At 69.5% G+C, this 55,968-nt stretch carries 58 protein-coding genes and 1 tRNA gene (2 of these 59 running past the window's edge); 40 read left to right on the top strand and 19 right to left on the bottom strand.

Annotated elements, in window-relative coordinates:
- The 4 genes from H516_RS0107315 to H516_RS22930 form a co-directional block, all read left to right on the top strand.
- On the top strand, positions 1–387 hold the end of the coding sequence (locus H516_RS0107315) for an 8-oxoguanine deaminase (RefSeq protein ID WP_022889071.1). 1,008 nt of this gene lie to the left of the window's left edge; the window shows 387 of its 1,395 coding nt (coding positions 1,009–1,395); the start codon falls outside the window, past its left edge; the stop codon is at positions 385–387.
- A gap of 108 nt (positions 388–495) precedes the next feature.
- Complete coding sequence (locus H516_RS0107310) at positions 496–2,037, top strand: nucleobase:cation symporter-2 family protein (protein WP_022889070.1); 1,542 nt, start codon at positions 496–498, stop codon at positions 2,035–2,037.
- A 44-nt stretch (positions 2,038–2,081) separates the two neighbouring features.
- Entirely contained in the window at positions 2,082–2,990 is a 909-nt protein-coding gene (locus H516_RS0107305; RefSeq protein ID WP_022889069.1) for an aminoglycoside phosphotransferase family protein, read from the top strand.
- A gap of 51 nt (positions 2,991–3,041) precedes the next feature.
- The gene (locus H516_RS22930) at positions 3,042–3,593 is read left to right on the top strand and encodes a GNAT family N-acetyltransferase (RefSeq protein ID WP_425393473.1); all 552 of its coding nucleotides are present in this window, start codon (positions 3,042–3,044) and stop codon (positions 3,591–3,593) included.
- 1,332 nt (positions 3,594–4,925) lie between these two features.
- On the opposite strand, the gene H516_RS21660 is transcribed toward H516_RS22930, so the two are convergent.
- Both H516_RS21660 and H516_RS0107290 read right to left on the bottom strand, forming a co-directional pair.
- A complete protein-coding gene (locus H516_RS21660; RefSeq protein ID WP_084620527.1) occupies positions 4,926–5,273 on the bottom strand; it encodes a helix-turn-helix domain-containing protein in 348 nt (115 codons plus the stop codon).
- Complete coding sequence (locus tag H516_RS0107290; protein WP_033196834.1) at positions 5,254–6,375, bottom strand: tyrosine-type recombinase/integrase; 1,122 nt, start codon at positions 6,373–6,375, stop codon at positions 5,254–5,256. Before H516_RS0107290 ends, H516_RS21660 begins: the two co-directional genes overlap by 20 nt.
- 265 nt (positions 6,376–6,640) lie before the next feature.
- On the opposite strand from H516_RS0107290, the gene H516_RS22025 reads away from it, so the two are divergent.
- Together H516_RS22025 and H516_RS0107280 are read left to right on the top strand one after the other, a co-directional pair.
- On the top strand, positions 6,641–7,897 hold the full coding sequence (locus H516_RS22025; protein WP_157432175.1) for a hypothetical protein: 1,257 nt from the start codon (positions 6,641–6,643) through the stop codon (positions 7,895–7,897).
- Positions 7,894–8,367, top strand: a complete 474-nt coding sequence (locus tag H516_RS0107280) for a hypothetical protein (RefSeq protein WP_022889065.1) — start codon at positions 7,894–7,896, stop codon at positions 8,365–8,367. The genes H516_RS22025 and H516_RS0107280 overlap by 4 nt, the downstream gene beginning before the upstream one ends.
- 15 nt (positions 8,368–8,382) lie before the next feature.
- On the opposite strand, the gene H516_RS0107275 is transcribed toward H516_RS0107280, so the two are convergent.
- Positions 8,383–9,015 carry an SOS response-associated peptidase family protein gene (locus H516_RS0107275; protein WP_022889064.1) on the bottom strand — a complete coding sequence of 211 codons (633 nt, stop codon included), beginning with the start codon at positions 9,013–9,015 and terminating at the stop codon, positions 8,383–8,385.
- Between the two features lie 487 nt (positions 9,016–9,502).
- Between H516_RS0107275 and H516_RS0107270 the strand changes: the two genes are divergently transcribed.
- The 4 genes from H516_RS0107270 (at position 9,503) to H516_RS0107255 (ending at position 12,260) form a co-directional block, all read left to right on the top strand.
- Positions 9,503–10,132 (top strand): hypothetical protein, encoded by a 630-nt coding sequence (locus tag H516_RS0107270; RefSeq protein ID WP_157432174.1) that lies wholly within the window; start codon positions 9,503–9,505, stop codon positions 10,130–10,132.
- A gap of 11 nt (positions 10,133–10,143) precedes the next feature.
- Complete coding sequence (locus H516_RS0107265) at positions 10,144–10,824, top strand: hypothetical protein (RefSeq protein WP_022889062.1); 681 nt, start codon at positions 10,144–10,146, stop codon at positions 10,822–10,824.
- Between the two features lie 330 nt (positions 10,825–11,154).
- Positions 11,155–11,736, top strand: coding sequence for an RNA polymerase sigma factor (locus H516_RS18955; protein ID WP_084620429.1), 582 nt, complete (start codon positions 11,155–11,157; stop codon positions 11,734–11,736).
- Positions 11,733–12,260: a hypothetical protein gene (locus tag H516_RS0107255; RefSeq protein ID WP_022889060.1), complete on the top strand. Its 528-nt coding sequence runs from the start codon at positions 11,733–11,735 to the stop codon at positions 12,258–12,260. The genes H516_RS18955 and H516_RS0107255 overlap by 4 nt, the downstream gene beginning before the upstream one ends.
- Here H516_RS0107255 and H516_RS0107250 read toward each other — a convergent pair.
- Positions 12,257–12,781, bottom strand: coding sequence for a peptidase inhibitor family I36 protein (locus H516_RS0107250; RefSeq protein ID WP_022889059.1), 525 nt, complete (start codon positions 12,779–12,781; stop codon positions 12,257–12,259). The two genes, H516_RS0107255 and H516_RS0107250, sit on opposite strands and share 4 nt — an antisense overlap.
- A 785-nt stretch (positions 12,782–13,566) precedes the next feature.
- Between H516_RS0107250 and H516_RS22020 the strand changes: the two genes are divergently transcribed.
- Both H516_RS22020 and H516_RS0107240 read left to right on the top strand, forming a co-directional pair.
- The gene (locus H516_RS22020; RefSeq protein ID WP_157432173.1) at positions 13,567–14,016 is read left to right on the top strand and encodes a hypothetical protein; all 450 of its coding nucleotides are present in this window, start codon (positions 13,567–13,569) and stop codon (positions 14,014–14,016) included.
- Positions 14,013–15,551 (top strand): hypothetical protein, encoded by a 1,539-nt coding sequence (locus H516_RS0107240; RefSeq protein WP_022889057.1) that lies wholly within the window; start codon positions 14,013–14,015, stop codon positions 15,549–15,551. The genes H516_RS22020 and H516_RS0107240 overlap by 4 nt, the downstream gene beginning before the upstream one ends.
- Here H516_RS0107240 and H516_RS0107235 read toward each other — a convergent pair.
- Positions 15,517–15,900 (bottom strand): phage holin family protein, encoded by a 384-nt coding sequence (locus H516_RS0107235; RefSeq protein ID WP_022889056.1) that lies wholly within the window; start codon positions 15,898–15,900, stop codon positions 15,517–15,519. The genes H516_RS0107240 and H516_RS0107235 overlap by 35 nt on opposite strands.
- Positions 15,901–15,952: 52 nt before the next feature.
- Between H516_RS0107235 and H516_RS0107230 the strand changes: the two genes are divergently transcribed.
- From H516_RS0107230 to H516_RS21265, 6 genes are all read left to right on the top strand, one after another.
- Complete coding sequence (locus H516_RS0107230; RefSeq protein WP_026378539.1) at positions 15,953–17,065, top strand: histidinol-phosphate transaminase; 1,113 nt, start codon at positions 15,953–15,955, stop codon at positions 17,063–17,065.
- Positions 17,066–17,081: 16 nt separating this feature from the next.
- The gene (locus H516_RS0107225; protein WP_022889054.1) at positions 17,082–18,215 is read left to right on the top strand and encodes a thiamine pyrophosphate-dependent dehydrogenase E1 component subunit alpha; all 1,134 of its coding nucleotides are present in this window, start codon (positions 17,082–17,084) and stop codon (positions 18,213–18,215) included.
- Positions 18,216–18,325: 110 nt separating this feature from the next.
- Entirely contained in the window at positions 18,326–19,309 is a 984-nt protein-coding gene (locus H516_RS0107220; RefSeq protein WP_026378537.1) for an alpha-ketoacid dehydrogenase subunit beta, read from the top strand.
- Between the two features lie 52 nt (positions 19,310–19,361).
- On the top strand, positions 19,362–20,807 hold the full coding sequence (locus H516_RS0107215) for a dihydrolipoamide acetyltransferase family protein (RefSeq protein WP_022889052.1): 1,446 nt from the start codon (positions 19,362–19,364) through the stop codon (positions 20,805–20,807).
- Between the two features lie 206 nt (positions 20,808–21,013).
- Positions 21,014–21,613 carry an RNA polymerase sigma factor gene (locus H516_RS0107210; protein WP_022889051.1) on the top strand — a complete coding sequence of 200 codons (600 nt, stop codon included), beginning with the start codon at positions 21,014–21,016 and terminating at the stop codon, positions 21,611–21,613.
- Positions 21,579–22,715 carry a CU044_5270 family protein gene (locus H516_RS21265; RefSeq protein ID WP_022889050.1) on the top strand — a complete coding sequence of 379 codons (1,137 nt, stop codon included), beginning with the start codon at positions 21,579–21,581 and terminating at the stop codon, positions 22,713–22,715. Before H516_RS0107210 ends, H516_RS21265 begins: the two co-directional genes overlap by 35 nt.
- A 95-nt stretch (positions 22,716–22,810) precedes the next feature.
- Here the strand turns inward: H516_RS21265 and H516_RS21260 are convergent, their stop codons facing one another.
- Complete coding sequence (locus tag H516_RS21260; protein WP_169513503.1) at positions 22,811–23,299, bottom strand: GNAT family N-acetyltransferase; 489 nt, start codon at positions 23,297–23,299, stop codon at positions 22,811–22,813.
- 162 nt (positions 23,300–23,461) lie between these two features.
- On the opposite strand from H516_RS21260, the gene H516_RS18935 reads away from it, so the two are divergent.
- The 13 genes from H516_RS18935 to H516_RS0107135 all read left to right on the top strand — a co-directional run bounded on the left by H516_RS18935 (position 23,462) and on the right by H516_RS0107135 (position 35,164).
- Positions 23,462–24,514, top strand: a complete 1,053-nt coding sequence (locus tag H516_RS18935; RefSeq protein WP_022889048.1) for a metal ABC transporter substrate-binding protein — start codon at positions 23,462–23,464, stop codon at positions 24,512–24,514.
- 5 nt (positions 24,515–24,519) lie between these two features.
- Positions 24,520–25,305, top strand: a complete 786-nt coding sequence (locus H516_RS0107190) for a metal ABC transporter ATP-binding protein (RefSeq protein WP_051138715.1) — start codon at positions 24,520–24,522, stop codon at positions 25,303–25,305.
- A 50-nt stretch (positions 25,306–25,355) separates the two neighbouring features.
- Positions 25,356–26,555: a metal ABC transporter permease gene (locus H516_RS18930; protein WP_022889046.1), complete on the top strand. Its 1,200-nt coding sequence runs from the start codon at positions 25,356–25,358 to the stop codon at positions 26,553–26,555.
- Complete coding sequence (locus tag H516_RS18925) at positions 26,555–27,397, top strand: metal ABC transporter permease (protein WP_022889045.1); 843 nt, start codon at positions 26,555–26,557, stop codon at positions 27,395–27,397. The genes H516_RS18930 and H516_RS18925 overlap by 1 nt, the downstream gene beginning before the upstream one ends.
- Positions 27,394–27,816, top strand: coding sequence for a Fur family transcriptional regulator (locus tag H516_RS0107175; protein WP_022889044.1), 423 nt, complete (start codon positions 27,394–27,396; stop codon positions 27,814–27,816). Before H516_RS18925 ends, H516_RS0107175 begins: the two co-directional genes overlap by 4 nt.
- Positions 27,817–28,167: 351 nt before the next feature.
- Complete coding sequence (locus H516_RS18920; protein ID WP_022889043.1) at positions 28,168–29,523, top strand: quaternary amine ABC transporter ATP-binding protein; 1,356 nt, start codon at positions 28,168–28,170, stop codon at positions 29,521–29,523.
- On the top strand, positions 29,520–30,464 hold the full coding sequence (locus H516_RS18915) for an ABC transporter permease (RefSeq protein WP_051138714.1): 945 nt from the start codon (positions 29,520–29,522) through the stop codon (positions 30,462–30,464). The genes H516_RS18920 and H516_RS18915 overlap by 4 nt, the downstream gene beginning before the upstream one ends.
- 88 nt (positions 30,465–30,552) lie before the next feature.
- Positions 30,553–31,446 carry a glycine betaine ABC transporter substrate-binding protein gene (locus H516_RS0107160; RefSeq protein WP_026378535.1) on the top strand — a complete coding sequence of 298 codons (894 nt, stop codon included), beginning with the start codon at positions 30,553–30,555 and terminating at the stop codon, positions 31,444–31,446.
- 187 nt (positions 31,447–31,633) lie between these two features.
- Positions 31,634–31,870 carry a 50S ribosomal protein L28 gene (gene rpmB / locus H516_RS0107155; RefSeq protein WP_022889042.1) on the top strand — a complete coding sequence of 79 codons (237 nt, stop codon included), beginning with the start codon at positions 31,634–31,636 and terminating at the stop codon, positions 31,868–31,870.
- Complete coding sequence (rpmG, locus tag H516_RS0107150) at positions 31,870–32,037, top strand: 50S ribosomal protein L33 (protein ID WP_022889041.1); 168 nt, start codon at positions 31,870–31,872, stop codon at positions 32,035–32,037. The genes rpmB and rpmG overlap by 1 nt, the downstream gene beginning before the upstream one ends.
- Before the next feature lie 4 nt (positions 32,038–32,041).
- Complete coding sequence (rpsN, locus tag H516_RS0107145) at positions 32,042–32,347, top strand: 30S ribosomal protein S14 (protein WP_022889040.1); 306 nt, start codon at positions 32,042–32,044, stop codon at positions 32,345–32,347.
- 326 nt (positions 32,348–32,673) lie between these two features.
- A complete protein-coding gene (locus H516_RS0107140) occupies positions 32,674–32,961 on the top strand; it encodes an HU family DNA-binding protein (protein WP_022889039.1) in 288 nt (95 codons plus the stop codon).
- Between the two features lie 214 nt (positions 32,962–33,175).
- The gene (locus H516_RS0107135) at positions 33,176–35,164 is read left to right on the top strand and encodes a bifunctional copper resistance protein CopD/cytochrome c oxidase assembly protein (protein ID WP_022889038.1); all 1,989 of its coding nucleotides are present in this window, start codon (positions 33,176–33,178) and stop codon (positions 35,162–35,164) included.
- 117 nt (positions 35,165–35,281) lie between these two features.
- On the opposite strand, the gene H516_RS0107130 is transcribed toward H516_RS0107135, so the two are convergent.
- Entirely contained in the window at positions 35,282–36,328 is a 1,047-nt protein-coding gene (locus H516_RS0107130; RefSeq protein ID WP_022889037.1) for a hypothetical protein, read from the bottom strand.
- A 178-nt stretch (positions 36,329–36,506) separates the two neighbouring features.
- Between H516_RS0107130 and H516_RS0107125 the strand changes: the two genes are divergently transcribed.
- The 6 genes from H516_RS0107125 (at position 36,507) to H516_RS0107100 (ending at position 42,439) form a co-directional block, all read left to right on the top strand.
- The gene (locus H516_RS0107125) at positions 36,507–37,814 is read left to right on the top strand and encodes an ATP-dependent DNA helicase (RefSeq protein ID WP_022889036.1); all 1,308 of its coding nucleotides are present in this window, start codon (positions 36,507–36,509) and stop codon (positions 37,812–37,814) included.
- 184 nt (positions 37,815–37,998) lie between these two features.
- Entirely contained in the window at positions 37,999–39,318 is a 1,320-nt protein-coding gene (locus H516_RS18910) for a serine hydrolase domain-containing protein (RefSeq protein ID WP_084620420.1), read from the top strand.
- An 80-nt stretch (positions 39,319–39,398) separates the two neighbouring features.
- Positions 39,399–40,241, top strand: a complete 843-nt coding sequence (locus H516_RS0107115; RefSeq protein ID WP_022889034.1) for a class II glutamine amidotransferase — start codon at positions 39,399–39,401, stop codon at positions 40,239–40,241.
- A gap of 159 nt (positions 40,242–40,400) precedes the next feature.
- Positions 40,401–40,895 carry a hypothetical protein gene (locus H516_RS0107110; RefSeq protein ID WP_022889033.1) on the top strand — a complete coding sequence of 165 codons (495 nt, stop codon included), beginning with the start codon at positions 40,401–40,403 and terminating at the stop codon, positions 40,893–40,895.
- Between the two features lie 86 nt (positions 40,896–40,981).
- Positions 40,982–41,599 (top strand): DUF305 domain-containing protein, encoded by a 618-nt coding sequence (locus H516_RS0107105; RefSeq protein WP_022889032.1) that lies wholly within the window; start codon positions 40,982–40,984, stop codon positions 41,597–41,599.
- 102 nt (positions 41,600–41,701) lie between these two features.
- Complete coding sequence (locus H516_RS0107100; protein WP_022889031.1) at positions 41,702–42,439, top strand: DsbA family protein; 738 nt, start codon at positions 41,702–41,704, stop codon at positions 42,437–42,439.
- A gap of 67 nt (positions 42,440–42,506) precedes the next feature.
- Here H516_RS0107100 and H516_RS0107095 read toward each other — a convergent pair.
- A tRNA-Gly gene (locus H516_RS0107095) sits at positions 42,507–42,580 on the bottom strand.
- 119 nt (positions 42,581–42,699) lie between these two features.
- On the opposite strand from H516_RS0107095, the gene dcd reads away from it, so the two are divergent.
- On the top strand, positions 42,700–43,305 hold the full coding sequence (dcd, locus tag H516_RS0107090; RefSeq protein WP_022889030.1) for a dCTP deaminase: 606 nt from the start codon (positions 42,700–42,702) through the stop codon (positions 43,303–43,305).
- 145 nt (positions 43,306–43,450) lie between these two features.
- Positions 43,451–44,923 (top strand): HNH endonuclease signature motif containing protein, encoded by a 1,473-nt coding sequence (locus tag H516_RS18900; protein WP_022889029.1) that lies wholly within the window; start codon positions 43,451–43,453, stop codon positions 44,921–44,923.
- A 76-nt stretch (positions 44,924–44,999) separates the two neighbouring features.
- On the opposite strand, the gene H516_RS18895 is transcribed toward H516_RS18900, so the two are convergent.
- Positions 45,000–45,920: an alpha/beta fold hydrolase gene (locus tag H516_RS18895; RefSeq protein ID WP_022889028.1), complete on the bottom strand. Its 921-nt coding sequence runs from the start codon at positions 45,918–45,920 to the stop codon at positions 45,000–45,002.
- Between the two features lie 103 nt (positions 45,921–46,023).
- Between H516_RS18895 and H516_RS0107075 the strand changes: the two genes are divergently transcribed.
- A complete protein-coding gene (locus H516_RS0107075) occupies positions 46,024–46,704 on the top strand; it encodes a TetR/AcrR family transcriptional regulator (RefSeq protein WP_022889027.1) in 681 nt (226 codons plus the stop codon).
- Between the two features lie 29 nt (positions 46,705–46,733).
- On the opposite strand, the gene fdxA is transcribed toward H516_RS0107075, so the two are convergent.
- The 10 genes in view from fdxA to H516_RS0107025 are tightly spaced (at most 30 nt apart) and all read right to left on the bottom strand, a layout consistent with a single transcriptional unit that may run on beyond the window.
- On the bottom strand, positions 46,734–47,075 hold the full coding sequence (gene fdxA / locus H516_RS0107070) for a ferredoxin (RefSeq protein WP_022889026.1): 342 nt from the start codon (positions 47,073–47,075) through the stop codon (positions 46,734–46,736).
- Complete coding sequence (locus tag H516_RS0107065) at positions 47,072–48,505, bottom strand: FAD-dependent oxidoreductase (RefSeq protein WP_022889025.1); 1,434 nt, start codon at positions 48,503–48,505, stop codon at positions 47,072–47,074. The genes fdxA and H516_RS0107065 overlap by 4 nt, the downstream gene beginning before the upstream one ends.
- Positions 48,502–49,272, bottom strand: a complete 771-nt coding sequence (gene cobA, locus H516_RS0107060; protein ID WP_022889024.1) for a uroporphyrinogen-III C-methyltransferase — start codon at positions 49,270–49,272, stop codon at positions 48,502–48,504. Before cobA ends, H516_RS0107065 begins: the two co-directional genes overlap by 4 nt.
- Positions 49,269–50,204 (bottom strand): ABC transporter permease, encoded by a 936-nt coding sequence (locus tag H516_RS0107055; RefSeq protein ID WP_022889023.1) that lies wholly within the window; start codon positions 50,202–50,204, stop codon positions 49,269–49,271. The genes cobA and H516_RS0107055 overlap by 4 nt, the downstream gene beginning before the upstream one ends.
- A complete protein-coding gene (locus tag H516_RS0107050) occupies positions 50,194–50,937 on the bottom strand; it encodes an ABC transporter ATP-binding protein (RefSeq protein WP_022889022.1) in 744 nt (247 codons plus the stop codon). The genes H516_RS0107055 and H516_RS0107050 overlap by 11 nt, the downstream gene beginning before the upstream one ends.
- Positions 50,938–50,941: 4 nt before the next feature.
- Positions 50,942–52,033, bottom strand: a complete 1,092-nt coding sequence (locus H516_RS0107045) for an ABC transporter substrate-binding protein (protein ID WP_022889021.1) — start codon at positions 52,031–52,033, stop codon at positions 50,942–50,944.
- A gap of 30 nt (positions 52,034–52,063) precedes the next feature.
- Positions 52,064–53,383 (bottom strand): sulfate adenylyltransferase subunit 1, encoded by a 1,320-nt coding sequence (locus H516_RS18890; protein WP_022889020.1) that lies wholly within the window; start codon positions 53,381–53,383, stop codon positions 52,064–52,066.
- Positions 53,383–54,306 carry a sulfate adenylyltransferase subunit CysD gene (gene cysD, locus H516_RS0107035; RefSeq protein ID WP_022889019.1) on the bottom strand — a complete coding sequence of 308 codons (924 nt, stop codon included), beginning with the start codon at positions 54,304–54,306 and terminating at the stop codon, positions 53,383–53,385. The genes H516_RS18890 and cysD overlap by 1 nt, the downstream gene beginning before the upstream one ends.
- On the bottom strand, positions 54,303–55,067 hold the full coding sequence (locus H516_RS0107030; protein WP_022889018.1) for a phosphoadenylyl-sulfate reductase: 765 nt from the start codon (positions 55,065–55,067) through the stop codon (positions 54,303–54,305). Before H516_RS0107030 ends, cysD begins: the two co-directional genes overlap by 4 nt.
- Positions 55,064–55,968: the 3' portion of a nitrite/sulfite reductase gene (locus H516_RS0107025; protein ID WP_022889017.1), read on the bottom strand. The gene runs 838 nt beyond the window's last position; the window shows 905 of its 1,743 coding nt (coding positions 839–1,743); the start codon falls outside the window, past its right edge — the gene reads right to left on this strand; it ends in the stop codon at positions 55,064–55,066. The genes H516_RS0107030 and H516_RS0107025 overlap by 4 nt, the downstream gene beginning before the upstream one ends.

Below are 55,968 nucleotides of genomic sequence, written 5' to 3'. Positions count from 1 at the left end.
GGCTCCGCGTCGAACGACCGTTCGTCGATAATCGTCGAGGCACGGCAGGCACTCCTGCTGCAGCGGCTGCAGTACGGCGCGGATGTCCCGGTCGAACGTGCGCTCGGCTGGGCGACCTCAGGCTCGGCCGCCGTGCTCGGGCGGCGCGACATCGGGCGTATCGAGGTCGGCGCGCAGGCCGATCTCGCCCTCTTCACCCTCGACGACCTCCGCTTCTCGGGGGCGCATGATCCGGTCGCTGCGCTGCTGCTCTGCGGCGCGGAGAAGGCCGACCGCGTCATGGTCGCGGGGCGCTGGCGCGTCGTGGACGGCCGGGTCGAGGGCCTCGACGTCGAACAGCTCATCGCCCACCACAGCGAGGCCGCAAGACGGCTCGTCAACGGGTAGCGAACAAGGACCAGCACCGCAGAGAACACCGCACCACCAGCACGGCACACGCACAACGTCCGGACATCGAAGTCCAGATCGGACACCGACGTCCACAGAGAGGAAGCCATGCCACACAAGAAGACACGGAAGACCACGGCGGCCGGAGCGCCGGGAACCGCCCTGCGGCCCGAAGACGAGCGCCTGCCGTTCTGGAGCCAGTTCACCTTCGGGCTTCAGCACGTGCTCACGATGTACGGCGGCATCATCGCTCCCCCGCTCGTGGTGGGCGGTGCGGCCGGCCTCTCGGGCGCGGAGATCGGGCTCCTCATCACCGCCTGCCTCTTCGTCGGAGGCGCCGCGACGATCCTGCAGACGATCGGCATTCCGTTCTTCGGCGCGCAGTTGCCGCTGGTCCAGGGCGTCTCCTTCTCGGGCGTCGCGACGATGATCGCGATCGTCGAGACGCAGGGCGGCGGTCACGCCGGCATCCAGGCGATCTTCGGCGCGGTCATCGCGGCATCGGTCATCGGGTTCCTCATCACCCCGCTGTTCTCGAAGATCATCAGGTTCTTCCCGCCGGTGGTCACGGGCACGGTCATCACGACCATCGGCCTCACGCTGATGCCGGTCGCGGCGAGCTGGGTCATGGGCGGAGACTCCTCGGCGCCCGACTTCGGCTCGGCCCCGAACCTCGGTCTCGCCGCGGCGACGCTCGCCGCAGTGCTGCTGCTCAGCAAGGTCGGCAACGAGGCGGTCTCGCGCCTGTCGATCCTCCTCGCCATGGTGGTGGGAACGGTGATCTCGGCGTTCACCGGGCAGGCCGACTTCTCGTCGGTCGGCGAGGGCGAGATCTTCGCCTTCCCGACCCCGTTCGCGTTCGGCATGCCCGTCTTCGACGTCGCCGCGATCATCTCGATGCTCATCGTCATCCTCGTGACGCTCACCGAGACCTCGGCCGACCTCATCGCGGTCGGAGAGATCGTGAAGACCAAGGTCGACAGCAAGCGCATCGGCAACGGGCTTCGCGCCGACATGATCTCGTCGGCGATCGCCCCGATCTTCAACTCGTTCACGCAGAGCGCATTCGCCCAGAACGTGGGCCTCGTCGCGATCACAGGGGTCAAGAGCCGCTTCGTCGTCGCCGCCGGCGGTGGCATCCTGGTCATCCTCGGCCTGCTGCCCGTGCTCGGCCGCATCGTCGCCGCCGTTCCGCCGCCCGTGCTCGGCGGCGCCGGCATCGTGCTGTTCGGAACCGTCGCAGCCAGTGGCATCCGCACCCTCGCGTCGGTCGACTACCGCGGCAACATGAACCTCGTGATCGTCGCGACCTCGCTCGGCTTCGGCATGCTGCCGATCGTCGCGCCGGCGATCTACGACGACTTCCCGGCCTGGTTCGTCACCATCTTCCACTCGGGCATCAGCTCGGCGGCGATCATGGCGATCCTGCTCAACCTGCTCTTCAACCACCTGAAGCTCGGCAACTCGAAGAACCCCTCGGTGTTCGCCGCCGGAGCCGAGGCGCGGACCGTCACCGCGGAGCAGTTCGCCGCGCTGCGCGACGGCGACGTGGTGCGCGAGGGGGCGCTGATCGACTGCGACGGCAACCCGGTCACCATCACGGGCTCGATCGCGGCGATCGATCCCCCGCACGACCAGGCTCGTCATTAGGCTTGGCTGGTGACCGTCGAACGCTCCGAGACCGAGGCGAAGCGGTGACGGATGCTCCGGAGCCCGACCTCCACGTCGACGTCGGCCTCGTCGCGCGGTTGCTCGAGAGCCAGCATCCCGATCTCAGGGATCGGCCGCTGAGCCTCGTGGACAACGGCTGGGACAACGCGATCTACCGGCTCGGCGATGATCTCTCGGTGCGACTCCCCCGGCGGCGCGTCGCGGCCCCGCTCATCCTCAATGAGCAACGGTGGCTGCCGGCGCTCGCCGGGGGCCTGCCGGTCGCCGTGCCGGCGCCGGTGCGCGTGGGGCTCCCGGCGCCCGAGCTCGGCTACGACGCCCCGTGGAGCATCGTGCCCTGGTTCGACGGGGTGAACGCGGCGACCCGTTCCCCCGTGGAGCGCGCAGCGTTCGCCCCGGCCCTCGCCGCCTTCGTCCACGCACTGCACACCCCGGCCCCCGCGAATGCTCCGCACAACCCCTTCCGGGGCGTCCCGCTCGCCGCGCGCGACGGCTCGGTGCGCGAACGCCTCGCACGAGGTCGGATCGAAGCCGTGCTCGGCGAAGGTGCCGCGGGCCTCCGCTCGGTCTGGGAGGACGCCCTCGGGGCGCCTGCGTGGAGCGGCCCGCCGGTGTGGCTGCACGGCGACCTGCATCCGGGCAACCTCGTGCTCGAGACATCCGGAGCCCTCGCCGCCGTGATCGACTTCGGCGACCTCACCGCAGGCGACCCCGCGACCGACCTCGCGACGGCATGGCTGAGCTTCGAAGCCGCAGGGCGGGCGGTTTTCGTGCGCGAACTCGAGCACCGCGGGCGCGTCGATGCCGCGAGCTGGCGTCGCGCGCGCGGGTGGGTCGTCGTCTGGGGCAGCGCGGTCGTCGACGCGCTCGACGGCGCGGGGCCGATCGCACGGCTCGGCCGAACCGCCCTCGAGCAGGTGCTCGCCGACTGAGGCCGGTGCACCCGACCGGTCGTTCCACAACCCGGAAGCGTCGCAGTCCGCGTGCGGATCGACGCGCGAGGGCCACGAATCGTCCACGCTCCCGCCCCCTGCTCAGACGGGTCCGGCACAGAGAGCCACAACGTCCTCCATGTGGACTGCGACAGGCGAGCGGTCGGGATGATCTGGCTCGGCCCCCACCCTCGTGAGGTGGACGGCGTCTGGTGGGCCTGGGGCATCGAGATCGACGAGACCGCGCGAGGGCGCGGATTCGGGCGCGCAGCGATGCGCCTTGCTGAAGACTACGTCGCGACCCGCGGTGGCCATGAACTCGCGCTGGACGTCTTCGGTTTCAACACCAGGTCTCGCGCTCTCTGCCAATCACTCGGGTACCAGATCACCGCCGTGCAGTGGCTTGACCGCGACGAACTCCGCGATGAGCGTGTTGACCTTACCGGGGACGAGCATTATTCGAATTCGTCCTATTCGTCCCGGACAAGCGTTCGCAGAGCCGGGTATACACCCCATGCGGCGTTCGTCTGTGCCGCGTGGTGGAGGGCGGTTCCGACGCTGATGCCGACGACGTCGGCAACGACACTCGCTGGAATTTCTTGAACGAGTTGGTCGATCCTGGTGCGCTTCATATCGCGGGGTTGGATGCCGAGCGCCGTGAGCTGCAGGCGCACATTTGCCTCGCTTGTGTGGTGCTGTGGCATGTTCCCCTCGAAGAGCCATTCCGACTCGGCCACAAGGAAGACCCGCCGATCATTCCGCGTCGCGAGGTGACGACGGAGCAAGTCGGCGATTGGAAGCGGAAGCACAATCGGAGTCTTTCCGAAAGTGATGCGCATGGTCGCCCCCTCCTCGACGATATCTGCCTGGCGCATGCGAACACAGTTCATCAACGGCTGTGCGAATACCAAGACGAAGAGCCCAATGATGCGAATCGGCAACGCTAATGACTCGTCGTCGACGAGGCGATCGATCTTGTTCCAGACGATCTCTTCCGGGATGAGCGGGCGCGGTGGAGCAGCGCGGCCAATAGTTACGTCGATGTGACCGGTTAGGCGGTGGCGAGCAGACCAGCGGATGAACGTGGCGACGACCTTGTGCGGATCGCGATGGGCAAGGAAGTGATCGACTGCCGCCTGGTCGAGCGTTGACAGTGACCGTCCATGCGCGTCAAGCCACGCCAGCAGCTCCGCGATCCTCCGCAGCTCGGCGCGGCGCATGTTTGCGGCACCCGTCGTCAACGGGGTGCTCGCTGAGCGTTGTCGGAGTTTCCGCAGCACCTCCCAGTTGAAATACCTGGTCATGATCGATGCGTGCTCGACGGCCAAGCTTGCAAAGAGGCGGGCGGCGTAAAGTTCGAGGTCATTGAGCCAGACATCGATTGTCGGCAGCGTTCCGGCGCTCATCAGCATCCGCCGGAAGTAACGGACACGCGTCGACTCGGGCAGGTCGTTCAGTGTTTGGTGGCTGATCGGCGCTCGTCCTGTGGCCATAGCTCTGAGCGTGATTCCGATGGAGTCTCGGCGCAGCCAGCGTGTTGCTGAGCGGGGGTCTCGGGCGGTCAGGAGATACTCCTGCAGGCTAGCGAGTCCGGGATGGATCTGACCAGAATCATCGCCGAGCAGATCCTGAAGTCGGTTAGCGAGTCGGCAGGTTCCGCACTGGGAGCCTGTGAGCTGGTTTTCGCTGCCGCAGGTCGTGCACCCGAAGCGCTGCGGCTCGCCCGCGCATGTGGCGCAGACGACTCGTCGCGACGAGTCGTGGAATGCGAGGACCTTGGGCTGCTCACAGCCTGGGCAGATGCGTGGGTGGCGCCTCAGCCTCGAGTAGCACGCGTTGCAGATGCGCTGATCGAGGAACTCGTAGCGGGCTACCACGTCTCTGCCGCACGAGTCACAGCCGAGCTGCGCGCGGCGACTCATGACCCGGCGTCCATCACTCTGTCGGGCGGTGAAGTTTTGCCGGCATCGGTCGCAGAGTCCCGACCGCCGGACCGCTTGGCATGCGACCTGAACTCGAGGCTCGACGCGGTTCCGCGTGAGCGACGCGTACTTCGATCAAGTCGGTCGGTGTGCAGCTGAGGATTCGACACAGCGCAGCCAACACCTCGACATTGAGCCGCTCCGGGACTTTGGTCACCAGTCGGAAGATCTGCTCCCGCGACAACTGCACGCCCTGTGCCCGCAACGGTTCGATGAGGTCGGTCGTCTGGAACATCCCGGCCGCGGCCATCAGCTGTCGAAGGTGCCATGTGATCGGGGCATCACGGTCGGGGTTCGGCATCAGGTCCTCCATAGATGCGAGCGAGCGCTCTAGTGATCATTCTGTTCTTGAAGTCGTCGCCCACCGACGTGTAGATCGCGGTAGTCGAGGCATAGGCGTGCCCGACCTGATCCTGGACGAACTTCTCCGTGTATCCCCACTCAATGAGGTTGGTGACGTAGGTGTGGCGGAGGGCGTGCACGCTGAGTTCCGACGGCAGCCCAAGCTCTTCCCGGATAGCCGCGAAGCGCTGATCGATGTACCGCAGCGAAACTCGGCTCCCTCGCTCGGTCGGCCATAGTGGCCCGCCGGGCGTGTCAGTGAACCGTGGGCGCGCCAGATCAACCCATTGAGCGAGCCCCTCTACGACCCAGTCGAACTCGGGGAGCGTCAGGACGGTGCGTCGGCGTGGCCCGGATCCATGGGATCCTTTCCCCCAGCGCACCTCCACGGCACCGAACCGTCCGAATCTCGGAGCCTGCCCGTTCCGTCGCAAGTCGGCGATGTCCAGCCCCGCCGCCTCGGCACGACGCAGCCCGTACGCGTAGATGGTCTTGAAGATCTGAGCGTCGCGCAACGCGGCGAGGGCCCCCTTCCGACCCTGCTGAACGATCGCCTCTACGCGCGCATCAGTCGCGCTGAAGAATTGCTCCAGTTCGTCGTACGTCAGCGCCCGGCGAGTCGGTCGGCCCTCATAGTCAGCGAGATGTGCGACGGTATTCCACTCGTGACAGACCTGCTGCGGAATCGACCCGAAGCGCTGCTCGCACTCGGGCATCCATTCGTACCGCGCGTCGGTGAGGTAGTCGCAGAAGAGCCGAATGATCGCGTGGTACCCGCGAATGGTCGACTTCGCCGCTGGACGCGGCCCTGAGATCGCATGGACCGTGAAATCCTCGAGGTCACCCGGCGACCATTCCCACGGATACCGTCCGGCGAACTCCCCGAACCGCCGGATTACAAGGACCCGACTCCAGACGGTACTTTCAGCGAGCCCGCGACTCGCCTGCTGGTCGCCCCAGCCAGCCACCATCGCGTCGAACACGAAGCGCCCCTCATCGAGTGCGCGCACGTTGCCGATGAGTCGCAGCGCCGATGCGCCGCCACCAGATTCTTTGGCCACTTGATTACTATTGCATTAACTGCAACATTGTTGCAGCCCGACGTTATCTGGCGCTCGGCCTGTCGGGCGTGCCGAAGTAGGCGCCCGACTCGAAGGTGGGCGCCCGCGCGGAGCCTGTGCAGGCACAATCGACCATCCAATCAAAGACAAGGCTTGGCCACAGTCGGCGGAAATGGCGACTTGCCAGACAGAGGCCGTTCTATGAGCCTCGGTAGGCGGTCAGCGGTTTGCTGAGAGTCCCCCTCGCACAACGAAAGGGATAAGTATGTTCCGATTCATACAACACGCAGCCGCGCGCTCCACGAAGGGCAAGCTCGTCGTGATTGGCCTTGTCGCAGGCGCGATCGTAGGCCTTACCGCAACGCCAGCCACAGCGGCGGAACTGAGTCCCACGGCTTCGCCAGAACCAGAATTCACGCTTGATTCCATAGACACCGCGGTCGCCGCGTCAGGCCACCTGCGGGCCCCCGCGCCGAGCGGGTTGGAGGCAGCCCTGACGACAGCGGTGAGCACGAAAGGAACTGAGGCTTTCGTCGATCGGTCGCTGGCGTTTGCCGAGAATCCTTCATCCCACGCACTCTCGGCCGTAGGCAAGGGGTTCGTCGACCTCTCGTGGGCGGCGATCCCCGGCAACGATGGGTACGTCGTCTTCCGCGATGGTGAGCAACTGACGACGACGGATACCACTTCATTCCGTGATCTCGGTGCATCGGGTTCGGCTCACGAATATCGAATCTCCACATCGGCCCCGAAGTCGCAGTCGGACTGGCGCCCAGATGAGATCGAGGCCGTGAATGCTGGCTCTGAGGCCCCGCGGACGGGTTACAACTGGGTTCTCTTCACCCAAGCTCTGGACCCCGGTAGGAAGATCACGGATGTCGCCGCGTCGACCTTGGCTCAGACCCTCGCAACCGGCGCGTCACGCATTCTGTGGTCGACGTTTATCGCGTCTCAGTACGTCGATGCGCCGCCAGTTGGATGTGAGTACGGTAGTGGGTATCGCTTCAAGGGCGACAATCGCTCGTGGATTGTCCCTGGCCAATTCACCCCAGGCCCCTATCGGGTGTACACGAAGGCGTATGTTTGGTGGTCACACGGACCCGGATCGCAGATGGTTGGGACTGATGCTGGCATCAGCGCCACGCACGTGGTGAACAGCGCGGGGACAACCGTGGCCTCTAGGACCGCCACCGACTGGTCAGCGCAGACACTCCAGATGTCGACCGAGAACCAGGTGTCGATGGACATCCGCACCAACTTCCAGGCTCGTAACCCGTTCTGCATCACCGGAGCAATCGCCGGAAACTACAATGCGACGCTGACGAGGGCGGGGTCCTATGCCATTGGTGGTGAGCACCGCGGCGCGCCGAACCATGAGATCTATGTCTATGCGGAAACGGGTCTGGGATCCGGTCCTATCAGCACACCGTCGACCGCCTATCGGCGAGCGGTGGTCGACTTCAATTGCCTCATTGGCGCCGCCTGCCCGCTCCAGACGATCATCGCCCAGGGTAGCTATTGAACCAGCACGCCCGTGATCAGGAACTGCGGTGGCAAACGTTCACCGCGCTGCTCCTGATCACGGGCGGCACAGCGCTAGGCGCATGGTTCGCCTGGCCGCCAGTTGGGTCCGCGTTGATGGCGATCGCCGGCGGGAGTCAGGTGTATGTCCAGCCGGAGAAGATCCTCGGGCTATGGATCACCCCGTTCACGTTGTGGTGCGTCAGCCTTACCGCCCTACTCCTGGCGTCGCTCCTTCTTGCTCTCCGACCTCGGCGCATCCTGTCCATCGCCGGACTTGCCTTCGTCGCCGCGATCGGAGCCAACATCGCCGCAGCGGTTCTCTTGTCGTTGGTTGGGGTGTCCGCGACCTTCTACAGCGCATGGGTCGTCATCTTCACTGGATTCCCGCTGGTCGCAGCAGCAGCGGCAGCTCTTACCTCATACGTGCTGCAAAACCGGATCGCTCGTCGGCATCACCGCACGCCATGACGACAATCGACCATGTCAGCGAGCCGCGGGGTGAGCATTGATATCTGCCGCAAGGGGCCGGGCAGCCTGAAGCGCCGCCTGCATGAGGATGGGAGCGGGATCCGTGCTGGTGAGCCACTCGCGTGCGAAGCGGGAGGGGATGAGCAGCGGCATCCGATCATGGATCTCAAAGAGATGGTCTACGGCTGGCTGCATCACGATCGAATAGCAGGTGAATAACCGGCCATCGGTGGCCCTGCCGCGCTGCGTGACCGCGGCCATCCCGAACAGATCCAGACCACCGGTGTCAAAGCTGTACCACTTGCGCTCGGGTTTTCGCATCTCAAACCAGTTCGTTGCCGGCACGATCGCGCGAGTGGGCATACTCGCCGGCCGCTGCTGCAGGTGCTCAGACCTCGTGTTGATGGAAGGGAACTTCGCGGGCTCGCCATCGACGAGGTAGCCCCACCACCCAAGGCCCAACGAAAGCGAGTCGTCGACGGCGGTGACGATGGGATTCAAGTTGCGGAGGTTCTTCCCGGTCGGGCGAAGCGTCTCGTTCGCGTTCTGCTCGGCCCAGTCCCGCAGGCCCGCTAGCAACTCCTCGTCAGCGGTGTCGATGAAGTCCGAACCGTCGAACCGTGGATCGAGGCCGTAGCTCGCGCACATGCTGTTCAGACCCGCCTTTCCCGGATTACATGAGCTAAGGGCTGTTGCATCTGTAGAACAATGCCCAGATTGTCGTCTAGGGCGAAGCGACCGCACATGCGATGAGGCTGCGCCTGCCCGGAGCTGACCCACGATCAACTTGCGGGTCCGGCACGAGTGCTCGCCCCGAGGACGGCGAACTTTCCGGGTGCAGGCCATAAGTGGAAGTGCCGTGCCCGACTCTGCTGGACTGAGAGCCCCGCAACCCATCTAGCCGATGTGCAACCCGACCCGCTCATTCGGACATCACTGTTCAACCGGTCGCCTGACCGTCCGAGCGTTGTGGAGGAAGCGTGAGCATACGAAGCGAGAGATTCACAGGTGCATTTCTTGCGAGTTCAGGAATGGCGGAAGGTCGATTCGCCGCCGCTGCTCAGGAGGCGGGGAATCGATGAGAGTGCGGAGAACGGCGAAAAGGCTCAAGCTTCTCGGCTTGGCTAGTGCTGCGGTGCTCACCATTCTGGTCGCGGGCGCGACGACCGCGGTCGCTTCCGAGCCGGTGCTGACTGAGGACGAAGTCGTGCAGGTGAGAGAGTTCTTCACCCAATGGGACGTTCCGGTTGCCACCCAAGACGTGCTTCTCGATGGGCTGCAAGAGGGCGAGCTGTGGGACGCATATACCGGCGCCACCCCGGTACGTGTCGTCACCGAGTCGACCGCCGCACTGAACAGGACAGTGACTCGCTACGCGGATGGGTCCGTGTCGGTGAATGAGGTCGAGGTTCCTACCCTCATCCCCGACGGAGCGATCCTGCCGAGGGCGATCAGCGGATGCACACAGCAAACCAACGCGGGCGTGAAATACGCCACCAATTGCCGTGTCTACCACACCACCGGCGCGACCTCAGCCGAGTTCTACGCCAGCTACTCGATCTGGAGTACCGGCGCGAGTGTTTCGAACTGGGGCAAGGCGCGCGTGTTGTACGACTTGGGGAACGTCGTGAACGCACGGTTCGAGCAGACCAGCGCTGGCGAGATCAAGTACAAGTGGGACTCCCAGAGTCTCGCTGGAACCTACGCACGAAACCTACGGCTGACCGCTACTCCATCAGGGGTCACGTCCGGCGGAAGCTACTAAGGGAGAAGTAAATGCCAAGCATCCTGAGCAAGATCCTGATTGTCGGAGGGGCCGTCGCGCTCATGGCCGGGACGGGAATTACCCCCGCAAAAGCGGCGACGGCCGACGACCTGGATCCGGCATTCGTCGCAGAGTTCCAAGTGAATGCCGAGCGTCTGGGCATCAATGAAGTGACGCAAGACGCCCTGCTCGAGAAACTCGCGAACGGCGAACCTCTGGGCAGCCAGGTAGCACAACCGGTGTCGGTTGAGCACGAGACAGTCGGCAATATCGAGAAGAGGACCTACCGCTACGCCGACGGATCTGCCACCGCTACAGAACTCGATATCCCGCAAGACGCTTCCTCGAGCGGAATCGCGCCGAGAGCGGTTACTGGCTGCACGTACGGGTCAGGCGCCGGTGTGATCTATCGTCAGAACTGCCATGTCTATGCTTACAGCCTCGTCATCTCCGCAAGCTTCACCGCGAGCTACTCGCAGTGGAGCACCGGTTCGAGTGTCTACGGTTACAAGGACATGTCCATCAGCGTGACGGGCCCCAACGCGACCTACTCGAAAGCTCAGTTCATCGTCAAGAGTGGCGGTACGGCAGTTCAGCTCTGGTTCAACTACTTCAACGGTCTAACCACAGGCAGCGCTTGGCTTCAGTTGAACACGTCGATCACCTCGGCGTGGACCACCCAAAGCCTCTAACACCCCACCATGCGGAGAGGTCGTCAGCAGGCGGCCTCTCCGCTGAGGAGAACAAACCATGCTTTTCCAAGGCGACGCAATTGCCACCCTCTCGATCGTTGCAATCGTGGCATTACCTATCGCTGGCCTTCTGCTTCTCGTGTGGAGCCTCCGTCGCAAGGGCAAGAACAGATAGCGGCGCGGCCAGCAGACCCGGTCGATTGGCACCAATTGCAGATGCGAGCCACGCGACCGGCCCTCTCGGCGTGGGCCGTGCAGGCGAGCCCTGCAGCTTCACATGCGATTCGCGTCGCTTCGCCAGCTCACTGCAACCCCGCTTAGACTTCCAGCGTGAACGACCACACGCCGGACTCCGCCCTGTGGTTGGAGGCGATCTCCGGCACCGACGCGTCATATGGTGTCGTGTTCGATCGGTACCGTCGGCTGATCTTCAAACGGGCCTACGACCGCGTCCGCAATGCAACGGATGCCGAGGATGTCGTCGCGATCGTGTTCATGGAGGCGTGGAAGAAGCGGGACAGCGTCCGGTTCGTGGACGGCTCTCTCCGGGCCTGGCTCCTTGTCGTCACGTTGAACGTCTGCCTCAACCGCGATCGTTCAAATCGCAGGTACCGGCGCCTCCTCGCGAAGCTTCCGCCCCCCGAGTTCGAGCCAGACCTCAGCGAACGCTCTCTCGCTCAGATCGAGGCCGGTGAGGCAATGCGCGCGCTCCGCGCGGCGATGAAGGGGTTCAGTGCCTCCGACCAGCGTGTGATCGAGCTGTGTCTGATCGATGAGCTCACCGTCTCTGACGCAGCAATCGTGCTCGAAATGCCGGTCGGCACGGTCAAGTCCAAGCTCTCTCGAGCACGGAAGAAGCTGCAAGTGGAACTCGAGCGATTCGCTCCGAACACGGAAGTGATCGAGGCATGAACGACACGCTGGACGACGGCTACCCCGAGATGCGACCCGGCCGCGAAGCGGCGATCCGCAGCCTCGTGCTCGACCAGCTCGGGGAGTCCCGGGAACAGAAGGCACGCTGCCGCCGCCGCCGCTGGTTCGTGTGGGGTGGTGTCGGCCTCCTCACGGTCGGCATCGGCGCGACGGCTGCCGGGATCGTGCTGCAGTCGCAGACTGTCTCGAACGATGAGCTCGTTCGATGCTTGATCTCGGATGAGCGTGCCGGCGATGGCAGCTATCCCGGTGCTATGGCGTCTGTCGCCTTGGACAGCGATGCAGAGCGAGCACTGAGCGCCATCGAGATTTGCACGATGATGTGGGAACAGGGAGCGCTCGAGCCAGGGTTCGACCCGACGTCATTGAAGAACGCCCCGGGCGAAGTGCCCGAGGCATTCGTGGTGTGCGTCATGCCGGACGGGACTGCGGCTGTGGTTCCATCGTCGCAGCCCGCGATCTGTTCGCGTCTCGGCCTCGCCCCCCTCGACACCGGCGACTAGCCGATGGTGCCCTCCGGCCGGAACACGATCGACCGCACCTGGTCATTCAAGATCCCGATGCTTGCGCACTGAGGTGTGCACGTTGCCTTCTCCCCGCCGTATCCGGTCGCCTTGTACAGAGTCACCCAGCAACCGCCAGCGGCGCGGGCAGAACTGATCCGTGTATCCCAACCGCCGCTCAGGGAAGCGAAGCCATAGGTTGCACCGTTGCATGCCCCTGAGCCCCAGAATGTGTAGGACGAGCCCGAGTAGTTGGAGTTCTCGTAGACCGTGCCGAGTACGATGGTAGAGGTGGAACTCCGGCTCTGGGACTGGGTGATACCCTCCAGGTAGGCGGCGGCTTCCTCTTGGGCGTCGAAGCAAACCGGAGCCGGCGGCAGACTCGTCGAGTCGATCGGGAGCGCCTCGCCAACGCAGTGGACTTCGATTGTCGTCTCGGGTGTAATGGGTATTGCATCCGCTGCGGGAGCGAGTGCCGACGCGGCGAGGGCGATCGCAGCGAGTGCAGTTGTGATGTTCATCGGGTAGCTCCTTTCGGACGGCAGAAGAGCTGCCGTCGACCACAGATGTCCTGCTCGACCGAATCGGTTGCAAATCGATCCTGGCGGCTCGCTGCAGATCGAACCCGGCTATCGGCTGGCCCGGCAATGCTGGCTTCGCGGCGGCAAACCCCGAGACGTGATCGCTGGAGCCCCAGCCCGACAGGGCCTAGGCTTCCGGGTTGCTCTCACGGTAGGGCCGCGTGCAGCAGAAATTCTGCGACCCAGCACACAACGAGGGGACGCGTGACCGGGAGGATTGATTAATGAGGATCGAGATCTTGCACATCCCGGGCCCGAACTGGCACGAGGGCGGCCGGATGGTCGCGCTCGGGCTCACAGAGCTGGGATTCCACGGGGCGACGATCGATTTCGAGCTGATCGACTGGCCGGAGAAGGCCATGGCCCGCCGCTTCGCCGGGTCGCCGACCACTATCGGCGACGGGATCGACCTCTTCCCGAGCCAGGCCACGACGGCAGAGCTGGCATGTCGGGTATACGAATCCGACGGAATCATTTCCGGACTCCCGAGCCGGCGTGCGGTGCTCACGACGTTGACGAATGCGGGCGGTGGGCGTTCGTCTGGGGCAGCGCGGTCGTCGACGCGCTCGACGGCGCGGGGCCGATCGCTCGGCTCGGCCGAACCGCCCTCGAGCAGGTGCTCGCCGACGAGACGACCTTTCCTCCACAGCGGTGAGGCGCGGCGGTCCGGGTACGGCTCGGCTCCGTCGAGCGTCGCGACGCGTCGTGGTCGGCAGTCTGGCCGAATGGATGCCTCAGACGCCCTGATCGCGGCCCTCACGGGTCGCACCGTCACCACTGAACGAATCGAATCCGCCGCCACGGTCCGGGTGCGACTCGCGGTGCTGCGAACCGAACTCGGTCACGCCGCGGCGATGCTGCCGCCCGACGGTGGGGAGTGGCGCTCGGCAGCGGCCGATCGCTACGCCGAACGGCTGCACGCGCTGCGTTCGCGGGTGCTCGCAGCAGTGGAGCGGCTCGACGCGGCGGCGGCCGATCTCGAGGAACGCATCCGTCGGATGCAGGCGGAGCTCGCGGCGTTCGAAGAGGCCGAGCGCGATGCCGAGGTGCAGGCCAGGGCCGCCCGGGAGGCCGCGCTCGCCGAAGAGGCGCGGCTCGCGCGCCGTGCGGAGGAGCGGCACGCCGAGCACGCCGAGCGCGCCGGGGCGGTCGGCGCTGCTGGGGGTCGCTCGTGAGCGACACCATCACGATCTCGGGCGGCGGTTCGACCGCCGTCGCGACCGACGAGCTCTTCGCCGACGCCACGCGCCTCGGCGGCGCCGCGACCGCGGTCGCCGCCGTGCGGGCGCAGGCCGGGTCGCTCGAGGCCGAGCTCGACGCGATCGGCGCCGACCGCGGCGGCTGGGCCGAGCCCCGACCGGCTGCCCTGCTGCGCGAACTCGAGGTCGATCTGGGCCGCTGCGAGGCCGACGTGGAGGAGCTCCGCTCCGCGCTCATCGCGAGTGCCGAGCGATACGGGTCGACGGAGCGGGCGATCGACGGACTCTGGCAGTTCGGCGGCGGCATCGTCGCGCACCTCCTCGGCTCCGCCCTCACCACGCCGGCCGGACTGCTCTTCGCGGGCGGCCTCGCGCTGACGGCCGGGCTCAATGCGGCGGCGGCGAAGGCGTGGGGCAGCACCCCGCTGAACGATTGGCTCGCCGCGAACCAGGCGCTGCTCTCCGACCCGTTGTTCGTGCGCGCGGTCCGCGCCGCGGTCGACTCCGTCGACGAGTTCGCGGTCGGTGCCGCGCAGCTTCCCGGAGGAGGCGGCCTGGCCGCGGTGTTCGGCGACCTCGTGAACGCCCCCGAGAGCGCCTCCATCCTGCTCGGCGTCGCCGCGCTCGTCGGCTCGAAGGCCCTGGTCGACGGGCCGGTCTCGGTTCGCCGGGCAGAGGGTGGCGATCGTGCGGGTGACGGGAGGGCACCCGCGGGGCACCCGAGCACTGGGCCCGAGCGCGGTGTGCAGGCGCCCGACGGTTTCGCCGATCTCGCCTCGCGGATCCCCGGCGGCGAGGGGCCGCAGATCCGCATCGAACGCTACGGCGACGCCGGCGACCCGCGCTGGCTCGTGTACATCAGCGGGACGGTCGACCCGTCGTTCGTCGCGGGTGAGCAGCCCTTCGACATGGTCTCGAACGTGCACGGCGTCGCCGACGACGCACCGCTCGACGCGCTCCGGCAAGCCGGTGCCGAGTCGGGCGCGGGCGAGCGCGCCGTGCGCGAGGCGATGCGGGCCGCCGGAATGTCACCGGGCGACCCGGTCTACTTCGCGGGGCATTCGGGCGGCGGCATCATCGTGCACGAGCTCGTGAAGGACCCCGGGATCAACTCGGTCGGCGGGGTGAATCTCGGCGGACCGGGCGCTTCGGCGCCGACGCGCGAGGGGGTGCCGGTGCTCGATGTCGCCCACGACGAAGACCTGGTACCCGCGGTCGGCGGGGCGGGGCGGTCGTCGCCCGATCGCACGACCGTCACGCGCAGCGCGCTCGACGACGGACACCGCTACGAGGGGGTGCTTCCGGCGCATTCGCTCGAGAGCTACCGAGACACGGCGGCGCTCATCGACGCGTCGGAGGCGGCGGAGCTCGTCGAGCTCCGTGAACTGCTCGCCTTCACGGGCGGCGGCACCCGTGCGGTGAGCGAGTGGATCGCCGAGCGCGACGTCGGCGCGGACGACGCCGCGGGCGTGCCGCTCAGTCGCTCGACGGACGGACCACGAGGCCGATGAGCCAGCTGATGAGGCCGAGCACCAGCGCGCCGAGCACGCCCCACCAGAAGCTCTCGACGACGAGGCCGAAGCCCATGAGGCCGCTGATCCAGTCGACGAGCAGCAGCAGCAGGCCGTTCACGATGAACGAGATGAGGCCGAGCGTGAGGACGTAGATCGGGAACGCGACGATCCTGATGAACGTGCCGACGATCGCGTTCACGAGCCCGAAGATCGCGGCCACGAGGAGGTAGGTGAGCACGGTCGCGAGCGTGGTGTCGTCGTACGGCACCACGCTGACGCCCGAGACGATGAGCGTCGTCAGCCACAGCGCGAGGGCGACGACGATGACCTTGACGATGAACCGCATGCCTCCACTCTGTCAGACGGTGCGGCAGAGGCGAAGGGGTACGGTGGATCGCGTGAACGCACCGGAACCGCGAGGAGCAGGCGTTCGCCTGCGCCCCGAGATCGCCGCCCTCCCGCCGTATCGCCAGGGCCGCCCCGCTCCCGCCGACGGATTCAAGCTCTCGAGCAACGAGAATCCGTTCGACCCGCTGCCCTCCGTCGCCGAGGCGGTCGCGGCCTCGGCATCGACGATCAACCGCTACCCCGATGCCACGGCGCTCGCCCTGCGCGAAGCCCTCGCACGGCGTTACGGGGTCACCGCCGACGAGGTGCTCGTCGGTGCGGGCTCGGTGGCGCTGCTCGCCGCACTGATCCAGGCCGCCGCCGCTCCCGGCGACGAGGTCGTCTACTCGTGGCGGTCGTTCGAGGCCTACCCGGGTCTCGTCACCGTGTCGGGCGCGACGAGCGTGCAGGTGCCGAATCGCGCCGACCACGGGCACGACCTCGAGGCGATGGCGGCGGCGATCACCGACCGCACCCGCGTCGTCATCGTCTGCTCGCCGAACAATCCGACGGGCGTCGTCGTCACGGCCGCCGAGTTCGAGGCGTTCATGGCGAAGGTTCCCGCCGACCTGCTCGTGCTGCTCGACGAGGCCTACATCGAGTTCGTCCGCGATGCGCCCGGAGCCGTCGACGGCTCGACGCTCCTCGGCCGGTACCCGAACCTCGTCATCCTGCGCACCTTCTCGAAGGCCTACGGCCTCGCCGGCCTCCGGGTCGGCTACGCGATCGGCCCCGTGCCGATCCTCGACGCGGCACGCGCCACGATCACCCCGCTCAGCGTGACCGCCGCCTCGACCGCTGCGGCGCTCGCCTCGCTCGAGCCCGCCGCCGAGGCCGAACTGCTCGAGCGCGTCGGGGTCATCGCCGAACGGCGCGACCGCGTCCGCACGGCATTGATCGCGCAGGGGTGGCCGATCCCGGTCGCCCAGGGCAACTTCATCTGGCTGCCTGCGGGCGAGGCGACGGCCGAGGTCGCCGAGCGGCTCTTCGATGCCGGGCTCGTGACCCGGGCGTTCCCGCCGGCGGGCATCCGCGTGTCGATCGGCGAGGAGGAGTCTGTCGATTCCCTCCTCCGGATTCTCGGTGAGCTTGTACCGGCTTCACAAGAAGGGCATCCCGGATAGCGGGTAGCGTGGAACGGTGGCAGCCCGCGAGAGAGACTTCACCGTGCCGACGGTTCAGCTCCTGACCCCAGAGGGCGTGTTGCGCCCGAGCCCCGAAGCCGAGCCCTATCTGCCGCTCGTCGAGGCGCTCGACGACGCGACGTTGCAGCGTTTCTACCGCGATATGACGGTCTCACGGCGGCTCGACGTCGCCGGCGCGAACCTGCAACGACAGGGTCAGTTGGCACTGTGGGTGCCGAGCTCCGGCCAGGAGGCGGCGCAGGTCGGCTCCGCGCACGCCGCACGCCCTCAAGACCATCTCTTCCCCTCGTACCGCGAACACATCGTGGGCATGATCCGCGGACTCGATCCGGTGCGCATCCTCGCGCTGCTGCGCGGCATCACGCAGGGCGGCTGGAACCCCGAGGAGAACGGCAACTTCCACCTCTACACGCTCGTGCTCGCCTCGCAGACGCTGCACGCCACGGGCTACGCCATGGGGTTGCAGTTCGACGGCGCCACCGCCACAGGCGACCCCGAGACGGATGCCGCGGTGCTCGTCTACTACGGCGACGGTGCCAGCTCGCAGGGCGACGCCAACGAGGCACTCGTCTTCGCCTCGAGCTACGAGACGCCGCAGGTCTTCTTCATCCAGAACAACCAGTGGGCGATCTCGGTGCCGGTCTCGCGGCAGTCGCGCAGCCCGCTTTCGCTGCGCGGCGGCGGTTTCGGCATGCCCGGCGTGCGCATCGACGGCAACGACGTGCTCGCGAGCTACGCGGTCACCCGCCAGTCGCTCGAGGAGGCCCGGGCCGGCCAGGGCCCGAGTCTCATCGAGGCGCTCACCTACCGCATGGGCGCGCACACGACCGCCGACGATCCCACGAAGTACCGCACCGACGACGAGGTGGCGTACTGGGCCGAGCGCGACCCGATCGCCCGGTACCGCACGTGGCTCGAGAGCCGCGGCGCCTCGGCCGCGTTCTTCGACGACGTCGACCAGGAGGCATCCGACGTGGCGGCCGACGTGCGCCGCCGTGCACTGGAGCTGACCGGGCCGGTGCGCGCCTCGATCTTCGAGCACGTCTACAGCGAGCCGCACCCGCTCATGGCCGAGCAGCACGCCTGGCTCGACGAGTTCGAGAACTCGTTCGACGGAGACGCGGCATGACCGGCCGGATCGACGAGGAGGTTCGCGTGACGAGCGACACGACGCCCGAGGCATCCGTGCCCGAGGTCGAGACGCCTTCGGCGACTCGACCCGCAGACGTGGCCGGCGACATGCGCGGCGTGCAGACCCTGTCGATGGCGAAGGCGATCACGGCGGGCCTCCGCGACGCCATGCGCGCCGACGAGAAGGTGCTGCTCATGGGCGAGGACATCGGGCCGCTCGGCGGCGTGTTCCGCGTCACCGAGGGGCTCTCGGCCGAGTTCGGCGAGAAGCGGGTGCTCGACACCCCCCTCGCCGAGTCGGCCATCGTGGGCACGGCCATCGGCCTCGCGATGCGCGGCTACCGGCCCGTGTGCGAGATCCAGTTCGACGGCTTCATCTTCCCGGCGTTCGACCAGATCACGACCCAGCTCGCGCGGCAGACCCTTCGGCACGAGGGCAGGGTGACGATGCCGATCGTCATCCGAGTGCCGTACGGCGGGCACATCGGTTCGATCGAGCACCATCAGGAGAGCCCCGAGGCGTACTTCGCCCACACCCCGGGCCTGCGCGTGGTCAGCCCGTCGAACCCCCACGACGCCTACTGGATGATTCGCGAGGCGATCGAGTCGCGCGACCCCGTGCTGTTCTTCGAGCCGAAGAGCCGCTACTGGCCGAAGGGCCCTGTCGACCTCGACCACGCCGGGTTGCCGCTGCACGCGAGCCGGGTGGTTCGCCAGGGCGCCGACATCACCGTCGTCGGCCACGGCGCGATGGTCTCGACGCTGCTCCAGGCCGCCGATGTCGCGGCGGAGGAGGGCACGAGCATCGAGGTCGTCGACCTGCGCTCCCTCTCCCCCATCGACTACGGCCCGCTGCTCGAGTCGGTGCACCGCACCGGCCGACTCGTCGTGGCGCAGGAGGCGTACGGCAACGTCTCGGTCGGCTCCGAGATCGCCGCGACCGTCGCCGAGCGGGCGTTCTACTCGCTCGAGGCGCCCGTGCTGCGGGTCTCGGGCTTCGACACGCCGTTCCCGCCGGCCTCGCTCGAGACCGAGTACCTGCCGAGTCCCGACCGGGTGCTCGAAGCCGTGGACCGCGCGCTGGCCTACTGACACGACCCAGACATGTCGTTGACGGCATGACTCGACTGCGAGGGTAAGACTGATGAGCGAGATCCGATTCCCCCTTCCCGATGTCGGCGAGGGCCTCACCGAGGCCGAGATCGTGCAGTGGCGCGTCGCCCCCGGCGATCGCATCGTGCTCGACCAGGTGTTCGTCGAGATCGAGACCGCGAAATCGCTCGTCGAACTGCCGAGCGCGTTCGAGGGCGTCGTCTCCGAACTCCTCGTCGAAGAGGGCAGGACGGTCGACGTCGGCACGCCCATCCTGGTGATCCAGACGGATGCCGCGGGCGTGGCGCCGGCCGGAGCTGCGGGTGCCGGCGGGGCGGGTGCGAACGGCGCTGCGGCCACGGCCGCTCCCGCTGAGGCTCCCGCTGCTGCTCCCGCCGAGGAGGGCGGCGGAGCGGTGCTCGTCGGGCACGGCGCCTCGGGCCCCACGGCGACGCGCCGACGCCGGCACCCCTCGCCCGGCGGGGCGCACGAGAACCTCGCGACGCCGCCCGCTCCCGCGGTCGTCGCTCCCCCGGCTCCCGTCGCGGCGCCGGTCGCGGCCGACCGCAGCGGTGCCGCCGCGGCATCCGCAGCCCAGACCGCTGCGCCGACCGCTGCGTCGCGCGGCGAGTCGCGCGTGCCCGTGATCGCGAAGCCGCCGATCCGCAAGCTCGCGAAAGACCTCGGCGTCGACATCTCGCGGGTCGCCCCGACCGGGTCGATCGGCGACATCACGCGCGACGACGTCATCCGCGAGGCGAGCCAGGCGAGCGTCTTCCGCAACATCCAGACGCCCGAGGCGCCGTCCGACCGCGAGACCCGCATCCCCGTGAAGGGCGTGCGCAAGGCGATCGCGAACGCGATGGTGCAGAGCGCATACTCGGCGCCGCATGTGTCGGTGTTCGTCGATGTCGACGCGACTCGCACGATGGAATACCTGAAGCGCCTCAAGGCCTCGCCCGACTACGCCGGCATCAAGATCTCGCCGCTGCTCATCATGGCGAAGGCGATGCTCTGGGCCGTGCGTCGCAATCCGACGGTCAACGCGCAGTGGACCGACGACGAGATCATCGTCAAGCACTACGTGAACCTCGGGATCGCCGCGGCGACGCCCCGTGGGCTGATCGTGCCGAACGTGAAGAACGCGCAGGACATGTCGATGGTCGAGCTCGCGACCGCGCTCGAGCAGCTGACGCTCACCGCCCGCGAGGGCAAGACGCAGCCCGCCGAGATGCAGGGCGGCACGATCACGATCACGAACATCGGCGTCTTCGGCATGGACACCGGCACGCCGATCCTCAACCCGGGAGAGGTCGGCATCGTCGCGCTCGGAACGATCAAGCAGAAGCCGTGGGTCGTCGACGGCGAGGTGCGGCCGCGCTTCGTGACGACGATCGGCGGCTCGTTCGACCACCGCGTCGTCGACGGCGACGTCGTCTCGCGCTTCGTCGCCGATGTCGCCTCGATCATCGAGGAGCCCGCGCTCCTGCTCGAGTAGCGTGTGCGCGCGCCCGCGGACCCGCGCCCGAGGACCCGCACCCGCACCCGCGTCCGCACCCGCGGACCCGTTCCGGGGGTGCATTTGCGCCAGATTCCCGCCCTGAACCGCATCGGATTGGCGGGAAAGCACCCCCGCAACGAAGTGCGTCGGCGCAGTAGCATCCGAATCGTGAACTCGAACGCGCGAAACGTGCAATAGCCGGTGTGAGCACAGACCGCGACATCATCGCCCGATCGCTGGAGAGCCCGGCGGCGTTCAGCGAGCTCTACGATCGCCACGCACCGCGCGTGCATCGTTTCGCCGCACGCCGCGTCGGGTCGCATGCGGCCGACGACGTCATGAGCGAGACGTTCCTCGTCGCCTTCGAGCGACGCGGGCGCTTCGACGGGTCGCGTGACGACGCGATGCCGTGGCTCTACGGCATCGCCACCACCCTGCTGAAGAAGCGCGCCCGACTCGAGGCCCGCGCGTGGCGCGGACTCGCCGCGGCACATGCCGCAACGGAGCCCCACCTCGATGCCACCGACGCCGTCGGCGATCGCATCGACGCGGAGGCCGCACTGGGGCGACTCGGCCGGGTGATCGCACGGATGCCCCGGGCGGAACGCGACACGCTGCTGCTGTACGCCCTCGGCGACCTCGACTACTCAGGGGTCGCCGAAGCGCTCGAGGTGCCGATCGGCACGGTCCGCTCACGACTGAACCGCGCGCGGCGAAGGCTGCGCATCGAACTCGACGCGGGCGAGCCCCGCGAATCGGAGGTGGAACATGAACGAGCTGCAACTGCTGCGCCGATCATCTGACGACGTGGCGACGGTGAGCGACGAGTCGCTCGCGCGAGGACGCGCGGCATTGTTCGGGGCGATCGAGGAGGAAACGAACGTGGATGCCTCGGCGACCGCGCGAGCCGCCCGCCGTCGGCGGCGGCGGCGCGGGTGGGGGTTCGGCACCCTCGGCGGGGCCGTGGCGGTCAGCGCCGTCGCGACGCTCGTGATGGCCGACGTCGTCGGGCTCGCGGGGTGGCGCGGCGGGGCGACGCCGGCCGCGGCGGCGGTGCTCGAGGAGGCGGCGCTCGCGGCGATCGAGGTGTCCGACCCGGTGGTCGGGCCCGGGCAGTACCTGAAGATCGAGACGACGGCGGTGTACGGGTCGACGACTCAGCTCGACGGGCAGGCTCCGTTGAGCTGGCTCACCATCGCCGACGACCAGCTCTTCGTGCCGGCCGACCGATCGGACGAATGGGTCTGGGTCAGGGAGCATTCGCGACCGTACGAGGCGTTCAGCGACGAAGGGCGGCGCCTCGCGGAGGAGTCGTATCAGGGAACGATCATGGAGTTCGGCTCCGAGCCCGAACGCCTCCGGGCAACCGGCGGAAACTTCTACAGCTACCCGTCGGAGGTCGCGGAGCTGCAGCTCGACGAGCTGCCGCGCGACCCGCACCGGCTCCTCAACCACATCTACCGGGTCACCCTCGGAGCAGGTCCCTCCCCCGACGGCGAGGCGCTCGTGTACATCGCCGATCGGCTTCGGAGCGGAGCGGTTCCCGCCGACCTCCGGGGTGCGTTCTACCAGGCCGCGGCGCTGATCCCAGGGGTCGAGATCATCGAGGATCAGGCGACGTTGAACGGACGAACCGGGGTGGCGATCGGTCGCACTGAGTCCTCGAATCAGACTCGGCAGGAACTGATCATCGACGCTGACACGGGCCTCTTCATCGGGGAACGGCAGATCCAGTTGGCCGAGCAATGGGGCTACCCCGCGGGAACCGCCACCGCGTGGACGACGGTGGTGACCTCGGTCAGCGATGAAGCTCCTGAAGGCGGCACGCCGAACGGGTTCAACGATGTGATGGGCTGCGAACTCGTCGGGCCGGGAGCATTCCAATGCCCAGTCGACGGCAAATGATCGGGGGCTGACGGCTTTCCGCCCGCAGGAGGACGCGGACCGCGGACAGCGGGCGGAGAGCGCAGCCAGGCGCGGGGGCGCGGTCGGCGCCCCCGCTACAGCCGGAACTCGCTCGTGATCGTGTCGGGCGTGCGGCTCGCCTCGACGAAGCCGACCCGCTCGAGCGTGCGGCGTGCGGGCAGGTTCGAGACCTCGGCCGAGGCGCGCACGATGCGGGCGAGACCGGTCGAGCGGGCGAGCTCCACGGCGGCCACCACGGTGTGGAACGCGAGCCCCTGGCCGCGCACGGCGGGCACGAGTCCGAAGTCGAACTCGACGGCGCCGTCGGCGTCGGGCGGGCCGAACAGGTTCACTCCCCCGATGGCCGGCCCGTCTTCACCGCGGCGCACCAGATAGGGCCCGAAGGGCATGGGGTCGCCGTTCTGTCGCACCGCGCTCACGTACTCGGCGAGAAGCTCGGGCTCGTCGGTGAAGGCGTAGGCGCCCTCCCACTCGTCGTGCGGATCGACCGCGCCGGAGAGCACGCGCTCGGCATCGGCGACGGTGAATCGGTGCAGCGTGATCGGGGCCGTCGTCGTATCCACGTACTTCACTCTCGCATGCACCGCCGACCGGCGCCAAGTGTTGTGCACAGGGTGACGTTGGAATGCCCGGTGAACTCTTCGAGTTGCCTCGAGGGAGGCTCGACGCGGCGCCGCATCTCAAATGGTTTTGACAATCATTATCAATAAGCGTAGTTTCGAAGCATGCACACGCGCAGCCGGAACGTCACCCGCCCCCTCACGCTGATGGGTGCGGGCGGTCTCGTGACGGCCGGCGCCATCGCCCTCGCAGGGTGCGCGAGCCCCGGGACATCCGCCGGCACCGACGGGCCGCAGATCGTCGCGACGACGACGCAGGTCGGCGACTTCACCCGCGAACTCCTGGGCGGCGACGCCGCGTTCACGCAGCTCCTCTCCCCCGGCCAGAGCGCGCACGGCTTCGACCCGTCGGCGGCGCAGCTGCTGGCACTGGCGAACGCCGACGCGCTGGTCGTCAACGGCGGCGGCCTCGAGAGCTGGCTCGACGACGCCGTCGACGCCTCCGGCTTCGACGGGGTGCTCATCGACGCGAGCACCGGCATCGAGCTCTTCGGCACCGACGACCACGCACACGACCACGACGACGAGGCGGATGCTTCGGGGCACGACCACGACGCCGACCACGAGGGTCACGACCACGGCGCCGGCAACCCGCATATCTGGACCGATCCCGCGCTCGCCGAGCGGATGGTCGAGAACATCGCCGACGGTCTCGCGACGGTCGACGGCCTCGATGACACGAAGCTCGAAGCGAACGAGACCGCGTACCTCGCGAAGCTCGCGGCGCTCGACGAGTGGATCGGCGACAACGTCGAACAGGTGCCGGTCGGCGAACGCCTGCTCGTGACGAACCACGACGCCTTCACGTATTTCGTCGACGCCTACGACGTCACCTTCGTCGGTAGCGTCATCCCGAGCTTCGACGACAACGCCGAGCCGAGCGCCGCCGAGATCGACGAGCTCGTCGCGAAGATCGAGGAGATGGGCGTCGCCGCGGTGTTCTCCGAGGCATCCCTCTCGCCGAAGGCCGCGGAGACGATCGCCGCCGAATCCGGCGCTGCCGTGTACTCGGGGCCCGACGCGCTCTACGGCGACTCGCTCGGCGCGCCCGGGAGCGAGGGCGAGACCTACCTCGGCAGCCAGGTCCACAATGCGCGACTGATCCTCGAATCGTGGGGCGTCGCGCCTTCCGCCCTCCCTGCCGTCCTGCAAGGATGACTCGCATGAGCGTCTCCCCCGTCCTGCGCCTCTCCGGGGCCGCCTTCACGCACCCGGGCGGCTCGGGCGTCTCGGGGCTCGAACTCGAGATCGCGCCGGGCGAGGCGGTCGCGCTCATCGGTCCGAACGGCGCAGGCAAGTCGACGCTGCTGAAGGGCGTGCTCGGGCTCGTGCCGCTCACGGCCGGGCGGATCGAGCTCGGCGGCGTCGACTTCGGCATCGGCCGCGCATCGCATGCCGCGAACGGCATGGTGGCGTTCCTCCCCCAGTCGGCCGACCTCGACCCCGACTTCCCGATCAGCCTCGAGCAGGTCGTCATGCAGGGGCGGTACCGCGGCCTCGGAGTGTTCAGGTGGCCCGGCCGGGGCGATCGCGCGGCGGTCGCGCGGGCGCTCGAGACGGTCGGGCTGGAGGGGCTCGCGAAGCGACCGTTCGGCGAGCTCTCGGGCGGGCAGCGTCAACGGGGTCTGCTCGCGCGCGCCCTCGCCTCGGACCCTACGCTGCTGCTGCTCGACGAGCCGTTCAACGGCCTCGACCAGCTCAATCGCGATGCCCTGGTCGAGACGTTGCGCGAGCTCAAGACCCGCGGAGTCGCGGTGCTCGTGTCGACCCACGACCTCGACCTCGCCCGCCGCGTGTGCGACTCGGTCGTGCTGGTCAACGGCGAGCAGCTGGCGTTCGGCCCGGTCGACGAGGTGCTCACCCTGGGCAACGTGCAGGAGTGCTTCGAGGGCGTCGAGGTCGAGATCGACGAGCACACCCTCGTGGTCCCCGGGCACGAGGGTCACTGAATGCCGTACAACGCATATTGCCCGCGAGGGCCGCGGGGGAGGGGGCTCGCATGTCGCTGACCGACGCGCTGTTCTCCGCGTTCGCGATCCCGTTCATGGGCCGCGCGCTCCTTGTCATGCTGGTGCTGGCCGTGGTCGCCGGCGTCGTCGGCGTGCTCGTGAACCTGCGTGGGCTGGAGTTCATCACCGACGGCCTCACTCACGCGGTGTTCCCCGGACTCGCGATCGGACTCGCGGTCGGGGGGACGAGCGGGCTCATCCCGGGTGCGGCGGTCGCGGCGCTCGCGGGCGCGCTCGCCCTGACGTGGCTCGATCGCGCGGGCATCACCTCGGACGCGGCGATCGCGATCATGCTCACCGCCACCTTCGGCATCGGCGTGATCGTGGTCTCGAAGAGCGACGACTACGCGGGTGAGCTCGAGGCACTGCTCTTCGGCCGGGTGCTCACGATCCCGCCCGAGCAGGTCGTGCCGCTCGTCGTGGTCAGCCTCTTCGCGCTGCTCGCGGTCGGCCTCACCCTCAAGCAGCAACTGTTCCGTGCGTTCGACGCAAAGGGCAGCCGCGCGGTCGGCGACTCGGCACTCGTGCTCGATCTCGTGCTCAACGCGGCGATCGCGCTCGTCGTCGTCGCGGCCGCGGCGACCGTGGGCACGCTGCTCGTGCTGGCCCTGCTGATCGTGCCGGGTGCGGTTGCGCGACTCGCGACCATCCGCCTGTGGGGGCTCTTCCCGATCGCCGCAGTCTTCGCCGCGCTCGGCGCGTGGCTCGGGCTCGCGGCGGGGTTCGCGGTGTCGGTGGGTGCCGGAATCGACCTGCCGGCCGGCGCGACGATCGTGGCGGTGTTCGTCGCGGGGTACGCGCTCGTGCTGGGCGTCACGGCGATCAGCCGCCGCGTCGCTCGTGTCTCCCATGCGCGCCACGGGCCTCGTCCGCCGCGTGCCTCCCGTTCGCCGCGTGCCTCCCGTTCGCCGCGTGCCTCTCGTCCGCCGCGTGCCTCCCGTCCGCCGCGCCGCACGGGAGGAGATCGCTCGATCGGGAGGATCGAATCCCGAGTTTCCTCCTCCCGATCGGCCGAAGTCCTCCCGAACGGAGGGGCTGGTGCGGCAGCGGGGGCGGGTGCGGCGGCGGCGGCGGGTGCGGCGGCCAGGGCGGCAGCGGCAGCGGGTGCGGCGGCGGCTGCGGTGGCGGCAGCGGCCGGTTCCGGCGCCGCGGATGCGGGGACCCCTCGCATTGCGGGGGAGGGGCGCTGATGGGGTACTTCGAACGCGCCCTCCTGGCGGCAATCGTGATCGGTGCCGGCGCCGGGTTCGTCGGCGCGCTCGTGGTGCTGCGCAAGCGCACCTTCTTCGCGCAGGCGCTGACCCACGGCACGTACCCGGGGGCGGTCGCCGCGGCGGCGCTCGGCGTCAGCGTCCCCGCGGGGGCCGCCGTGGCATCCGTCGTGCTCGTCGTGATCATGGCCGGCATCGCGCGCGTACGACGCCAGGGTGCGCAGGTCGCAGCCGGAATCGTGCTCACCGGCGGCTTCGCCGCAGGGGCGCTGTTGCAGGCGCTCATCCCCGGGCTGCCCGTGCGTGCCGAGAGCCTGCTCGTGGGCTCCATCCTGACCGTCGGCGACGGAGACATACTGCTTGCGGCAAGTGTTGCGCTGACCGCGATGGTGCTCGTCGTGCTCTTCGGCAAGGAGATCGCGTTCTCGACCTTCGATCCGTCCGGCTTCCGGGCGATGGGCTATCGCGAGTGGCCGATCGAGCTGCTCGTGCTCGGCCTCACCGCCGCGTCGGTCGTGAGCTCGCTCCCGGCGGTCGGCGCGATCCTCGCGATCGCGCTCATCGCGGCTCCGGCCGCGGCGGCGCGGCTCATGGTCGGCTCGTTCCGCGGAGTGCTCCTCGTCTCGCCCCTGATCGGCGCCGCGTCGGGCGTGCTCGGCGTGCTCGCCTCGCGCGCGTTCGACATCGCCGCCGGCCCGTCGATCGCGCTCGCGGCGACGGCGTTCTTCCTCCTCGCGCTGGGACTCTCCAAGCTTCGAGGGCTAGCGTGGAGGCGGACCGACATCCCCGTCGAGACCGCGGAGGGCGCACGAATCGCATGAAACGCAACACCTGGCAGCGCGAGGCCGTCCGTGAGGCGCTCGATTCCACGGAGGGCTTCATCAGCGCGCAGGCGCTGCACTCCGCGCTGCACGCGAGCGGATCGCCGATCGGTCTCGCGACGGTCTATCGCGCGCTCGGCGACCTCGCGACGAGCGGCGAGGCCGATTCGCTTCAGTCGCCCGAGGGTGAGTCGCTGTATCGGGCCTGCTCGACGACCGGTCACCATCATCACCTCATCTGCCGCAACTGCGGGCTGACGGTCGAGATCGCGGCCGACGAGGTGGAGGCGTGGGCGAAAGGCATCGCGGCCGAGCACGGGTTCACCCAGGCGGCGCACGTGGTCGACGTCTTCGGGCTGTGCGCGAACTGCACGCAGCTCGCCGATCGCGACCCCCGTGCATCCGACATGAACCAGTAGCGGAATGCAAAAGCACTGATCAGGGCTGAATAGCGCGGCCCGATTGGGTTCTTCGGAGAATCCCCGATAGCGTGGACGACGGTCCTGCAAGACCGATCGCCCAGTCCGCGGTCTGATATTCCCAAACAGGAATCCTCGGAGCGTATGGTTCGGCGGTGAGGCATCCGGCTCCGATGGCCGGGTGCGACGACACCCTGTTTCGCCCGACGATCGCACCATGCGCCGGGCTTGAGCGCGGGGCATCCGATTCACCGCCAACCCGGCCGTGACCCACGAGTTCGGCGCATCCCGATCCGACCGCGCAACCCCTGACGTGCGCGGTGTTCGGCGCGCCCTCAGGGAGCCCGATCCATGCCAGACAATCCGAACCCCGGCCCGCAGCCGCCGACCGCCCTCGAGGTACGCCACCTCACCAAGTTCTTCGGCAGGAAGCCGCGAGAAGCGCTCGCTCGACTCGAGCAGGGCGCCGGTCGCGACGAGGTCGCCGCCCTCGGCACCGCCGCCGTCATCGACGCCGACTTCGACGTGCGTCGAGGCGAGATCTTCGTCGTCATGGGCCTGTCGGGCTCGGGCAAGTCGACCCTGATCAGGATGCTGAACGGGCTCGTCGAGCCGACCGACGGCACGGTGACGGTGATGGGGGAGCAGATCACGGATGTCGCGCCGAAGCGTCTGCGCGCGGTGCGACGCCGGCGGGTATCCATGGTGTTCCAGCACTTCGCGTTGCTGCCGCACCGGACCGTCCGTGAGAACGCCGCGTACGGCCTCGAGATCCAGGGCGTTCCGCTCGCCGAGCGCCGAGCGCGCGCCGACCGGATCCTCGACCGGGTCGGTCTCGGGGGATGGGGCGACAAGATGCCCGACGAGCTGTCCGGCGGCATGCAGCAGCGGGTCGGCCTGGCCCGTGCGCTCGTCGCCGACACCGACATCCTGCTCATGGACGAGGCCTTCTCGGCCCTCGACCCGCTGATCCGCCGCGAGATGCAGGAGCAGCTCGTCGAACTTCAGCACGAGCTCGGCAAGACGATCGTCTTCATCACCCACGACCTCAACGAGGCCATGTTCCTCGGCGATCGCATCGCCGTCATGCGCGACGGACGCATCGTGCAGCTCGGTACCGCCGAGGAGATCCTCACCGATCCGGCCGACGACTACGTCGCCCAGTTCGTGCAGGACGTCGACCGTGCCCGGGTGCTCACCGCCGGCAACGTCATGGAGGCGCCGCGAGCGGTGGTGACCGCGTCGGCGGGTCCGCGGGCCGCACTCCGGACGATGCGCGACCTGCAGACCTCCATGGTGTTCGTCGTCGGCAACGGGAGGCGCCTGCTCGGCGTCGCCCACGACCGCGATGTGCTGCGCCTCGTGCAGCGGGGCGAGCGCGAGCTCGCGGGCGTCATCAGCGACGACCACCCCGTCGTCGACGTCGACGAGCACCTCTCCGAACTGTTCGAGAGCGCCGTGGAGAGCCAGCTTCCGCTCGCCGTCGTCGACGGCCAGGGGCGACTGCTCGGCGCGGTGCCGCGGGTGACGCTGCTCGCCGCGCTCGGCAACGTGCCGACCGACACCGCCGAACAGTCGATCATCGCGACCCCGGCGACGATTCCCGTCGACGTCATCACGGCGACGCTGCACAGCACGGCGGCGGCCGAGGCGGCGACGGCCGACGCCCCGGCGGCCCACGCCGCGGGGGAGAGGAGCCCGGCATGAACGACTTCCGTCTGCCCCTCGGCGAACTCGCCGAAGGCGTCATCGACATCGTGACCGACGTCCTCGGCGGCTTCTTCGCCGTCGTCCGCGCGATCTTCGCCGGCCTCTACGACGCCGTCGACCTGCTGCTGTCCGCGCCGCCGTTCGGCGTGGTCATCGCCGTGCTCGCGGTACTCGCCTTCCTCCTGCGAGGGTGGAAGCTCGCCGTCGGCACGGTGATCGGCCTCCTCGTCATCGTGGGCGTCGACCAGTGGGAGAACGCCATGGACACGCTCGCCCTCGTGCTCGTGGCCAGCGCGATCGCCATCGTGATCGCCGTCCCGATCGGCATCCTCGGTGCCCGCTCCGACACGGCGTCGAAGATCATCCGCCCGATCCTCGACTTCATGCAGACGATGCCGGCGTTCGTCTACCTGATCCCGGCGCTCATCCTGTTCCGAGTGGGGGTGGTGCCCGGCATCGTCGCGACGATCGTCTTCGCCATGGCGCCGGGCGTGCGGCTGACCGAGCTCGGCATCCGCGGCGTCGACAAGGAGGTGGTCGAGGCCGGCCACGCCTTCGGCTCCTCTCCGTGGCGCATCCTCCGCCAGATCCAGCTGCCGCTCGCGATGCCGAGCATCATGGCGGGCGTCAACCAGGTCATCATGCTCTCGCTCTCGATGGTCGTCATCGCAGGCATGGTCGGCGCGGGCGGGCTCGGCGGCGACGTCGTGCAGTCGCTCACCCGCATCGACGTGGGCCTCGGCTTCGAGGCCGGGCTCTCGGTCGTGATCCTCGCGATCATCCTCGATCGGCTCACCAGCGCGCTGGGCGGTCTGCGCGGCCAGCGTGCGAAGCGGGTCAGGCGATCGGATGCCTCGGCGCGCGCCCCGCGGCCGGCTGCACCCCGCCCCGAGCCCGCCGCGAGCGGGGGCGCCCCCGTGGCATCCGTCGCCCCCTGACCGCTCGAGCCGGGCACCCGACTCGTCGCGCGGAATCGCGCGGCGCTCCCCAACACCCGTGCCACAGCACACGGGAGGAAAGGAACACATGAAGAAGCGCACGCTCACCGGAGCACTCGCACTCGGAGCGGTCTCCTCACTCGCACTCGGCGGCTGCGCCGCAGGTGCCGGTGCCGAGACGCTCGACAACGGCGACCAGAAGGACGTCACGATCGCCGTCTTCAACGGCTGGGACGAGGGCATCGCCGCCAGCGAACTCTGGAAGGCCGTGCTCACCGAGCAGGGCTACGACGTCACCCTCGAGTACGCCGACCCCGCGCCCGTCTACACGGGCCTCACGACCGACGACTACGACGTCACGCTCGACACCTGGCTGCCGATCACCCACGCCGACTACATCGAGGAGTACGGCGACGAGCTCGTCGATCTCGGCGCGTGGAACGAGGACGCGAAGCTCACCATCGCGGTGAACGAGGACGCCCCGATCGACTCGCTCGACGAGCTCGCCGCGAACGCCGACCTCTTCGGCAACCGGCTCGTGGGCATCGAACCGGGCTCGGGCCTCAACCGGGTGACGACCGAAGCCGTGATCCCGGCCTACGGCCTCGAGAAGATGGAATACCTCACGAGCTCGACGCCCGCGATGCTCTCCGAGCTGACGGCCGCGACGAAGGCCGGCGAGAACATCGCCGTCACGCTCTGGCGCCCGCACTGGGCGTACGACGCGTTCCCCCTCAAGGATCTCGCCGACCCCGAGGGCGCGCTCGGCGATGCCGAGGGCATCCACTCCTTCGGCGGCAAGACCTTCGACGAGCGCTTCCCGACGCTCGCGATGTGGCTCGCCGACTTCGAGATGGACTCCGAACTGCTCTTCTCGCTCGAGAACGCGATGTTCAACGAGTCCGACACCGATGACTACGGCCCCGTCGTCGCGGCGTGGATCGAGGAGAACCGGGAGTACGTCGACTCGCTCACGGACTGAGCCGAACCGCTCGATTCGGCTGCGATCGGCCACTCTGCTAAACTGGCTCGTTGGCTGGGTGCATCCACTGCCCAGACCGCGACAATCCCCTTCGTCCTCCGCGAGAAATCGCGGGATTCGGCGTGGGAACGTCAGCAGACAAGAGACCTTGGGAGGGGCATCCGCCCCTCGGTATTGGAGGAAACCAATGGCAGCAGTGTGCCAGGTGACCGGAGCCGTTCCCGGCTTCGGACACAACATCTCGCACTCGCACCGCCGGACGAAGCGCCGCTTCGACCCGAACGTGCAGAAGAAGACGTACTTCGTTCCGTCGCTTCGTCGGAACATCACGATCAACGTGTCCGCCAAGGGCATCAAGGTCATCGACGCCCGTGGCATCGAGGCCGTCGTTCGTGACATGCAGTCTCGTGGGGTGAAGTTCTAATGGCGAAGGCACAAGACGTCCGGCCGATCATCAAGCTTCGGTCGACCGCCGGTACCGGGTTCACCTACGTGACCCGCAAGAACCGTCGCAACAACCCCGACCGGCTCGTGCTGAAGAAGTACGACCCGGTGATTCGCAAGCACGTCGACTTCCGAGAGGAGCGCTAACCACATGGCGAAGAAGAGCAAGATCGCGCGCAACGAGCAGCGCAAGGTGATCGTCGACCGCTACGCGGAGAAGCGCCTCGAACTGAAGAAGGCGCTCGTCGACCCGAACGGCACCGACGAGAGCCGCGAGGCCGCTCGCGTGGGCCTGCAGAAGCTGCCCCGCAACGCCTCGCCGATCCGCGTGCGTTCGCGTGACGCCATCGACGGCCGCCCCCGTGGCGTGCTCACGAAGTTCGGTGTCTCGCGTGTCCGCTTCCGCGACATGGCGCACCGTGGCGAACTGCCCGGCATCACGAAGTCGAGCTGGTAAGCCCGAGAGCTTCACGCTTCACGAGAGGGGCGCCCCGGATCATTCCGGGGCGCCCCTTTCGCCGTCTCTGCTGTGCGCTTCCGGGGGTGCATTCGCGCCAGAACCACCCCGAATTCGGCCCTGGGATGTCGCGAAAGCACCCCCGCAACGCCCACCACTGCGCGACACGCCGGGGCAAGGTGCGCGAAAGGGCCGGAAATCCGCGGGATTCCGCGGATCTCTGTTACATTCGAGGCGGCCTCAACGGCCACGGGGCGGCGCAAGCTCGTTCCCGAAACTTCAACAAAAGTGCTGTACATACAGCGAACGTCCGAGGAGGACATTCAATGGCTGACAAGTCGCTGAACAAGACCGAGCTCGTCGCGAAGATCGCTGCGTCGACCGGCCAGAGCCAGGCCACCGTCGACGCCGTGCTCGGCGGTCTGTTCGAGGCGCTCGCCGAGTCCGTGGGCTCGGGCACCAAGGTCTCCATCCCGGGCTGGCTCGCCGTCGAGCGCACGCACCGCGCTGCGCGCACCGGCCGCAACCCGCAGACGGGTGCCACCATCGAGATCCCGGCCGGCTACTCGGTCAAGGTCTCGGCCGGTTCGAAGCTCAAGGCTGCTGCCAAGTAACCAGAGCCTTCCCGAGGGGCGTGCGGCGCGAGCCGTACGCCCCTTCGCCGTCCCCGCAGCATCCCGCCAGAGCTGTTTCTCAGGAGATTTCGGGGTGCGACAGCCTGATCAGGGCCGAATCGTCCTGAGAAATACACGTATTCCAGGCCGAGTTCCTGAGCAACGCGAATGCGCGCCCGGGAGATGCACGGGCAGCGCCGTCTAGGCTGGTTCGGTGCCCCGCTCCGTCCGAGTGCTCGGCCCTGCCGTGCTCACCGCCGTCGCCCTCGCGGCGACCTTCGCCGCACTCTCGTTCGGCGGGGGCGCCGCCGAACAGCTCATTCAAGACCCGGGGCCGATCGCGCGCTACGGCGTTCCGGTGTCGAAGCTCTTCGTGAACCTCGGCGCCGCCGGCATGATCGGCGCGCTCGTGCTCGCCGTCTGGGCGCTCAGCCCGAAGCGCCGCGAGTTCGACCTCGCCCTCGACGTCGCCGCCGCCTCGGCCGCGGTGATGACCGTCGCGAGCGCGGCGACGGGGCTGTTCACCTTCATCTTCGTGACGGCGGTGCCGTTCGATCTCAGCGACGCCTTCGGGCAGAAGCTCGGGCAGTTCGTCACCACCATCGAGCTCGGCCAGTCGTGGCTCATCACGACGCTCGCCGCGGCCGCGGTGACGGTGCTCTGCTTCGCGGTGCGCAACCACACCGCGCTCGTCTTCGTGACGGTGCTCGCGGTCGCCTCGCTCGTGCCGATGGCGCAGCAGGGGCACGCCGCCGGCGCCGCAGGCCACGCGGCCGCCGTCACCGGGCTGGGCCTCCACCTCGTCTTCGCGGCCGTCTGGCTCGGCGGGCTCCTCACGATCGTGCTGCTTCAGCGTGAACTCGGCGCGAAGCGCCTGCCGGTCGTGCTCGCGCGCTACTCGACCGTCGCGCTCATCTGCTTCATCGTCGTCGCGGTCTCGGGGTACGCGAGCGCGGCGCTGCGCCTCGGCGACTGGTCGCAGCTTGCGACGCCGTACGGCGCGCTCGTCGTCGTGAAGGTCGCCGCGCTGATCGCGCTCGGCCTGTTCGGTGCGGCCCAGCGCCGGTGGCTGATCGGGCGGATGGCCCGGGGCACGGGTTCGGGGTCGGGTTCCGGGTCCGGCACGTTCTGGTGGCTCGTCGTCGCCGAGCTCGCGTTCATGGGGCTCGCCTCCGGCGTCGCCGCCGCGCTCGCCCGCACGGCACCGCCGGTGTCCGAAGAGGTCCTCACGAACGCGCTCGTCAGCCCGGCGAAGTTCCTCACCGGTGAGGAACTGCCGCCGTGGCCCGAGACGTTCCGCTACTTCACCGAGTGGAACCCCGACCTCATCTGGCTGCTCGCCTGCGGCTTCGGCATCTTCTTCTACCTCGCGGGCGTTCGCCGGCTCCGCAAGCGCGGCGACAAGTGGCCCGTGTACCGCACGGTGCTCTGGGTGGCCGGGCTCCTCCTCCTCGCCTACGTCACCAACGGCGGGGTGAACGTCTACGAGCAGTACCTGTTCTCGGCGCACATGCTCGCGCACATGGTGCTGACGATGGCGGTGCCGGTGCTCCTCGTGCCGGGGGCGCCCGTGACGCTCGCGGCGCGCGCGATCAGGCCCCGGAAGGACGGCTCGCGCGGCGGGCGCGAGTGGATCATGCTCGCCGTGCACTCGAAGTTCGCCGGCATCATCGCGAACCCGATCGTCGCGGCGGTGCTCTTCGCGGGCTCGCTCTGGGTGTTCTACTACTCGCCGCTGTTCCGCTGGACGATGTTCGACCACATCGGCCACGAGTGGATGATCGTGCACTTCCTCATCACGGGGTACCTCTTCGTGCAGTCGCTCATCGGCATCGACCCGGTGCCGTACCGGCTGCCGTACCCGTTCCGGCTGCTGCTCCTGCTCGGCACGATGGCCTTCCACGCCTTCTTCGGCCTCGCGATCATGACCGGCACGGGGCTGCTGCTCGCCGACTGGTACGGCGCGATGGGCTGGGGCACCGATGCCCTCGCCGACCAGCAGCTCGGCGGCGGCATCGCGTGGTCGATCGGCGAGATCCCGACGGTGGCGCTCGCGATCACGGTCGCGTTCCAGTGGTCGCGCAGCGACGAGAAGGAGTCGAAGCGACGCGATCGCCACGCCGACCGCACGGGCGACGCCGAGCTCGAGGAGTACAACGCGCGCCTCGCCGCGATCGCCGCACGCGACAATTCCGCAGACTGAGGGCAGCGCCGCCCGCATCCGCGGGTTTCGAGACGCTCGCTGGCGCTCGCTCCTCAACCCGCCGGTTTCGAGACGCTCGCTGGCGCTCGCTCCTCAACCCGCGGGTCGAGACGGGCGTCACTCGAGCTGGATCGCGATCGAACCGTCGGGTCTGATCGTCGCCGCGAGCGCCAGCGTGAACGTGCGGTCCTCCTCGAGCGTGAAGTAGTGGCCGTCGAAGAGGTCTTGGACCTCGACCGAGATGTGCGCGACACCCTCGGTGGGCGGCATGTCGAACGAGGCCTCGCCCGCGGTCAGCGTCACCTGAGGAGTCGAGATGATGCTCCACGTCGGTTCGCTCGTGACGCGGTCGTCGATCTCGATGCCGAAGGGGCAGTCGGCCGGCTGGAGGACTTTCTGCTCGGTGCAGGCGGCGAGGTACTCGTCGACCTTCGTCTGCACCCGTTCGACGAACTCGGGCGTGGGTTGCGCATCGACGGTGACCGCGACCTGCTCGGCGGCGCTCGTCGGCACGGTGGTGTGCGGCGCCGCGAGCAGCGGTGAATCGTACGAGAACTCGTAGACCGCGGGGGCGATCGCGAGGTAGGGCGCGACCTGCGTGAACGCGGCGAGCTCGTCGCCGGTCTTCGTCGCACGGGTGTCGAGGGTCAGCGAACCGACCGTGAAGAGCGGGTTGTGAGCCGCGGTCACGTCGACCACGGCGAGTGGGCTGTCGGCGAACTCCCATCGTGCGAGCACGCCGTAGAGCGCGTCGATGGGCCGGACCTCGAAGGTGGATTCTGCGATCTCGGTGTCGAGGCGGTAGCTCGCGGTCACCGAGTGGCTGCCGTCGGCGTTCGTGATGTCGCTGACGATGCTGATGTCTTCGGGGGCCGACGCGACGACGCCCGAGCGCAGCATCGCGCTGGAGATGTCGGCCGGGAGGCCGAGCTCTTCGAGCGTGGCGTCGTCGAGCGCGACGCCGGGCGTCGTCGAGGCGGTCGCGATGTCGTCGTCGGCGATGGCCTCGAGGTAGCCCTTCACGAAGCTCGATGCGCCGTAGATCGATTGGTTGAGCCCGCCGAGCGCAGCGAGGAAGGCGGCGATGAGGAGCGCGGCGAGCCCGACCCACCCCGCGACGGCCGCCGGCGAGACCCGGCTCCGCACCTCGCCTGCATTCCCCACCCGCACAGTCTATGTTTCACGATCGCGCGAAGCTGAGCTTCTCCACAGCCGGCGCGAGCGGCGCGGATGTCACGGAGTCGCCGTCTCGAGCTCGGGTCGCCCCCGTACGCGGTTACAGTTGGGAGCGCCGCCCGGTGCTGCGTCGGCCCCGAGACATCCGCCCATCGAAAGACCCTTGTTGCAGAACGTGACCCTCTCCCGCGAACAGGCCGCGGTGTTCCAGGCGATCGAGAGCACCCGCGAGCACGTCTTCGTGACGGGCCGCGCGGGCACCGGCAAGTCGACCCTGCTGAACCACCTGAACTGGCAGACGAAGAAGCAGATCGTGATCTGCGCGCCGACCGGGGTCGCCGCGCTGAACGTCGGCGGCCAGACGATCCACTCGCTCTTCCGCCTGCCGATCGGGGTCATCGCCGACCACGACATCGACCAGAACGACGCGGTGCGCAAGATCCTGAACGCGATGGACACGCTGGTCGTCGACGAGGTGTCGATGGTGAACGCCGACCTCATGGACGCGATGGATCGCTCGCTCAGGCAGGCGCGACAGCGTCCGCTCGAACCGTTCGGCGGTGCCCAGGTGGTGCTCTTCGGCGATCCGTACCAGCTCGCGCCCGTGCCGGGCGACGCCGACGAGCGCGCCTACTTCGCCGACACCTACGACTCGATGTGGTTCTTCGACGCGAAGGTCTGGGGCGAGGTCGACCTCAAGATCTTCGAGCTCGGCGAGATCCACCGCCAGCATGACGACCAGTTCAAGCAGTTGCTGAACGCGGTGCGGCACGGGCGGGTCACCGCCGAGATGGCCGGCGTGCTGAACGGGGTGGGCGCCAGGCGCCCGCTGCCCGAGCAGGGCGCGATCACCCTGGCGACGACGAACAGCACGGTCAACCGCATCAACGCGACGCAGTTGGCTCGCCTGCCCGGCACCTCGAAGGCGAACGCGGCCGAGGTGAACGGCGACTTCGGCGGGCGGGCGTTCCCGGCCGACGAGCGGCTCGAGCTCAAGGTCGGGGCGCAGGTGATGTTCCTCCGCAACGACACGGCGATCGGGCCCGACGGGCAGCGCTGGGTGAACGGCACGATCGGCACGATCACCTCGCTGAAGCGCGAGGTGCGCGTCGAGATCGACGGCGAGGAGCACGAGATCGAACCCGTCACCTGGGAGAAGTACCGCTACACGTGGCACGCGGCGCGCAAGAAGCTCGAGAAGGAGATCGTCGCCGAGTTCACGCAGTTCCCGTTGCGGTTGGCTTGGGCGGTGACGATCCACAAGTCGCAGGGGGCGAGCTACGACACGGCGATCGTCGACCTCGGCCCACGGGTGTTCAGCCCCGGGCAGACGTATGTCGCGTTGAGCCGGCTCACCTCGCTCGAGGGGCTGTACCTGCAGCGGCCGCTGCGGCCGAGCGACATCATCGTCGACCGTGATGTCGAGCGCTTCATGGCGGGCGCAGCCCGTGAGATCGGCGTCGTCGCCCGCTGAGACGCAGCGCGCCGCCGTGGTCGGTGTCGGCTCGTCGGCGCGGCGGATGGTTCTGGAACCATTCGTGCGCATCCGGACAGAACCCTCTGAGGGGTGCCCCGCGGCCCCCGCCACCGCCTGCCGGGCCGGGCGAATCCCACTTCGCGGGTTACAATTTCAGCGGACACACGGCTGAGGGGGCACGGTGGCTGACCGTACTGGGGGCAGACGGCGAGCGGCTTCGGCACTCGCGGCGATCTTCGTCGTGCTCGCGCTCGGCGCATGCACGGGCGGGTCGGTCGACCCGGCGAGTCGTTTCGAACCGGTCGACGCGGCGTACTCCGACGAGGTCGCGGAACAGCTCGACGAGGTGCTCGAGCAGGCGGTGGCACTCAGTGGCTCGAGCGGTGGGGTCGCCGGGGTGTGGGCTCCGTGGGCCGGCGGCTGGACCGGGGCATCCGGCACCGTCGACTTCCGGGAGAAGTCGCGTCCGGTGACCGAGGAGACGGGATTCCGCCTCACGACGGTGACCTCCGAGATCACGTGCCTCATCCTCCTGCGTCTCGTCGACGCCGGCGCGGTCGCGCTCGACGACCCCGTCGCCGAGTACGTCGACCGCGTTCCCGGGCTCGAGGGCATCACTCTCGAACAGCTCTGCCGCCACACCTCGGGACTCGCCGACTACTACCCGGGGCTCGAGGCGCACTTCGTCACGAACCCCGAGCGCATCTGGTCGCCGAACGAGCTCATCGCCGGCGGGCTCGCGACGAAGCCGACGGGCGAACCCGGCGAGGTCTGGTCGTATTCGCGCACGGGGGTGCTGCTCCTCGCCCGCGCCCTCGAGGAGGCGACCGGACGAGACTGGGACCAGCTCGCCGAGGAGTACGTGTTCGAGCCGCTCGGCCTCGACGACACCGAGATCCCACCCCCCGGCGACAGCAGCCATCAGGGGTTGCTCGGGGCCTATGCGGCGGGAACCGGCGGCGACGGCAAGACCGACTGCGCGGTGATCCACGACGACACCTCGCAGTCGAGCTCGATCGGCGCGGCCGCGGCGGGCGCGACGTCCGACCTCGACGACGCCCGCAGGTTGAGCGAGGCCTTCGCGACCGGTGTGCTCGTGGGGGAGCGCAGCGCACGCGAGCTGTGGACGACCGAGCACCTCGGCGGCGACGCCCCGGTCTGGGAGCAGTTCGGCCTCGGAGGTGCGGAGTACGGGCCGATGCGCGGCACCGCAGGCGAGTCGGCCGGGTCGTTGACCGCCGCCTTCACCGACCCCGAGACGGGGCTCACGGTCGTCGTCGCGCTCAACAACTCGACCTCGGGAGCAGCGTTCGTGCGCGAGACGGCATTCGCCCTCGCCTCGATCGGCTCGAAGACGAAGGCGATCGAAGGCCGCGAACAACCGCTCGTCGAGCTGCCGTGGTCGCTCGAGCAGGCGACGACGAAGATGCAGGAGATCGCGGTCTGCCCGATCGAACCCGAGGCCGCGGAGGCGGCCGGCGAAGAGCCCGCTGAGGGATAGCGCCCGGCGCCGCCCGGCGCGTGGCGAATCGGCGTAGCCTCGACCCAGAGGCATCCGTCACCCGCTGGGGAGGAAGCAGCATGTGTCGCTGGCTGGCGTACTCGGGCGAGCCGATCCAGCTCTCCAAACTCATCCTCGATACGCAGAACTCGCTCGTCGCGCAATCGCTGAACTCGCCGCTCGGCGCCGAGACGGTGAACGGCGACGGGTTCGGCGTCGGCTGGTATCCGGCGGATGCTGCGAAGGGACGTGATCCCGCGTTGTTCCACAGCATCGAACCGGCCTGGTACGACGAGAACCTGCGTGAGATCACCCACGCGATCGAGAGTCCGCTCTTCTTCGCGCACGTGCGCGCGGCGGCAGGCCCGCCGATCCAGCAGACCAACTGCCACCCGTTCCGGCACGAGAACTGGCTGTTCATGCACAACGGGCGCATCGCGGGCCTGAACCTCGTGCGGCGCGACCTCGCGCTCGCCGTCGAGCCCGAGTTCTACCCGCTCATCCGCGGCACCACCGACTCCGAGCTGCTCTTCTACCTTGCGCTCACACTGGGCCTCCGTGACGACCCGGTCGCAGCCATGGCCGTGGCGATCCGCAGGGTCGAGGCCGTCGGCCACGGGCACGGCGTCGAGTTTCCGATGCAGGGCACCGTCGCGGTCTCCGACGGCGCCACCGTGTGGGCGTTCCGGTACTCGTCCGAAGGGCGGACACGCACCCTGTTCCACTCGATCGCCATGGCGACCCTGCAGGAGATGTACCCCGAGGAGGAGCGGTTGCGGGGATACGGGCGGAATGCGCGCGTCATCGTGTCTGAGCCGCTCAGCGATCTGCCGGGCGCCTTCGTCGAGGTGCCCGAGGCGACGGTCGCGATCCTCCAGCATGGTCGGTACCGCCACGAGCCGTTCCTCGCGGGCGAGGAATAGGCGCCCGCCGCCCGCCGCCCGCCGGCCCGCCCGCCCGGCCGCCCGCCCGGCCGCCCGCTCCCGCCTCCGGCGGATTCTCAGCCCGGCGCCGAGGGCGGTGCAGTACGCTCGGGGGTGTTCGTCCGCGGTGCCCGCCGCGGTGCCCGGCCAGGAGGTGCGATGTCGTCGAGCGCGGCCCGCGACGTCGGCCGTTCCCGCATCGGTGGCGCGCGGCGCGCACTGCTCGCGCTGCTCGGAGTGGCGGCGGTGCTCGTGGGCCTGCTCGCCATGCACACCGCCGGACCCGGCACCGAGCACGGCACCGCCGCGACGGCCTCGCATGTCGCGCCCGAGTCGGGTAGCGGTCACGAGGCTCTATCGACCGCCACGACCTCGACGGCGGAGCATCCCGCCATCGCGAGCCTCATCGCCTCGGTCGGCGGCGCCGTCGCCTGCGACGAGGAGTGCATGAGCGCGCTCGGCGACTGCGCGCTCATGGTGATGGGCTGCGCGATGCTCCTCATGCTCGCCGCGTTCGCGCTCGTCGCCCGCGGGCCCGCCGTGTTCCGTCGGCTGCTCGACCGCGGCGCCGCGCACTTCACGGCGTTCCTCCGGGTCATCCCATTGCACCTTCACCGACCTGATCTCTCCGTTCTCTCCATCAGTCGAACCTGAGCCGAATCGGCCCCCGCCATGCGGGCGTGGCCTCGCCATGCCCGCACGGCATCACCTGATCGACCCCGACGAACGGAAGAACACTGATGCGAACTGCACGAAAGCTCCTGATCACGGCCGCCGCGGCGGTCACCGCCCTGGCCCTCGCCGGCTGCGCCGACACCTCGATGACGGGCATGGACCACGGCGGCGACCCGTCGTCGAATCCCTCGACCGACTCGAACACCGCGTCGGCGGCCGGCGCGAACGGTGCCGACATCGCATTCGCGACCATGATGATCCCGCACCACGAACAGGCCGTCGAGATGAGCGAGCTCCTGCTCGCGGAGCCCGAGCTCGGCGAGCCGGTGCGCGCGCTCGCCGAGGGCGTCATGGCGGCGCAGCAGCCCGAGATCGACCAGCTGCGCGACTGGCTCGCCGAGTGGGGCCAGGAGGAGGTCGACATGGGTGGCATGGATCACGGCGACGGCATGATGAGCGAGGACGATCTCGCAGTTCTCGAGGCGGCTGCCGGCGCCGAGGCCGAGCGGCTCTACCTCGAGCAGATGATCGTGCACCACGAGGGCGCCGTCGCGATGGCCGAGGCCGAGATCGCCGACGGCGCGCACCCCGACGCGGTCGCCATGGCCGAACGCATCGTCGCCACCCAGTCCGACGAGATCGCGCTGATGCAGGAGCTGCTCGGCGTGAGCCCGCGCGGCTAGCGGCGCGCCGCACCCCTCGCGCGTCGCGCCGCCCGGGAACCCGCGGCGGCGCGCCGCGCAGCCCGCCCGACCCCACCTCACCCCGAACTTGGAGAACATCCCATGACCACGCCCGACCCGAAGCGCCCGACGAGCGGGGACGCCGCCGAGGCATCCCGCCGCAAGCGGATCATCTGGACGAACGTCGCCCTCGTGGCGGCGTTCATCGCGATCGTCGCCCTCGCGTTCGCCCTGCTCAGACCGCAGACGGCGCCGCCGGCGTCGGGCGGTTCGTCGCCCTCGTCATCGTCATCGTCGGATGCCTCGGTTCCGACCGTGCGTGCCGACAGCCACGTGCTGGGCGAACCGGGAACGAGCGGGGTGACCGTCGTCGAGTTCCTCGATTTCGAGTGCGAGGCGTGCGGGGCGTTCTTCCCGCTCGTGGAGCAGCTGCGCGAGGAGTACGCCGGCGAGGTGACCTTCGTCACGCGCTACTTCCCCCTCGACGGCCACCTGAACTCGCGCAACGCGGCCGTCGCCGCCGAGGCCGCCGCCCAGCAGGGCGCATTCGAGCCGATGTACGCCATGCTCTTCGAGACGCAGGCCGAGTGGGGCGAGCAGCGCGAGTCGCGGGCGCCGCTCTTCCGCGAGTTCGCAGCCGAGCTCGGGCTCGACCTCGACGCCTACGACGCGGCCGTCGCCGATCCCGCGACGCTCGAACGCGTCGAGTCCGACCGCATCGACGGGATCGCGCTCGGCGTGCAGTCGACGCCCACCTTCTTCGTGGACGACGAGATGCTGCGGCTCGAGGCGTACGAGGACCTGGGGGCCGGGATCGAGGCGGAGCTGGCGGGGGAATGAGCCGGGCTGCCGTCCGCCGCCTCGGAGTGCCGGGCGTTGGCGAACGCCGTTCGCACGAGGGGGGCGATGGAGCCGATGACGGGAATCGAACCCGCGCTATCTGCTTGGGAAGCAGAAGTTCTGCCATTGAACTACATCGGCGTGCGGCATCCGACGAAGATGCTGCGGTGACCATCGTAGCAAGGGTCTCGATGCGCTTCGCTATTCGATCGCCGAGACGCGTCGCTCATCGGCCGCCGGGCGCTCGGTAGGCTGGGCGGGTGCTTCTCTCGGATCGTGACATCAGGGCCGAACTCGACCTCGAGCGCATCAGGCTCGAGCCCTCCGACGCGTCGATGCTTCAGCCGTCGAGTGTCGACGTGCGGCTCGACCGGTACTTCCGGCTGTTCGACAACCACAAGTACCCGTTCATCGACCCGGCCGAAGACCAGCCCGAGCTGACCCACCTCATCGAGGTGCGGCCCGACGAGGCGTTCATCCTGCACCCGGGCGAGTTCGTGCTCGCCTCGACGTTCGAGGCCGTCACCCTGCCCGACGACGTCGCAGCGCGTCTCGAGGGCAAGAGCTCGCTCGGCCGGCTCGGCCTGCTCACGCACTCGACCGCGGGTTTCATCGACCCGGGCTTCACGGGGCACGTCACGCTCGAGCTGAGCAACGTCGCGACGCTGCCGATCAAGCTGTGGCCGGGCATGAAGATCGGGCAGATGTGCTTCTTCCGGCTGTCGTCGCCCGCCGAGAAGCCGTACGGCTCGGCCGACTACTCGAGCCGCTATCAGGGCCAGCGGGGGCCGACGGCCTCGCGCTCGTTCCACAACTTCCACCGCTCCGACGTGAGCGTCACCGACGCCGGGTCGAAGGGCGAGTAGCGGGGCGGAGCGAACTGTGCCGCGGACTGTCGCCACGAGCCGCGGCGCGAAGCGGAGCGCGAACCGCGGCGCGAACCGCGGAGAAGTTCTCCACAACTATCGAACATCTCTTCGAATCCCGGGCGATCTCGGCTAGACTCGGGGCATGCCCGAACCCGCTGAAATACCCGCTCTGACCGGGGTTTCAGCCGCGACCATCGGGCTCGATGAGGCATGGGCCGGGGCGCTGGTCGCCGGGGCGGTCAGGGCGGTCGACGCGGCCGGCGATGTGCGGCTGATGAGTGCTGACGGGCTGGTCCGGGTGACCGAGGCGCTGGGCGAGTTGTTCCGTCGGGTGCAGGCGTTGCAGGCGCCGGTCGCGGCCGAGCTGGCTGCCCGCTCTCGGCCGGGCACCGATGAGGTGGCGCGCAAGCACGGGTTCTCCTCGGCCGAGCACTTGATCGCGTCAGCGACCGGCGGTCGCTACCGAGAGGCGGTGAAGCTCGTCGCGGTCGGCGCGGCGACGGCACCGCGGGCCGCGTTCACCGGTGAGGTGCTGCCGCCCAAGCATCCGCATCTCGCTCGGGCGGTCGCGGCGGGCGCGGTGTGCGTCGATGCGGCCGACGTGATCCGCCGGTTCCTCGACGGGGTCGCGCCTCGGGCCGACCGGGTCGAACTCGGTGAGGCCGAGGCGTTCCTGGTCGAACGGGCTCCGGTCGTCGGGGTCGACGGGCTGCACCGGCTCGTGAAGCTGCTTCAGGCCCGGCTCGACCCCGACGGGGTCAAGCCGCGTGAAGACGAGTTGCGCGGCGCCCGCGAGTTCCGCATCTGGGAGGACGAGCACGGCATGATCCGGTTCAAGGGCGCTGCCGACCCGGTCAGCGGGGCCCCGATCAAGCTCGCGATCGAGACGCTCGTCGGTGCCGAACTCCACCGGGCGCGTGACGCGAAGCATCCTCGAACCGAAGCTGACCGCGACAGCAGGAGCGACGGCGACGACGATGACGTGCTCGGCGAGCAGCGCACGATCGCGCAGATGAACCTCGACGCGTTGGCCGACCTCGCCCGCCACTCGCTCGGCGCCGTCGACGCGCCGGCGCCGCTGCGGCAGGCGATGGTCGTCGCCCGCATCGATGGCGAAGCCCTCGAGACCGGTCGTGGGTACGGCACGATCGACGGCATCGAGCAGCCCGTCTCGGTCTCCTCGATCCAAGAGCTCGCGATGTCAGCCGGAATCTCGCCCCTCTACGTGGGCGAGGGGCGCGAGAACCTCCAGCTCGGCCGATCCCGCAGGTTGTTCTCTCAAGCGCAGAAGCTCGTTCTCACAGAACGCGACGGCGGCTGCGCGTGGCCGGGCTGCACGAGGCCGCCGTCGCATACTCAGGCGCACCACATCAGGTGGTGGAGCCGCCACCAGGGCCGCACCGATTTCGACAACGGCATCATGCTCTGCGCCCATCATCATCACCGGGTCCATGACGACGGCTGGGCCATCCTCATCGACCAGGGCTACACGTGGTTCGTGCCACCCGCGCACCTCGATCCGAGCAGGCGGCCACGCGCGGGCAACCGACGACTCCCATCGATCGCGCCACCACCGCCCGACGCGACCGCATTCCTGGCCCTCGCGGCCGCCTGAACCGAGCCGGGCCGCGGTGCGGTCCGGTGCGCGGCGCTGCGCTGCGATTGGCGTGGCAGGCAACCTGCCGGAGGCCTCACACCGAGGTGTCGACGGGCGCCTGCCGGCCGAGCTCGCCCGCATCGATCGCATCGACCGCGGCGAGCCCGCCGGCCATGAACGCGGTGATCGCGTCGAGCGTGGGGTCGGCGCCGAGCACGCGCACATGACCCGAGCCGCGCACGACGATATGGCGGCTGCGCTCGCCGTGGGCGGCGTGCAGGCGGTGCGACTCGCCCGCGAGCACTTCGCGGTCGCCCTCGTCGTGCACGAGGAGCAGGGGCACGCCGTCGGGCAGCGGATGGGCGGCCGCGTCGAAGCGCTCCCAGACCGACGCCTCGTGCTCGGCGGGGAAGAGCGTGCGGGCGAAGGCGCGGCCGAGCGCGTCGTTCGCGCCCGCCGAGAGGCCCAGCTGCGTCGTGAAGGCGTCGACGAGGTACCGCGCGTGCGACACTCCCGCGATCGCGATGACGCCCCCGGTCGCGGTGCCCTCGTGCACGGCGGTGAGCGCGGCGAGCGCACCGAAGGAGTGCCCGACGATCGTGTGGAATCGGCCGTGCTGGGCCTGCAGCACCTCGATCGCGGCGAGCCAGTCGCGGATGTCGGTGCGCCGCCCGCCCGAGTCGCCGTTGGCCGGGGCGTCGAACGCGACGAGGCGGTACCCCTCGGCACGCAGCTCGCGCACGACGGGGGCGAACTGCGAGGCACGCCCGCGCCAGCCGTGCGCGAGCAGCACGACGTCGGCGCCCGTGCCCCACTCGGAGACGGCGACCCGCCGCCCGCGCACCGTGATGGTCGAGCGGCGGGCGGTCTCGTGCACGGCGCGGTCGTGCGCGCGCACGGTCAGGGCGGGCCCGGCCTGGCGGAAGAGCGGGAGCGCGAGCCGGGCGGCGAGCGTCGGCGAGACGCGGTCGGCGGTGCGCGCCGCGGCGACGGTGGCGATGACGGCGGGGTGCATGGGTCCTCCGAATGGGTCTCGTCGTGGCGACGATGGGCACGAATCAATGAATACGAACGATCGTACGCCCACTATACGCACGATCGTGCGTAAAATCGAGAGCGTGAGCGAAACGGATGTCGCGGTCGACGGCCGCCGCGTACGAGGCGACGCCTCGCGGCGCATCGTGCTCGGGCACGCCGTCGACCTCGCCTCGATCGAAGGGCTCGACCAACTGTCGATCGGGCGCATCGCGATCGCCGCGAACGTCAGCAAGTCGAGCATCGCGACGCTCTTCGGCAACAAGGAGCGCTTGCAGCTCGCTGCCGTCGAGGCCGCCCGCGTGCGCTACTTCACCACCGTCATCGAGCCGGCCCGCGCGAAGCCCCGCGGGCTCGGCCGGGTCGTCGCCCTGCTCGACCGCGTCGTCGCCTACTCGCAGGATCGCGTCTTCCCGGGCGGCTGCTTCTTCTCGGCGGCGGCCGCCGACTTCCACGCCAAACCCGGCGTCGTCCGAGACGCCATCACCGCGCAGCTCGACGACTGGCTCGGTTACCTCGCCGTCTCGGTGCGGTATGCGGCCGAGGCCGGCGAACTCGACGAGGTCGTCGATGTCGACGGCGCCGAGCAGTTCGCGTTCGAGGTGCAGGGCATCTTCGAGTGGATGAATCAGCTCGCCGTCATCCGCGACTCCGACGAGCCGTACGTGCGGGCCAGGCGCGCGTTCCGCGCGCGACTCGCGGCGATCGGCGCACCGGCCGGTCTCGCCGAGCTCGTGCTCGAGCCCGGCGCCGCCCTGCGCTGATCGCTGCGCGGCCGCGCAGGCCGCGCGAGCTACTCGCCCTGCGGCGGCAGCGCGGCGATGATCGGGTGGTCCATCGCGATGACGCCGACCTTCGCGGCGCCGCCGGGCGAGCCGACCGCGTCGACCGTGGCCGTCGAGATCTCGAAGAACTCGACGTTGGCCTTGTAGTAGTCGGCCCACTCGTCGGGCAGGTCGTCTTCGTAGTAGATCGCCTCGACCGGGCAGACGGGTTCGCACGCACCGCAGTCGACGCACTCGTCGGGGTGGATGTAGAGCGACCGCTCACCCTCGTAGATGCAGTCGACCGGGCACTCGTCGATGCAGGCGCGGTCCTTCACATCGACGCAGGGGAGCGCGATGACGTACGTCACGACAGTGCGAGCGCGCCGTCGCGCGAGATCGACACCTGCTCGTCGCGGGGCACGACCTTGACGCGCTCGCGCACGACCCCGGCGTACTGCGCCGGCGCCTCGAAGCCCTCGCCGAGCCCGCGCTCGTGCGCGTCGAGCCCGAGCCATCCCTGCCAGGTCGTGTACTCGACCCCACGGGAGGCGAGCAGCTCGAAGATCTCTTCGCCGTCGGCGGCGTCGACCACCGGTGCGGCGAGCACGCCCTCGTTCGCGTCGGCGACGAGGTTCGTGATCGTCTCGAGCGCGTCGCCCTTGGTGTGGCCGATGAGGCCGACGGGGCCGCGCTTGATCCAGCCGGTCGCGTAGACGCCCGGAATGGGCGAGCCCGAGGCATCCAGCACGCGGCCGCCCTCGTTGGGGATGACGGCCGCCTTCTCGTCGAAGGGCACGTCGCGGATCGGCGAGCTCGCGTAGCCGACCGCGCGGTAGACCGCCTGAACGGGGTAGTCGACGAACTCGCCGGTGCCCTCGACCGAGCCGTCGCCGACGGGGCGGGTGAGCTCGAAGCGGAGGCCCTCGACGCGGCCGTCGCCGGTGATCTCGACGGGGGCGTGCAGGAAGTGCAGGTGCAGCCGGCGCGAGGCCGTGCCGGTGCCGGTCGAACCCGGCGAGGTGCGCCAGCCGTTCAGGGTGCGGGTCATGACCTTGACCTGGTTGTTCGAGGCGTGCAGCGCCTCGGCGTGCGCATCGCCCTCGGCGCGCTCGAAGTCGGCGTCGTAGACCACGATGTCGACGTCGGGCACCTCGCCGAGCTCGCGCAGCTCGATCGGCGTGAACTTCACGTGCCCGGGGCCGCGACGTCCGAAGACGTGCACGTCGGTCACGGGCGAGGCCTCGAGTCCGGCGACGACGTTCGCCGGGACATCCGTGGAGAGCAGGTCCTTCGGGTGCTTCGCGAGCACCCGTGCGACGTCGAGCGCGACGTTGCCGTTGCCGATCACGGCGATCGACTGCGCCTCGAGCGGCCAGGTGCGCGGCACGTCGGGGTGGCCGTCGTACCAGGCGACGAAGTCGGCGGCGCCGTACGAGCCGGGCAGTTCGACGCCCGGGATGTTCAGGGGGGCGTCGCGCAGCGCTCCGGTCGCGAAGATCACCGCGTCGTAGCGCTCGGCCAGCTCGCCGACCTCGACGTCGCGGCCGACCTCGACGTTGCCGATGAGGCGGATGTCGCCCGCGTCGAGCATCTCGTGCAGCGAGTTGACGATGCCCTTGATGCGGGGGTGGTCGGGAGCGACGCCGTAGCGGATGAGGCCGTAGGGCGCGGGCAGCGACTCGAAGAGGTCGATCGCGACCTCGCCGCCCTGCTCGGCGACCTGGCGGCGGAGGATGTTGCCGGCGTAGATGCCGGCGGGGCCGGCGCCCACGATCGCGACGCGGAGGGAACGGGTCATTGCTGCGATGCCTTTCGGGTTGTGCTGGAGGAGAGCGCTTCGGGCGCGTAGGGGCTCAGGGTCACCACGTCGCCGACCACGACGACGGCTGGCGACCGGATGCCCCGGCGCGCGGCCTGCAGCGCGACCGAGTCGAGGGTGCCGACCGTGACGCGCTGGTTCTCGCCGTATCCATCTTCGACGATCGCGACTGGGCATTCGCCCCCGCGCTCGCCGCGGGCGAGCGTGATCGCCGAGTTCGCGAGCGTGCCGATGCCCATGAGGAGCACGACGGTGTGGTCGCGTCCGCCGCCGAGCGAGCGGATCTGCTCGTGGCCGGTGACGACCGTGAACGTGGTCGCGAGCCCGCGATGGGTCAGGGGGATGCCCGCGATTGCGGGCACCGAGATCGCACTCGTGATGCCGGGAACCACCTCGACGGCGATGCCGGCGTCGCGGCAGAAGGCGAGCTCCTCACCCCCACGGCCGAAGATGAACGGGTCGCCGCCCTTCAGCCGCACGACCCGCTTGCCGTCGCGGGCGAGCGACACGAGCAGCGCGTTGATCGCGTCCTGCGGCACGGCGTGGTGGCCGGGCTGCTTGCCGACGTCGACGACCTCGGCGCGCAGCTCGACGCCCTCGGCCGCGAGTCCGTCGAGCACGCCCCTGGCGCCGAGCCGGTCGGCGACGATCACGTCGGCGGCCTCGAGCGCGCGGAGGCCGCGGATGGTGAGAAGCCCGGCGTCGCCCGGTCCGGCCCCGACGAGGGTGACGGTTCCGGCGGTCATCGCGAGGCTCCTTGGAGGAGGCCGCGGCGGCGCAGCATCCGGCGCTCGAGCGGGGCGAAGAAGACGAGTTCGATGAGGATGCCGATGGCGAGGATCACGAGGATCGTCGCGAGCACCGCGGAGATGTCGGCGAGCTCGCGGCTCTGATTGAGCATGGAGCCGAGGCCGAAGCCGATCATTCCACCCGTGGTGATGATCTCGGCCGCCATCAGCGAGCGCCACGAGAACGCCCAGCCCTGCTTGAGACCGGCCACGTAGCCGGGCAGCGCAGCGGGCAGCACGACGAGCGTCGCGAGGCGCCACGGGCCGGCGCCGAGCACCGTGCCCACCCGCCGCAGCTGCGGCGGCACCTGCTCGACGCCCGCGATCAGCCCGTTCACGATCGACGGGATGGCGCCCATCAGGACCACGAAGTAGACGGTCGCGTCGCTGAGCCCGAACCAGAGGATGGCGGCGGGCACCCACGCGACCGAGGGCAGCACCTGCAGGCCCGAGATGATCGGGCCGACCGCGCGGCGCAGCGGCTTCACTTCGGCGAGCAGCAGGCCGAGCGGCGTGCCGACGGCGACCGCGATGACGAACCCGAGCAGGCCGCGCTCGAGGCTCGTCGCGACGGCCGTCTGCAGTCGACCCGACTCCCACGCCTGGCCGAGGGCGGCGGCGACGTCGAGCGGGCCGGGCACGATGTCGGGTCGGGGCTGCGCGATCACGATGTAGAGCTGCCAGGCGACGATCAGGGCGATGACGAAGAGGATGGGCGGCAGCACGCTGCGCGTGAAGACCTTCCAGGGGCCTGGGCGCTCGTCGGCGTCGGTCTGGAGGCGGTCGAGGCCCGCCTCGAGCGCGCGGAGGTCGTCGTGCGCGGACGGCGCCGCGGCGGGCGCCGTGCCACGCGCGCCGGGCGGGTCGAGCAGGGAGGTGTCATGCGGCATTTCGGCGGATCTCCTTCCGCAGCTCGGCGGTGATCTCGAGCGAGAGCGCCGCCACCTCGGGCGACTCGATGCGCCGCCCTTCGGCGGCGTCGATGCGCCACTCGCCGGCGACCCGGCCGGGCCGGCTCGACAGCAGCACGATGCGCTGCCCGAGCCGTGCCGCCTCGCGCACGTTGTGCGTGACGAAGACGATGGTGCGGCCGGTCAGGCGCCACACCCGCTCGAGCTCCTCGTGCAGCAGGTCGCGGGTGATCGCGTCGAGCGCCGCGAACGGCTCGTCCATCAGCAGCACGGGGCGGTCCTGCGCGAGCGCCCGGGCGAGGGCGACCCGTTGGCGCATGCCGCCCGAGAGTTCGTGGGGGCGCTTCGCCGAGGCATCCGCGAGGTTGACGGTGGCGAGCAGTTCGAGCGCCTGCGCCCTGCGCTCTCCGCGCGCCACCCGCCGGAGCCGCAGCGCGAGCTCGACGTTCTGCGCGGCGGTGAGCCAGGGCATGAGCGCCGACTCCTGGAACATGACCGCGGCGCCCTCGGACGGCGTCGTGATGCTGCCGGTCGTCGGCTGGTCGAGCCCCGCGATGAGGTTCAGCAGCGTCGACTTGCCGCAGCCCGAGGCGCCGAGGAGGCACACGAACTCACCCGCCGCGACGTCGAGGTTCACGTCGTCGAGCACGACCGGGCCTGCGCCGAAGCGCTTGCCGAGGTGCTCGATGCGGATGGCCGTCTGCCCGCTCATGCGACTACTCCTCGCCGAGGCCGCCCGCGGAGACGGGCTCCTCGCCGGCCTCCTCGCGCAGCTCGTTCAGGATGCGGAGGTCGAACAGCCCGTCGATCGAGCCGTCCTTCTGGGTGCCCGCCTCGAGGCCGTTCGCGACGAGCTCGGCGAACGTCACGGCGTGCGGGTCGACCGAGAAGACGACGTGCTCGAGCGCGCGGTCGATGACGGCGTCGGCGAGCGGTTTGCCCGTCTCGGCCTCGATGCCCGCGTTGATCACGCCGGCAGCCTGGTCGGGGTTGTCGGCGAGCCACGCGACGGATGCCTCGTGCCCCTCGAGCAGCGCCCGCACCGTCTCGGGGTGCTTGGCGAGGAACTCGGCGCGCACGAGCAGCACCGTCGTCGGGAAGGCCCCGTCGTCCCACAGCTCGGCCTCGTCGACGAGCACCTCCGCGCCCGCGTCGATGATGAGCCGCGACACCCAGGGCTCGGGCAGCCAGGCGCCGTCGAGCTCGCCCTGCTGGAACAGGGTCAGCGCCTGCGCGTTCTCGGTCGGCGTGATGTGCACGTCGCCGCCGCCCTGCGTGTCGGTCTCGAAGCCCTCGTCGGCGAGCCAGGCGCGCAGCGCGACGTCTTGGGTGTTGCCGAGCTGCGGGGTCGCGAGCGTGGTGCCCTCGAGGTCTTCGGCCGAGTCGATGCCGTCGCGCACGACCAGCGCGGCACCCCCGGTGGCTGCGCCCGCGACGATGTGCGCCGACTGCCCGCCCGACTGGATGAAGGTGTTGATCGACGGGTTCGGACCGATGTAGGTCGCGTCGATCGCGCCGGCCGAGAGCGCCTCGATCGCGGCGGGGCCGGCGTTGAACACCGAGGTGGTGAGCTTGGTGTCGCCGAGGGCGTCTTCGAGGAGCCCCTCTTCGAGGCCGACGATCGCCGGAGCATGGGTGACGTTCGCGAAGTAGCCGAGACGCAGTTCGGCGGCGGGCGAGGTCGACGTCGCGGCGCCGTCGTTCGGTGCAGCGCCCGCGGCGGCGGAGCAACCGGCCAGCATCATCGCCGCCACTCCAAGAGCGGTGATCGTCAGGGTCTTGCGGGTGGTGCGGATGGTGCTGTTCACGGTTATCGCCTCCTTACGGATCGTTGGTGCCTACTGTTCGGTGATGCCGGCGGCCAGGGTGCGGCCGTCGGACGGATGGATGACGAGGAACGATCCGGCGTGCCGGTTCTCGCCGTAGGGCTCGAGGGGCAGGTCGGCGGCGACGCGGATCGTCGCCCGGCCGATGTCGTTCACCTCGAGCGAGGTCGCAGGCACGTGCTCGAGCGTGTCGAGGTCGCGCTTGGCGTCGATGGAGGCCACGAGCCCCTGCACGGTCGTGGTGCCGTGCTTCACGAGCACGCGGGTGCCGGGGGCGAGGGGCCGCGGGTCGAGCTGGAACAGCTCGGCCTCGAACTCCCGCCTGGCCTCGGGCAGGGTGCCCGCCGCGGCGATGACCGCGCCGCGGGCGGCGTCGATCTCGTCGGCGAGGCGCAGCGCGACCGATTGCGGTGCGACGGCCTCGTCGAGGGATGCCCCGGCCTGGTCGATGCCCGTGACGGCGGTCTCGATGCCCGAGGGGAACACCGTGACGCGGTCGCCGACACGTACCCGCCCCGAACCGATGCGGCCGGCGAAAGCCCGGTAGTCGCGGAAGGTCTCGGCCCGCTGGGGGTCGTCGGCGACGTCGGGCGCGAAGCCGCCCTGCGGGCGCAGCACGAGCTGCACGGAGAGCCGGAACGGGTCGTACTCGGTGTCGAGCTCGTCGTGCGAGGGCAGCGACTCGAGCAGTTCGAGCAAGGCCGGCCCGTCGTACCAGGCGGTGTTCGCCGAACGTTCGACGATGTTGTCGCCCTCGAGCGCCGAGACGGGCAGCACGTGCACGCCGTCGAGCCCGAGTTCGCCGGTGACGCGGCGCACCTCGGCTGCGACCTGCTCGAACGCGCCGCGGTCGTAGCCCAGCAGGTCGATCTTGTTGACCGCGACGATGACGTGCGGCACGCGCAGCAGTGCGACGACCGAGAGGTGCCTGCGGGTCTGCTCGAGCACGCCCTTGCGAGCGTCGATGAGCACGACGACGGCGTCGGCGGTCGTCGCGCCCGTGACCATGTTGCGGGTGTACTGCACGTGCCCGGGGCAGTCGGCGAGGATGAAGCTGCGCGCGCCCGTCGAGAAGTAGCGGTACGCGACGTCGATCGTGATGCCCTGTTCGCGCTCGGCGCGCAGTCCGTCGGTGAGCAGCGCGAAGTCGAAGCCGGTGCCGGCGCCGAAGCCGCGCTCGGCCGAGGTGCGCGCGACCGCCTCGAGCTGGTCGGCGAGGATCGCCTTCGAGTCGTGCAGCAGGCGCCCGACGAGGGTCGACTTGCCGTCGTCGACCGAGCCGGCGGTCGCGAAGCGGAAGAGGGTGCTCGGGGCGGTGATGGTGTCGCTCATCAGAAGTACCCGTCCTTCTTGCGGTCCTCCATGGCGGCCTCCGAGATGCGGTCGTCGGCCCGGGTCGCGCCGCGCTCGGTGAGGGTCGACTGCGCGACCTCGCGCACGACGGCCGTCACGTCCGCGGCATCCGATTCGACCGCGCCGGTGCAGCTCATGTCGCCGACCGTGCGGTACCGCACCGTGCGCAGTTCGACCGGCTCGTCGGGGCGCGGCGGCGAGACCTCGCCGACCGCGCGCCACATGCCGTCGCGCCGGAACACCTCGCGCTCGTGCGCGTAGTACAGCGGCGGCAGTTCGATGCCCTCGCGCTCGATGTAGCTCCACACGTCGAGCTCGGTCCAGTTCGAGATCGGGAAGGCGCGCACATGCTGGCCGGGCGTGTGCCGGCCGTTGTAGAGGCTCCAGAGTTCGGGGCGCTGGTTGCGCGGGTCCCATTGTCCGAATTCGTCGCGCAGCGAGATGATGCGCTCCTTGGCGCGGGCCTTGTCTTCGTCGCGGCGGGCGCCGCCGAAGACGGCGTCGTGCCGGCCAGCGGCGATCGCATCGAGCAGCGGCTGGGTCTGCAGCGGGTTGCGGGTGCCGTCGGGGCGCTCCTGCAGGCGGCCGTCGTCGAGGTACTCCTGCACGAGCGCCACTTCGAGCCGGAGGCCGAGCCGCTCGACGGTGTCGTCGCGGAACGCGAGCACCTCGGGGAAGTTGTGCCCGGTGTCGACGTGCAGCACCGGGAACGGCACCCTGCCAGGCCAGAACGCCTTCGCGGCGAGGTGCAGCACGACGACCGAGTCCTTGCCGCCCGAGAACAGCAGCACGGGGCGTTCGAACTCGGCGACGACCTCGCGGATGATGTGGATCGCCTCGGCCTCGAGCACCTCGAGCGTGTCGAGCGCGCGCGCCGGGGTGGCGGTGAGTACGTCGGTCATAGGTGCAACCCGCATTCGGTCTTGTCGAGGCCCGACCAGCGGCCGGATCGAGGGTCTTCGCCCGCGGCGACGGGCTTCGTGCAGGGCTCGCAGCCGATCGAGGGGTAGCCCTCGGTCAGCAGCGGGTTCACGGTGACGCCGAACGCGCCGGCGTAGTCGATGAGGTCGTCGAAGCTCCACGCGGCGAGCGGGTTGACCTTCACGAGCCCGTTTCGCTCGTCCCACGAGACGAGCGGCGTGTTCGTGCGGGTCGGCGCCTCGTCGCGGCGCACGCCCGTGAACCACACCTCGTAGCCCGAGAGCGCCTTCTGCAGCGGAGCGACCTTGCGCATCGCGCAGCACGAGCCCGGGTCGTGGGCGAAGAGGTCGTTGCCGTACTTCGCGTCCTGTTCGGCGACGGTGAGCTCGGGCAGCACGTCGACGATGCGCACGTCGAGCGAGGAGGCGACGCGATCCCGAGTCTCGTGCGTCTTGGCGAAGTGGTAGCCCGTGTCGAGGAAGAGCACGTCGACCCCCGGCAGCGACTGCGCGACGACGTGGGGGAGCACGGCGTCGGCCATCGAGCAGGCCACGGCCGCGGCATCCACGGCGAAGTTGCGCGCCACCCAGGCAACGACCTCGTAGGCGGATGCCTCGCCGTCGGCCAGGCTCCGGAGTTCGGCGTCGCCCGCCTCGGCGAGGGCGCGCAGCGTCGCGGCGTCGCGCTTTCCTCCGCTCGCTGAGCCGGTCGAAGCGACGGACCCGAGGTTGCTGGCGCTCATCGCAGCTCCTCCTCGTCGGCGCGGTGGGCCCACTCGGCGAAGGTCTCGTCGGTCGCGACATCCCGCTGCGCGATGAACCGGCGCACGACCTTCTCGACGTAGTCGGCGAGGCCGTCGGCGGTCACCTTGAGGCCGCGCACGGTGCGGCCGGTGCCGGCCTCCTCGCGGGTCGCCGAGGCGAGGCCGCCGCCGAGGTGCACCTGGAAGCCGGGCGTCTGACCGCCGTCGCCGTCGGGCAGCAGCTGTCCCTTGAGGCCGATGTCGGCGGTCTGGATGCGGGCGCACGAGTTCGGGCAGCCGTTGACGTGCAGGCTGATCGGGTGCGGCAGCTCGATGCCCGCGAGGCGCTGCTCGAGGGCGAGCACCGCGTCGGTCGCGGTCTGCTTGGTCTCGACGATCGCGAGCTTGCAGAACTCGATGCCCGTGCACGCGATGGTGCCGCGGCGGATGAGGCTCGGCCGGGCCTGCAGCCCGAGCTCGTCGAGTTCTGCGACGACCCGCTCGACGTGCTGCTCGTCGATGTCGAGCAGCACGATCTTCTGGTGCGGGGTCGTGCGCAGCCGGCCCGAGCCGACACTCTCGAGCAGCTCGGCGAGGCGCGTGAGCGTCGTGCCCGAGATGCGGCCGACGAACGGGGTCGCGCCGATGTAGAAGCGGCCGTCCTTCTGCTGGTGCACGCCGACGTGGTCGCCCTGCGTGAGCGGCTTCGGGGCGGCGGGCCCGTCGGGCAGCGGGGTGTCGAGGTATTCGGTCTCGAGCACGTCGCGGAACTTCTCGGCGCCCCAGTCGGCGACGAGGTACTTGAGGCGGGCGCGGTTGCGCAGGCGCCGGTAGCCGTAGTCGCGGAAGATCGAGGTCACGCCTTCCCACACCTCGGCGACGCGCTCGGGTGCGACGAACG

Origin of the sequence: Agromyces italicus DSM 16388 (assembly GCF_000421545.1) — a bacterium.
GTDB lineage: Bacteria > Actinomycetota > Actinomycetes > Actinomycetales > Microbacteriaceae > Agromyces > Agromyces italicus.
This window is presented reverse-complemented; position numbering and strand designations above follow the sequence as displayed.

What these genes read in the sequence shown, in the direction of transcription:
- H516_RS0107310 (WP_022889070.1), top strand. Translation starts at nt 496, where the DNA reads ATGCCACACAAGAAGACACGGAAGACCACGGCGGCCGGAGCGCCGGGA.
- H516_RS21660 (WP_084620527.1), bottom strand. Translation starts at nt 5,273, where the DNA reads ATGCCGAACCCCGACCGTGATGCCCCGATCACATGGCACCTTCGACAG.
- H516_RS22025 (WP_157432175.1), top strand. Translation starts at nt 6,641, where the DNA reads ATGTTCCGATTCATACAACACGCAGCCGCGCGCTCCACGAAGGGCAAG.
- H516_RS0107275 (WP_022889064.1), bottom strand. Translation starts at nt 9,015, where the DNA reads ATGTGCGCGAGCTACGGCCTCGATCCACGGTTCGACGGTTCGGACTTC.
- H516_RS0107265 (WP_022889062.1), top strand. Translation starts at nt 10,144, where the DNA reads ATGCCAAGCATCCTGAGCAAGATCCTGATTGTCGGAGGGGCCGTCGCG.
- H516_RS0107255 (WP_022889060.1), top strand. Translation starts at nt 11,733, where the DNA reads ATGAACGACACGCTGGACGACGGCTACCCCGAGATGCGACCCGGCCGC.
- H516_RS0107250 (WP_022889059.1), bottom strand. Translation starts at nt 12,781, where the DNA reads ATGAACATCACAACTGCACTCGCTGCGATCGCCCTCGCCGCGTCGGCA.
- H516_RS22020 (WP_157432173.1), top strand. Translation starts at nt 13,567, where the DNA reads ATGGATGCCTCAGACGCCCTGATCGCGGCCCTCACGGGTCGCACCGTC.
- H516_RS0107235 (WP_022889056.1), bottom strand. Translation starts at nt 15,900, where the DNA reads ATGCGGTTCATCGTCAAGGTCATCGTCGTCGCCCTCGCGCTGTGGCTG.
- H516_RS0107220 (WP_026378537.1), top strand. Translation starts at nt 18,326, where the DNA reads ATGCGCGGCGTGCAGACCCTGTCGATGGCGAAGGCGATCACGGCGGGC.
- H516_RS0107215 (WP_022889052.1), top strand. Translation starts at nt 19,362, where the DNA reads ATGAGCGAGATCCGATTCCCCCTTCCCGATGTCGGCGAGGGCCTCACC.
- H516_RS21265 (WP_022889050.1), top strand. Translation starts at nt 21,579, where the DNA reads ATGAACGAGCTGCAACTGCTGCGCCGATCATCTGACGACGTGGCGACG.
- H516_RS18935 (WP_022889048.1), top strand. Translation starts at nt 23,462, where the DNA reads ATGCACACGCGCAGCCGGAACGTCACCCGCCCCCTCACGCTGATGGGT.
- H516_RS0107190 (WP_051138715.1), top strand. Translation starts at nt 24,520, where the DNA reads ATGAGCGTCTCCCCCGTCCTGCGCCTCTCCGGGGCCGCCTTCACGCAC.
- H516_RS18930 (WP_022889046.1), top strand. Translation starts at nt 25,356, where the DNA reads ATGTCGCTGACCGACGCGCTGTTCTCCGCGTTCGCGATCCCGTTCATG.
- H516_RS18925 (WP_022889045.1), top strand. Translation starts at nt 26,555, where the DNA reads ATGGGGTACTTCGAACGCGCCCTCCTGGCGGCAATCGTGATCGGTGCC.
- H516_RS0107175 (WP_022889044.1), top strand. Translation starts at nt 27,394, where the DNA reads ATGAAACGCAACACCTGGCAGCGCGAGGCCGTCCGTGAGGCGCTCGAT.
- H516_RS18920 (WP_022889043.1), top strand. Translation starts at nt 28,168, where the DNA reads ATGCCAGACAATCCGAACCCCGGCCCGCAGCCGCCGACCGCCCTCGAG.
- H516_RS18915 (WP_051138714.1), top strand. Translation starts at nt 29,520, where the DNA reads ATGAACGACTTCCGTCTGCCCCTCGGCGAACTCGCCGAAGGCGTCATC.
- H516_RS0107160 (WP_026378535.1), top strand. Translation starts at nt 30,553, where the DNA reads ATGAAGAAGCGCACGCTCACCGGAGCACTCGCACTCGGAGCGGTCTCC.
- rpmB (WP_022889042.1), top strand. Translation starts at nt 31,634, where the DNA reads ATGGCAGCAGTGTGCCAGGTGACCGGAGCCGTTCCCGGCTTCGGACAC.
- rpmG (WP_022889041.1), top strand. Translation starts at nt 31,870, where the DNA reads ATGGCGAAGGCACAAGACGTCCGGCCGATCATCAAGCTTCGGTCGACC.
- rpsN (WP_022889040.1), top strand. Translation starts at nt 32,042, where the DNA reads ATGGCGAAGAAGAGCAAGATCGCGCGCAACGAGCAGCGCAAGGTGATC.
- H516_RS0107140 (WP_022889039.1), top strand. Translation starts at nt 32,674, where the DNA reads ATGGCTGACAAGTCGCTGAACAAGACCGAGCTCGTCGCGAAGATCGCT.
- H516_RS0107115 (WP_022889034.1), top strand. Translation starts at nt 39,399, where the DNA reads ATGTGTCGCTGGCTGGCGTACTCGGGCGAGCCGATCCAGCTCTCCAAA.
- H516_RS0107110 (WP_022889033.1), top strand. Translation starts at nt 40,401, where the DNA reads ATGTCGTCGAGCGCGGCCCGCGACGTCGGCCGTTCCCGCATCGGTGGC.
- H516_RS0107105 (WP_022889032.1), top strand. Translation starts at nt 40,982, where the DNA reads ATGCGAACTGCACGAAAGCTCCTGATCACGGCCGCCGCGGCGGTCACC.
- H516_RS0107100 (WP_022889031.1), top strand. Translation starts at nt 41,702, where the DNA reads ATGACCACGCCCGACCCGAAGCGCCCGACGAGCGGGGACGCCGCCGAG.
- H516_RS18900 (WP_022889029.1), top strand. Translation starts at nt 43,451, where the DNA reads ATGCCCGAACCCGCTGAAATACCCGCTCTGACCGGGGTTTCAGCCGCG.
- H516_RS18895 (WP_022889028.1), bottom strand. Translation starts at nt 45,920, where the DNA reads ATGCACCCCGCCGTCATCGCCACCGTCGCCGCGGCGCGCACCGCCGAC.
- H516_RS0107065 (WP_022889025.1), bottom strand. Translation starts at nt 48,505, where the DNA reads ATGACCCGTTCCCTCCGCGTCGCGATCGTGGGCGCCGGCCCCGCCGGC.
- cobA (WP_022889024.1), bottom strand. Translation starts at nt 49,272, where the DNA reads ATGACCGCCGGAACCGTCACCCTCGTCGGGGCCGGACCGGGCGACGCC.
- H516_RS0107055 (WP_022889023.1), bottom strand. Translation starts at nt 50,204, where the DNA reads ATGCCGCATGACACCTCCCTGCTCGACCCGCCCGGCGCGCGTGGCACG.
- H516_RS0107050 (WP_022889022.1), bottom strand. Translation starts at nt 50,937, where the DNA reads ATGAGCGGGCAGACGGCCATCCGCATCGAGCACCTCGGCAAGCGCTTC.
- H516_RS18890 (WP_022889020.1), bottom strand. Translation starts at nt 53,383, where the DNA reads ATGAGCGACACCATCACCGCCCCGAGCACCCTCTTCCGCTTCGCGACC.
- cysD (WP_022889019.1), bottom strand. Translation starts at nt 54,306, where the DNA reads ATGACCGACGTACTCACCGCCACCCCGGCGCGCGCGCTCGACACGCTC.
- H516_RS0107030 (WP_022889018.1), bottom strand. Translation starts at nt 55,067, where the DNA reads ATGAGCGCCAGCAACCTCGGGTCCGTCGCTTCGACCGGCTCAGCGAGC.